Raw genomic sequence first — 55815 nt, forward strand, 5'->3', positions numbered from 1 at the left:
TGGCAGCGTAGAATCATCCACTAATTCCGCTGTCCGAAATCCCCGCAGCAGCTCACACGTCACCGAGCTACGCGCCGCCGCCTAAGCGGCTCAGCTGAGCACGACGCCAGTTACGGCTTGACCGGGTTGCCCGGGAGGATCTCAGAGGGAACGGGCTGGGGCAACGGGAGCGTGGGCGTTGGAACCACGGGCGTCGGGATCGTAACGGGTCCCGGGCGGCCCTTGGCGATGTCCTGCAATTCTTTACGCGGATCCGACTCGGACCCTGGGGTAGTGCTGGGTGTGGCGTGCGGCGACGGACGCGTGTTCTTGATTTGGGCGCCGGGGCTGGAGGACTCCGGCGAAGGCGACGCGGGATTGCCCGTCCCCTGGGTGGGCATCGGAACTAGCTCCGGGCGCGTTCCCTGCTGTTGCGGAGCGTTGCCGCCGGACCCAGGGGTGAGCTGGGAGACTACCGATCCCACCACGGCGCCCAAGTGTTCAATCGTTCCCGGAATGCCGCCGTCGGACGCGGCCGCAGCGGTAGCTCCGGCAGCAAGCGAAGCCGCAACGGCAACAGCAGCGAAGGTCAGTCGGGCCTTTTTGCTCCGACGAGCGGCCAGTTCATCAGCAGGTGCAGCCGCGGCGCCGGAAGTCGTCTCCACAGCGGTAACTGCCTCAAAAGCGGCAACAGTCTCAACAGGCGCAATCGCCATGCGGGCCGGTGCCATCAACGCTTGCACAGCCGCCGAGGGCTGCGGCCGTGTGCTCGCAAGGGCGCGCAGTTCCAGCAGCTCGGTCCGGATCTCGTACGCTTCGTCGAGCCCGGCATCAGCAAGCAGGCGGTCGATGCCTTGCTCGCCGAAGGATGCGGATTTTTCGCTCATGATGTGCCATTCCTTAGTAGTGCACGTTCTCTCAGTGCACTCAATGCCCTGCGCTGCAACTGCTTCACGGCTCCCTGGGATTTGCCCATGATGTCCGCTGTTTCTTCCAACGAAAGGTCCGCCACGACCCGTAGTGCCAGGACCTCCCGGTAATCCGGGTTGAGGTCGGCCAGTAGCTCCGTTACGCCTAGGCCTTCCCCATGCCCGAATGCCTGGTCCTCGGCCGAAGGCGCGCGCCGCGAATCCAGATCAGATTCATAGGGCGCGGAATAAGGGGTGCGTTCCCGTTTGCGATAGTGATCCACCATTCGCGCGTGCGCTATGGAGAAGAGCAGGGTCTTGGCCCCCTGGAGACCTCCGCGGAGGGAATCCAGTTTGGGATAAAGCGCCAGGAACACGTCCTGGGTAACTGCTTCCGGATCGTCTACGCCGCGGGCGCGTAGGTATCCAAACACCGGTCCGGAAAACTCGTTGTAGGCAGCTGTGAAGAGCAGTGCGGGATCTTCCTCGTCCGCCTGCAAATATTCATCAGCCAAAGGGTCAAGCACCCGCGACCCCTCCATCCCACGCAGCGCGGTCATCGTCCCTGGCCTGGGAAATGACCGCTGCTGCAGTCTGTTGCGTCGCGGGGCTCCTTGTCATTTAGCCAAGGAGCCCCGCCGTTCAAGCGTAGCCGCAGTGTTACGGGCGGACAGAATCAGACGGCACGTGCACAGGCACCGTGGGCACCTGGGACGGCACAGCGGGGACGGCCGGCGCGGACGGCACAGCGGGAACCGCCGGTACGGCAGGCGTAGCAGGCAGTGCGGCGTTTCCATCGGCGTCCGCCTTGGCGGAAGCGGAACCGTCAGCCTTCAAGCCGGCAGCCTTGCCTTCGCTAACTACAGTTGCGCAGTGTGCGTTGACGTTGGCTTCGCCGCCAGCGGCGACAACCAGCGAGGAGTAGCCGGGCACCTTGGTGTCAGCCTTCAGACCGCCGTTGAGGAGAGCGGTGCAGAGGCCGAACGCCTCCGGCGAGACGGCCTTGGCCGATGCGACTGCTGCGGCGGCCTTGGACTTCGCGTCGTCAACGGCGTCGGTGGCCTTCGACTTGGCGTCGGCGGCGGCGTCAGTGGCCTTGGAGGTCGCCATCTGGGACGCCTCGGCCGTCTTGGACTCTGCGGACTCGGCTGCTTTGGATGCGGCCGGAGCCGGCGCTCCGAGGATCTCGTGGGCGCTCTTCTGCATATCGTTGGGAAGCGCTCCGTTGAAGGCTGCGACGCCGGTTCCGCCAACCGCTACAGCTCCGGCGGCAAGGACGCCGGCGGCGATTTTGCTGGTGGCAAGGACAGTGAACAAGGACATGGAACCCTCCGACAAACGTTTTGGGACTGCTCCGGCAGCGGCTTTGTCGCTACCGGATGATCAGTGCGGACGTTGTCCACACTCCCCTTACATCGCTGGCGGTCCCGGCGAGGTTACGCCCGATCCAAAAAAACTTTCAGGCGAGGGACCTGGCCTGCTCAATCAGCTTGAGTACCTCGACCGGCCCGGCCGGATCCACGGGGAGCGGCAGAGCGGAGGCGGCACCGCCGTCGGCGATCTTCTCCCCAAGGATCCGGTAGAACTCCTGGTAGGCGCCCCGCTCAGTGGGCACCGAGGTCCGCACGCCGTCGATTTCCAGCGTGCCGTAGTGGTGAGGATCGTCGACGCCGTAGGCGCCATCCGTGGGCAGGCCGCCCGCCAGGATGAACGGTTCCTGCGGATCGATTCCGTACTTCATGAATCCACCCTTGCTGCCCAGGATGCGGAAGCGCGGAGCGTGAAGCTGGCTGTTGACGTTCATGGCGACATGGCTGAGCACTCCGGAAGCGTGCTTCAGGACCAGGAAGACGTCGTCGTCAGCCTTTTCCTGGGGCCGTCGCGCCAGTATTTCTGCGTGGATGACTTCGCCGGGACCGAACATCTGCAGCGCCAGGTCCAGCAGGTGGGTCCCCAGGTCGAAGAGCAGCCCACCGCCGTCGTCGGCTGTGGCGCCGGCCTTCCACGCCTTGCTGATTTCGGGCGCCCACCGCTCCATTGACGCCTCGCAGCGCATGACCTCGCCCAGCGTCCCGGCGTCGAGCAGCTTCTTCGCCGTGAGGGCGTCGCCGTCCCAGCGGCGGTTTTGGTAGACCGTCAGCACGCGGCCCAGCCTCGCGGCCAGCGCGATCAGTTCCTGCCCCTGCGCGCTGGTCACCGCGAATGGCTTATCCACGACGACGTCGAGCCCGGCTTCCAGCGCGGCCTTCGCGAGCGGGTGATGGGTCGCGGGCGGCGTGCCGAGCACCACGAGGTCCAGTTCGCCGGCAAGCGCCAAGACGACTTCCGGACTATCCACGATCCTCGTGCCGGGATACCGCTCGTGGGCCTTGGCCTTGCGGCCCGCATCAGAAGTCGCGATGACCTCGAGGGAATACGCGGGATTGGCTGCAATGAACGGCGCGTGAAAGACACTGCCGGAAAGGCCAAAGCCGACGACGGCGGTGCGGATCGGTGTGTGGTTCATGCCGCTACGCTACCGGGCGAAGGTGGCCCGGCGAAGGTAATGTCAGCAGTCTTTCAGCAGGCGAGTGACGAGCTCGCGCCACGACGCCGCAAGGCGCTCCGGCGCGACCCCGTGAGAGCGAAGGGCATGGAGCGTGCGTTCAGGATCCAGGGTGGCGCCGAGGGAAAGAGCCAGCAGCCAAGGATCGCGGTCCAGGCCCGCTTCCCGCAGCAGCATCTCGATGTGCCGGTGCCACAACACGACCGGCGGGGCGTCGTGCCGATTCTGCGGGGAATGCTCCGCCGCGGCGCGTGCCAGCTCGCCGTATTCTTCGACATATTTGATGCGCGCTTCACCAAAGGCAATGAGGCGTTCAAGCGGGGGTGCTCCGGGACCCAGCGGCGGTGGACCGAAGATGAACTCTCGCTGGAATTCGGCTTCCGCGTCGCTCAGGAGAGTCATCATGAGTCCTGCCCTGCTGCCGAAACGGCGGAAGACGGTCCCTTTCCCGACATCGGCCCTGCACGCGAGCATGTCCATCGTGACAGCGTCCACGCCGTGCTCAGCCACGAGATCCCTCGCAGCTTGAAGGAGCCGTTCGCGGTTACGCGCGGCGTCACTGCGCTCCGGCTGCGTCCCGAAGGGCAACCCGGGCCGGATGGGGATGAGGCTCACAGAAACATTCTAGCCTTGGGAATATTAAGCGGACCGCAGTCCGTTTAGAATCTACGAAGGCAGCAAAAGCCTCCAAAACCGAGCGCCTGCGGCACCGTCCGCGGCCAGACCCAAGGAGTTCCCATGTCCAAGAACACCGTTCTCGCCCTCGTTGGCAGCCTCCGCGCCGATTCCCACAACCGCAAGCTCGCCGAAGCCATTCAGCTCAACGCTCCCGAAAACGTCGAAGTACAGATCCACGGCTCCCTCGGCAACATCCCGTTCTACAACGAAGACATCGACGTCGAGGGCCAGGTTCCCGCCGAAGCCGCTGCCCTCCGCGCTGCTGCCGCCGCAGCCGACGCCATCCTGCTTGTCACGCCGGAACACAACGGCACCATGCCGGCATCCCTCAAGAACGCCATCGACTGGCTGTCCCGCCCGTTCGGCGCCGGTGCGCTGGCAGGCAAGCCGACCGCCGTCGTCGGTACCGCCTTTGGCCAGTTCGGTGGGGTCTGGGCGCAGGACGAGGCCCGTAAGGCAGCCGGCATCGCCGGCGCCAAGATCCTCGAGGACGTCAAGCTCGCCGTTCCGGGCTCCATGATCCGCTTCGCTGAACTGCACCCGAAGGACGACGCCGAAGTTGTCGAGCAGATCAAGGGCATCTTCGAGCCGCTGACCGCCGTCCAGGAAGAAGTAGCAGCCTAGTCCCTGCAGTTCACCCCGCGAGCCGCGAGAATGCCCCTGTCCCGCCGTTGAGGCGTGGGCGGGGGCATTCTTTGTCGGTACGATGGCGGCATGGCCGACTACAACCGCCATCCCGACGTCGACGCCTACCTTGAGGCCCTCCCGGATTGGCAACGCGCGATCGCCGGGCAACTACGCGACCTCATCCACGAAGCCGAGCCTGAAATCGTCGAGACGATCAAGCGCCGCACGAGGCCTTACTTCGTCCTTGACGGCAACGTTTGCGCGCTGCTCGCAGCCAAGGACCACGTGAACCTGTTCCTTTACGACGGCGCGATTGTCCCCGATCCGGACAACATCATCACATCGGGGCACGAAAACAAGACCGCCCGCATGATCACCTTCCACCAGCGCGACGAGATTCCCCGTGCACCGCTCACCACAATGCTGCGGCAGATCGCTGCGAACAACCGCGGCGGCGGCTGGCGGAAGATCAAGGGAACGGGCTAGCCCGGAACGCCCTTCGAACCGGAAGCAAGGCGTCACCGCACCGCTACCATTCCGTGACTGAGCTGAGGCCGAACCGTCATGGACAGAGCGGTCCACACCCGGGCGGCCAGCCGTAACGTTGAGTTACAGGCACCAGGGGTGATCAGGGCAGGAGCGGGGGCTGTCATGCGGGTCGGACGCGGCGTGGAATGCACGACGACGGCGGTCGCCGCGCTGTGCCTGTCCCTTGCGCTCAGCCTGGCCGGCTGTGCGTCCCCAGGCGGTGGCGATCCGGGCGGGTCGCGCTCCGAACAACCGGGCTCACCCGGCTTCGTCCAGGCGACGCAGGAGCCCGTTACCGGGCCGATTCCCATGCCCCTTCCGGCTCCTCCCCCGTATATCAACCCGCCTACTGCGGCACCGCGGCCAACCACGGCGAGCCCGCTGGCACCCGCAGCCGTTCCGGTTCCTGCACCCCTCCCGACCGCAGGCGAATCGACTGGAACCACTGTGTATTTCGTGGCGATCGGCGACGGCGGCAGCCGCGGTGTGCGGTTCGGCTGCGACGACAGCCTGGTAGCTGTGCACGTCGCCGCCCCTCCGGGCAGCGACCCGCTGTCCGTGGCAATGGGGCAGCTGCTGGCGCCCGATGGAACCGCGTCCCGGGCAGGTTTGTACAACGCGCTCTCGGGCTCGGCGCTGCGCTACGTTTCGGGCTACCTCGACGGCACCACCGCCGTCGTGAACCTGAGCGGGTCGCTTCGTCCCGGAGGCGTGTGCGACCACCCGCGGATCGAAACCCAGCTGGCGCAGACCGCGGTGGCGGCTACGGGAGCATCCCAGGCCGCGATCTACATCGACGGGAACACCCTGGCGGACGTCCTGAGTTTGCGCTGAGGTGGCCCGTCACTCGAATAGCGCGTCCATGTCGGCATAACTCCGGGATCCGGCGAGGCCCGACCAGTTTCCGTCGCCAAGAACTTCCCTTGCCAGCCTGGAGACCTTCGCGTAGGCCGCCCTGGCAGTACTGCCGCCGATGCTGATTCGCCGCACGCCGACGTCGTGCAGTTCTCCGGGCGACGGCGAACCCAAACCGGCCAGAGCGTTGAGCGGTGCGCTGATCCGCCGGGAGAGATCGTGCAGAACATGGAGATCCGTCAAACCCGGCACGAAAATTCCGTCCGCCCCGGCCCGCTGATAGGCGTCCGCACGGCGCAGCGTTTCCTCATACGCAGTGTCCGGAAACTTTCCAGACCAATAAGTGTCCGTACGCGCATTGATGAACAAGCCAACGCCCTCGTCCTCTGACGTCTGCCTGATCAGGGCGATGCGCCTGGACTGTTCACCGATCTCGCTCGGCGGTTGATCGGCCGAGTCCTCGATATTGATCCCGACGGCGCCCGCGTCGAGCACCGCTCGAACGGTGGCTTGGAGTTCTTCGTCGGTCCGGCCGTACCCGGTCTCGATATCCGCAGTCACGGGCAAGCGAGTGGCCTTTGCGATCCGCGACAGCGCTTCCATCGCAAGTTGCCGCGGAAGGTGGTCCCCGTCCCGGTACCCCAGGCTCCAGGAGACTGCCGAGCTGGAGGTCGCCACCGCCGTCGCTCCCGCTTCCTCAACCATTCGCGCAGATGCCGCATCCCACGCATTCACCAGAACCAACGGCGCGTGCGGCACGGCATGGAGCTCGTGAAAGCGGACAACCTTGGATTCGAGTTCGGGATGTGTCGTCATGGCTCTATTCCAGCCTTCCTGTGTCCGGACGTAAAGCGCTTCGCACCGCCAATCCCGAAATTGGGATGAAACATCCGTTGCTCAGTTGGCAACTCCGGGGAGTATCCTTTCAATGTGACCCACGAAACATTGGATGCCGGGCCCGAGTTGCCCGCGGAAGCAATCGACGCAATAGAGCGAGCAGCAACTGCCGCCCACCGCCACGAGGAACTTTTCTCGGAGCGCGCCGCCAACATCAAGCAGTCCGCTGTGCGTGACGTCTTCGACATTTCAATGCGGCCGGGACTCGTGTCCCTTGCCGGCGGAAACCCCTATCTGCAGTCCCTGCCCCTCGAGAAGCTCGGACAGACCGCCGCCCGCATCATCGCGGAGGAAGGCATGACCGCGCTGCAGTATGGGGGCGGCCAAGGAACCGAGGAACTGCGTACCCAGATCTGCGAGATCATGGCGGCGGAGGGCATCCGGGACGCCCGGCCGGAGAACGTGGTGATCACCGCCGGTTCCCAATCGGCCCAGGACGTGGCCACGAAGGTCTTCTGCAATCCGGGTGACGTCGTCCTCGTAGAAGACCCCACTTACGTGGGCGCACTGAACACCTTCGAGGCCTACCAGGTCCAGGTTGAGACAGTGGACATGGACAACGACGGCCTGGTCCCGGAGCTCCTGGAAGCCAAGATCGCGGCGCTTCAGGCCCAAGGCAAGAGCATCAAATTCCTCTACACGATCCCCAACTTCAACAACCCCTCCGGCATCACACTTGCTCCGGCGAGGCGTCAGCGCATCGTCGATATATGCCGCAATGCGAATATCCTGGTGCTCGAGGACAACCCCTACGGTCTTTTGCGCTTCGACGGCAACCCGCTGGAACCAATGCGGGCGGCGAACGAGCATGACGTCATCTACATGGGCTCTTTCTCCAAGATCTTTGCCCCCGGACTGCGGATCGGGTGGGCGCTTGTGCCCGAGCACCTTCAGCGGCGCTTCTACCTGGCTTCGGAAGCCGTGACCTTGTGCCCTCCCACCCTCAACCAGATGATCATCTCGGCATATCTTCGGGACTATGACTGGCGCGGGCAGATTGACACTTACCGGGCCCTGTACGAGGAACGCTGCAATGCCCTACTGGTGGCGCTGGAAGAACACATGCCGTCGGGCCTCAGTTGGACCAAGCCTGAGGGCGGCTTCTTCGTCTGGGTCACGCTGCCCGACGGCGTCGACACGTATCCATTGCTCAGGAAGGCAATCGAGGCAGGGGTCGTGTTCATCCCCGGCGCGGCGTTCACGCACTCTGACGAACCATCCAACAAACTGAGGTTGGCTTTCAGCGCAGTGCCACCGGAGTCCATCGCCGAAGGCGTCCGCCGATTGGCGCCGGTTTTGCAAGAAGCCATTGATGTCATCAGCAAAGGAGCAGATTTATGAGCGGAATAGTCCTCGTCGGAGTCGACGGCAGCGTAACAGCAAGGCGGGCCGCCGACTCGGCAAAGAATTTGGCAACTGCACTGGGCGCGGAACTCCGCGTCATCACCGCTTTTGAAGGCGCCCACGTGGAGGTCGTCGAAAGCGGAGGCGACAAGTGGATTCTCTCGGACGCCGACGCCGCGGAGAAGGTAGCCAGCAAAGTGGCCGCTGAACTCGCCTCCGACCAGTTGACCACAAGCTATGGAGCTGTCTTCGGCAAAGCCGGAGAGGCCCTCGTCAAGGAAGCCGAACGAGTGGGTGCCAAAGTGATCGTGGTCGGCAACCGCCGCATGCAGGGACTGGCCAGGGTTCTCGGCAGCGTTGCCAACACGGTGGCGCACAAAGCGCCGTGCGACGTCTACATCGCCAAGACGGACGAACCTTAAGCGACTCCCCCGACCCCGGGACTTTGACCGGGATCACGCGTTGTGGTGGGCGGTCTCACCCCGATTTTGGCCGTGCGGCTAGGACGCCGCCGGTAAAATTGAGGTGGCCCCCAAGGGCGCGAGCCGCCCATCACAACAACCCGTAGGGGATCCCTTTTGCTTACTCTGCAGCCGCGCCAACGCGTCGGACACGACATTCTGCTCGCCCGCCACGGGAACCACATCAGCTCCATGCGCTTCGACCGGGCAAATGACCGCATCGTGGCACTTCTCGACGACGGCTCGGTAGACAGCGCTCCGAACATGATCTCTCCGCTGCTCCAGATGCCGGAAACGTTCCGCAGCATCCTTCGCTCCGACTGGAAATTGTTGCTCGTGGTTGCTTCCGCAATGCTCGCCGTCGGAGCCCTGGCCATGGTGCTGTCATTTGGAATGATCGGCAGCATGAGCGACCAGCAACTGCGCGACCTTGCGCTCAGCTACACGTCCTACTAGCTCAACCAACCGCGCAGGACCCACCAAAGTCCTGCGATGACCACCCCGCCGAACAACGAACCGGCGATGACCTGGCCGCGGGTATGGTCCCGTAGGACGACGCGGGACCAGCCGACGGCCGGAACCAGAAGCAGTAGCGGCAACCACACCGGCCCGAACATAAGGGCCACAATGACTGCAGCCGCGGAGATTGCCGAGGCATGACCGCTGATTTTCCACATGAGGCTGACTGCGGCCAACACTGTGATGCCGCCAATCAGTGCAAGGATCATCGCTGAGACGCTCGTCGGGGCGTGGATGAGGTTCAGGACCACCAGCCCCACGACCACGGACACGAGCGCAAGCATCAGCAAGGGCGCACGCTCCCTGCGATCGCTGACGTGGTGGTCGCTGAGCCTGCCGAGCCTCACCAGGGCCAAGACGTAGGCCAGCGGCAGCACACACACAAAGAGCGCCGCCAGGACACCGAACCATATCGTCCCCGGGAAACCCGGGTCCACCGCGGGGCTGATGAGCAGCAAGACGGACACGACGGCGGGCGGCTGGAAGACTTCCGTCAGGACCCGGGCAACACGGTGCCGGGCCCCAACGCCGCGCTGCCCTCCTCCAACGCCGCGCCGCTTTTCGCCAATACCGCTCTGCTCTCTCCCACCGCCGCTCTGCTCTCCCTCAATGCCGCTCTGCTCAGTCAAGCAGCAGGGCCGGCTCTTCGAGGATGGCCGCGACGTCGGCCATGAAGCGGGCGGAGAGGTCCCCGTCCACCACCCGGTGATCGAACGAACCGCCAAGCGTTGTGATCCAGCGAGGGATGACCTCGCCGTCGAGCACCCAAGGCTTTTGCTTGATGGTGCCGAACGCGACGATTGCCACCTCACCGGGGTTGATGATGGGCGTTCCTGTATCGATGCCCAGGGCGCCGACGTTCGTGATGGTGAGCGAGCCGCCCTGCATCTGCGCGGGCTGGGTCTTGCCCGCGCGAGCCGTGCTGGCTAGCTCGTTGAGCGCGAGGGCCAGTTCCTTGAGGGAAAGGTCCTGGGCATCCTTGATGTTCGGGACCATGAGCCCTCTCGGCGTAGCTGCGGCAATACCGAGGTTCATGTAGTGCTTGACGTGGATCTCCGCGTTTCCGTTGCCATCGGCGTTCTCCACCCAGGTCGCGTTAACGCTCGGATTGCGTGCCGCGGCCCAAATCACGGCCTTGGAGAGAATCAGCAGAGGCGACACCTTGATGCCCTCAAAGTCCCTGGAGGCCTTGAGTCGCTTGACGAATTCCATCGTGCGGCTGGCATCGACGTCAACGAAGATACTCACGTGCGGTGCCGTGAAGGCCGACTCCACCATGGCCTTGGCGGTGGCCTTGCGGACGCCCTTGACGGGGATCCGTTCCACCCGCTGATCCTGCGGCTTCTTGGACGCACCCCAGAACTTGTCTGCTTGGTCCACCTCGGCGTCGCGCTGCGACTGGTAGCTCACCAAGTCCTCGCGGGTCACTTCGCCGCGGGCTCCCGTGGGCACGACGTCGGCCAGATCAATCCCTAGTTCGCGGGCGATCTTGCGCACGGGAGGCTTGGCCAACACCCGGTTGACGATGCCGCTGACCGTTGCGCCGAGGCCGGTGAGACCCGGCGTCTGGCCTGCGGGTGCCTGGCTTGCGGCTCCCTGGCTTGTAGCCGCGGGCTGCTGTGCGGCAACGGGCGGCAGGGCCGGAGCGGTGGGCTCGACGACGGGTTCGACGACGGCGGGTGCCGTGCTCGGCGCGGCCGCGGTTGCAGCGCGAACGGCGCCTTCCGGGCGTTTACGCGGGCGGCGCTTGACGGCGTCGGCCTTGGGGCCTGAGCCAACCAGCGGACCGCCGGCGGGACCGCCGTCGGACGTTCCGGCGTCGTGGGGCAACTTGCCGTACATCGAGGCTTCGAAGACCTGTTCGGCTGCGGGCGCGGCAGGCGGGGCGAGGGACGACGCGACGGCGCTCGGAGCCGCCGGCGCCGGGGTGGGCTCCGGTTCTCCCGGCGCATTGTCCGAAATGCCGATAATCGCGGTTCCTACTTCAACCGTGATGCCTTCGGCAACGAGCAATTCCGCCACCGTTCCCGCATACGGGGACGGCAATTCCACGAGGGACTTGGCGGTCTCGATCTCGCAGATGACGTCGTTGATGGCCACGGTGTCGCCGGGCTTGACCTTCCAGGAGACGATTTCCGCCTCGGTCAGTCCTTCGCCGACATCCGGCAGGTTGAATTTCTTAACAGTCACTTGTGTCCTCGATCTCGGCTGGCCCGTCCGCATGGCGGCGGGTGCAATCAGGGGCGGCTAGTAGGCCAGGGAACGGTCCAGGGCTTCGAGGATCTTGTCGATGTCCGGCAAGTAGTCCTCTTCCACCTTCGCCACCGGATACGGCATGTGGAAACCGCCCACGCGGATAACCGGAGCCTCAAGGTGCAAGAAGGCACGCTCACTGATCCGCGCAGCGATCTCGCCGCCGATCCCCCCGAATGTCGGGGCTTCGTGGGCAACGATCAACCGGCCGGTCTTCTTGACGGAAGCGGTGACGGTGTCGAAGTCGATAGGGGAAATCGAGCGTAGGTCGATCACCTCGATGCTGCGCCCGTCCTCTTCCGCCGCCGCTGCTGCGGCCAGCGCGACCGGCACCAGCGGACCGTAAGCCACGATGGTGGCGTCGGAGCCTTCGCGCAGGATGTGCGCCTCGAACGGGTCCGACGCCGGTCCCGGGTTCTCGGTGTCCACCTCGCCCTTGAGCCAGTAGCGGCGCTTGGGTTCGAAGAAGATGACCGGGTCCGTGCAGTCAACGGCCTGCTGGATCATCCAGTAGGCGTCGTGGGCATTGGACGGGGTGATGATGCGCAGGCCGGCGGTGTGGGCGAACAGCGCTTCCGGTGATTCCGAGTGATGTTCGATCGAGCCGATGCCGCCACCGTAAGGAATGCGGATGACCACGGGAACAGTCAGCTTGCCGCCGCTGCGCGAGTGCATCTTGGCCAATTGCGTAGTGATCTGGTTGAAGCCGGGGAACACAAAGCCATCGAACTGGATCTCGCAGATGGGACGGTAGCCGCGCAGGGCCAGGCCTATCGCGGTGCCGACGATGCCGGACTCAGCCAGCGGGGTATCAACCACCCGGTCTGCACCGAACTCCCTAATCAGTCCGTCGGTCACGCGATAGACACCGCCGAGCGGCCCGATGTCTTCGCCCATGAGCAAGGACTTCGGGTTGTTGGTGAGCGAGGCACGCAGGCCTTCGTTGATGGCCTTGGCTATGGTCATGGTGGTCATCAGTTGCCTGTCCCCTCTTCCTCGTCGCCTTCGAATCCGGCGGAGTACTCCTCGAACCAGGCAAGTTCCTCGGCCACCAGCGGGTGCGGTTCGGCATAGACCCCGGCGAATGACTCGCGGAAGTTCGGGCCCCGCAAATTTTGGGTGGTGCTACGGACATGGGCAGCGAGTTTGTCGCCGTCAATCCTGACTTGCTCAAAGAAAGCTTCGTCGGCCAGGCCCTCGTTGCGGAGGTACTTCTCCAAGCGATCCAAGGGATCCTTGCCCCGCCATGCGGTTTCTTCGGCGGATTCGCGGTACTTGGTGGGGTCGTCCGCCGTGGTGTGGGCACCAACACGATAGGTATATGCCTCAATGAGTACCGGACCGCGGCCTTCGCGGGCGTGTTCAAGCGCCCACTCGGTGACCGCATGGACGGCGATGACGTCGTTGCCGTCCACCCGGATGCCCGGGAACCCGTATCCCTTGGCCCGGTTGAACAGCGGAACCTTGGTCTGGACCTCGGTGGGGACTGAGATGGCCCAGTGGTTGTTCTGGCAGAAGAACACCACGGGAGCGTTGTAGGACGCCGCAAAGACCATGGATTCGTGGACGTCGCCTTCGGAGCTGGCACCGTCGCCGAAGTAGGCCACAACAGCCGCCTTCGGATCGTTGGAACCATTGGCTTCCGCGAGCTTCTGGTCCCGCTGGATTCCCATGGCGTAACCCACGGAATGCAGCGTCTGGGCCGCAAGCACGAGGGTGTAGAGATGGAAGTTGTTCTCGGTGGGATCCCAGCCACCATTCGAAATTCCGCGGAACAGCTTCAGGAGTTCCGCCAGATCCACATCACGGGTCAACGCAACGCCGTGTTCCCGGTATGTGGGGAAGATGTAGTCCTGCCGTTGGGTTGCGCGGCCCGAACCGATCTGGGCGGCTTCCTGGCCGGTGAGGGGAACCCAAAGAGCCAGCTCGCCTTGGCGCTGGAGGGCCGTGGCTTCCTGATCGAAGCGGCGGACCTTGGCCATGTCGGCGTAGAAGCCCCGGAGCTGCTCAGGATCAAGGCGCTTCGCGTAGTCCGAGAAGACGGGATCTGTCCCTAGCTTGCCGTCCGGCCCCAGCAGCTGGATCATCTCGGCAGCGGGATCGCTTGAAGCGCCTCCCGCAGGAGACTGCTGATCCAGTCCCGTTCCGTTGATCCCGGGGGTGGGCAATTGAGTTGCGCCCATTCCGTCTCCTTGCCTGCCGCAGCCCGATGCTGAGCAATATTCGCTGATATATGCCGATTCCGGAATGCATTCCGGAATCGGCATATCTTGGCTTTCGTCCCTTACTTTATCCGCAGTAAGGGACGCAGGGGCATTTGTTAACCGCTAGGAAGGCTGCGGCCCTTTTGTATAGGACGCACAGAGCTCGAGGAATCGGGTATTGGCCTCGACTTCTCCAATACTGACCCGGACGCCTTCGTTGCCGAAGGCTCGCACGGACAACGCCCGCTCGCCTGCAAGTGCGGCAAACTCGGCGCTATTCTCCCCAAGATTCAGCCAGACGAAGTTGCCTTGGGCCTCGGGCACGAACCATCCCAGCTCTCGGAGTCCTGCGGTAACCCGGTCCCGCTCGTCAACCAGACTTTGTACCCTTTCCACAACTTGGTCGAAATTCTCCAACGAAGTAATGGCGGCGCGTTCAGCAATCTGCGAGACGGCGAACGGCGTGGCAGTGACGCGCAGGTGCTGGGTGAGATCCGGACCGGAAACGCTGTATCCAACGCGCAGCCCCGCAAGGCCGTGGGCCTTGGAAAAGGTGCGGAGGACAACGACGTTGGGGTACTTGCGGTACAGCTTGATGCCGTCCACGGCCTTCTCGTTCCTGACGAACTCCTGGTAGGCCTCATCTATAACTACGACCACGCCTGCCGGCACTGACTGGATGAACCGTTCGGTTTCCTCGGCGGTGAGGATGGGGCCCGTAGGGTTGTTTGGCGTGCAAAGCAGAATCACCTTGGTGCGGACCGTCACAGCGGCCGCCATGGCCTCGAGATCGTGGCGTCCATCGGAAAGCAACGGGATCTGGATGCTCTCGGCCCCGGCCAGCCCCACACAGATCGGGTAGGCCTCGAAGGAGCGCCACGCATAGATAACCTCATCGGCCTTGCCGTCGTGGTTCTGGCCGGCGAAGGTGGCAAGGATCTGGTTCAGTGCACCGAGGCTTCCGGCTCCGGTGACGACGTCGTCAGCGGGGACTCCCAGGAAGTCGGCGAGCGCTGTGCGCAGCTTGGTGGACAAAGGGTCCGGGTACCGGTTGATGTCCGACTGATCAGCGATTGCCTGGAGCACTGCGGGAATCGGGGGTAGCGGGTTTTCATTGGACGACAGTTTGTAACTGGTCAGGCCCTCTATTGCTACGGGAGGCTTCCCTGCAGCATATTTGGGGAGCCTGTCCACAACCGGGCGGGGACGCACGCCCTCCGGTGCGTTGTCAGAAGAATTCATGGCACCAGCCTACTTGCAGGGCTTCGGGCCATGCTGGCAGGCCCTCTGGGCAGCGCACATGAAAGCCGGCCTGTGAAAACCTGTGCGTGCGAAAACCAGCGCATGGGAAACAGGGCGCATGTGAAAGCATGGGCGTATGGGTTCATTCATTGTGCGCGTCCTGATCAACGGGCTGGCCCTCTGGGTTGCCAGCTGGATTCTGCCGGGGATGGATATCTCGACTTCGGCAACCACCAACGCAGTAGGCAACGCGGGCGTCACTCAAGGCGGCGACACATTGGGCGTGGTTCTTGCCTACCTCTTCATAGGGCTCATTTTTGGCATCGTCAATGCCTTTGTCCGGCCTTTGGTCAACCTGCTCTCCCTCCCGATCACGATCCTCACTCTCGGCCTGTTCACTATTGTCATCAACGCGGCCATGTTGTCCCTCACAGCGTGGCTCAGCAGCTACACGCCAGTACACCTCACCATCGACCGTTTCTTTTGGACCGCAGTTCTCGCAGCGATCATCATCAGCCTGATCTCCATGGTGGCCAGCTGGATTCCAGGCGGTAGGCGGTAAGGAGCGTTGGCAGGTGGTAGCAGGTATCCCACCAGCTTGTTCGACCGCTTTTTGTCAGCGCCTTCCCCGCGGGGCCGGGGGTGTTTCGCGGATCAGCTTGAACCGACTCACCTTGGCCACTCCACCAGCGCCCAGTATCCCGCCCAGGGTGGCTGTGGAAGCGGCCAGCGAAGGATCGGAACTGAGCTGCACCAGCTTCGCCCCTTCCTCGTAGCGTGAGAGCTTGTGCGCCGGCCCAATTCCCGGGTCCTCGCCGGGTTCCAGGATCACCGGATTGGTCATGGTCACCGTAACCCTGTCCTTGGTGTCCGGATTCGCTTTGCCTTCCGCACCGGGAACCCAATCCTGTTCATGCTCCAGGTGCAGGCTCCCGATGCCGGCTTGCGGCGTGATCCCGCCCACGGGTGATCCGGCTGTCACCACAAACTTGAGGTCGTACTCGGCGAGGAACGCATTGTCCTTGCTCAAGTTCATGGCATGGATTCCCCCTTGGCTATGGCCGACTGCCACCACCGCCTCGCCGGCCGCGGCACCTGCCTCAAGCAGCGCCTGACGGATGGCCTTGCTGGTTTCCGTCGAGTTGTAGCCCAGCGCTTCGGCAATCCCGGCTTCGTCCAATGGATTGCTGCCTCCTGGCGGATTGCCCGGCTGGGTGCCCGGAATCAAGACCACCCACGCCCGCGCTCCGTCCTTACCTACCTGCAGGACTTCTATTTCGCCCTCTGAAGTGGCACCGACGTGATCCAGTTCCCTGAGCATTCCTGCTGCCGACAGGTCAACGCTCTCGGTGGCGATCTCTCCCCGGCTGACCGAAACAGGACGTGGCCTGAGGAAAGCCAATCCGGGCACCGCCACGATCGCTCGCAGGACGGCACCGACATCAGTGGGCCCGACTGTCGCCCCTGAAAGGTTCGCCGCTACCGGGGGTAGCCCCATCATCAGCGCCAATATCCGGGTCAGATCCCGGACGCCTCCTTCCGTGGCGCCCCTCAAGCCAAGATCCAGGGGGCTCGGGCCAGTTGCGAGCACAGGCATTCCCATGCCCATCCGCAGCCTGATCGCCGCATGCGATTCCGCAAACTCGTATTCACGATGGCTTGCCCTGACATCGCTGCCAATCCGCTGAAGCTGTTCGCGGACCCGTCCAATCTCCCGGCCGCTCTCGCCTACGGCGATGATGGCGTTGCTTCCACTTGGGTAAGCCGAGGCCTGGTGCGGGAAGAGAGCCACCTTTACCCGCTCAGCTTCCACTTCAATTGCCTGCAGTTGGAGCACTAGTCCGTCCAGCGCGGCAGCGCCAGCAAGCAGCTCTTCGAATTGGAAGCGGATTCCGCCGACTCCGCCACGTATCCGCAAGGTGCCATCCGGCTCGGGTGTTCGAGGGTGGGGAGTTCCGCCCGCGCCGACAGGAGCGACCTCGGCCATCAGAAGCCAGGCTGGAGTTTCGATGCCACCTTCTGGGCATGGCGAAGGGTCACCGCAGCGGCCTCGCGCAAGGCATCACGCCCCCTTCGAAGGGAGGCAGCCTGCAAAGCCAGCGTGGTCCGGTAGGCACGGCCGGCCGGCGACTCCCATTGCTCAAGTTGCAATTGCGCCAGCTTGGCAAGGACGGCGTCGGCTTGGTCGGCGCAGACGCTCATCCGCCATCCGAGTTTCTGGATCTCCGCGCCTCGCGAAATACATTGCTGCGAATCCAGATCCGTTCCTCCGGCCGCCATAAGAATGCCGCTCAAGACGTTGCCCTCCTCCATGTCCATTGATGTTGTGGTAGCGACGCTACGTTGTGCTTCGGTGGCGCGGAACCGCCGTGATCGGCTATGTGGATAACCTGCCGGAAACACGGCCCGGAAGAGGATGCCGCGATCTTATGCACATAGTGAAGTCCGGCTTAATGGCGCGAGCCGAGTTCATGAAAGAATTGACTCATGCCTGAAACCGTCGCCGCCGCTGTTACCCGTACGCCCTCTGGACGCCAGGCTCTCGCCACGTCGCCGGAGCCGATCGCCTTGGGCCCGCTGGACGGCCGGTACCAGTCCGCCGTCGCTCCCCTGGTCGACTACCTGTCCGAGGCCGCTCTCAACCGCGACCGCGTCGCCGTCGAAGTCGAGTGGCTCATCCACCTGACCAGCAACAACGTACTTCCCGGCGCCGGTCCACTGACCACCGAACAGCAGGAGAAGCTGCGCTCCATCGTCACCGAATTCGACGCCGCTTCGGTCACCGAACTCGCTGAAATCGAAGCCGTCACGGTCCACGACGTCAAGGCCGTTGAGTACTACATCGGCCGCCGCCTCCCCGCGATCGGTATCGAGAACCTGACCGCTATGGTGCACTTCGGCTGCACATCGGAAGACATCAACAACCTTTCCTACGCCTTGGGCGTCAAGGGTGCCGTGGAAGATGTCTGGCTCCCTGCTGCCAGCGCCTTGGTGGAGCAGATCGAAGCGATGGCCGAGGAGAACCGCGCCGTCCCGATGCTTTCCCGCACGCACGGCCAGCCGGCCACTCCCACCACTCTTGGCAAGGAACTGGCGGTCATCACGCACCGCCTGAGCCGCCAGCTGGACCGCGTTTCCAAGACCCAGTACCTGGGCAAGATCAATGGCGCTACCGGCACGTATGCCGCACATGTCGCTTCCGTTCCCGGTGCCGATTGGGAGGCCGTGGCCCAGTCCTTCGTTGAAGGCCTGGGACTGACCTGGAACCCGCTGACCACCCAGATCGAGAGCCACGACTGGCAGGCCGAGCTCTATGCCGACGTCGCCCGCTTCAACCGCATTCTGCACAACGTCTGCACGGACATCTGGAGCTACATCTCGATTGGCTACTTCCGCCAGATCCCGGTTGCCGGCGCCACCGGCTCCTCCACCATGCCGCACAAGGTCAACCCGATCCGCTTCGAAAACGCCGAGGCCAACCTGGAGATTTCCAACGGACTGCTGGACACTCTGGGCGCGACGCTCGTTACCTCCCGCTGGCAGCGAGACCTGACCGACTCTTCCTCGCAACGCAACATCGGCGTCGCATTCGGACACTCGCTCCTCGCGATCTCGAATGTTGCCAAGGGACTGAAGGCCCTGGACGTCGCCGAGGATGTGCTGGCAGCCGACCTCGACACCAACTGGGAAGTCCTGGGCGAAGCGATCCAGATGGTCATGCGCGCCGAGGCGATCGCCGGCGTTGAGGGCATGGAGAACCCGTACGAGCGACTCAAGGATCTCACCCGTGGTCAGCGCGTCGATGCCGTCCGCATGCAGGAGTTCGTCTCGAGCCTTGGCTTGTCTCCCGAAGCCGAGGCACGCCTCCTGGCACTTACTCCAGGCAAGTACACCGGTATCGCGGACCAGTTGGTGGACCACCTGAAGTAGAACGCGGCGCTGTTCATAGTCCCGGCGTTTCCGAATCGATGTAAGGAATTGTGTCAGCATGAGGCTCTTGCTTATCCGCCACGGGCAAACCCCGGGAAACGTCTTGGGGCAATTGGACACTGCGTTTCCCGGACCGGGCCTGACTGAACTAGGCGAACGTCAGGCCGCTGCGCTCCCGGAGTCCCTCGCCAACGAGGACATCACGGCCATCTATGCATCCACGCTGGTTCGCACCCAACTGACGGCCGCCCCGCTTGCAAAAGCCCTAGGGCTCGAGGCCACCGTGTTGCACGGCCTGCAGGAGATTGAGGCCGGGGCCTTGGAGAAGCTCACCGACCACGAATCGCACCACCGGTACATGAGCACCGTTTTCGCCTGGACTGACGGTGATCTCGACCTCCGCATGCCGGGCGCGGGTGATGGCCACGAGTTCTTCGCCCGCTACGACGCTGCCATTGCCAAGGTGGCAGCGGCAGGCGACGAAACCGCCGTCGTCGTCAGCCATGGTGCCGCAATCCGCTGCTGGGCAGGTCGCCGAGCCGTGGATGTTGGCCGCGAGTTCGCCGCCACCCACCAACTGCAGAACACCGGCATCGTGGCGCTCGAAGGCGACCCGGAGGTCGGTTGGCGCCTGCTCCACTGGGACCAGAGCCCGGTAGGCGGACTTGCCTTGGCCGACCGGACAGTCGAAGATCCCACCGGTGACGCCGTCGAATGACGGCGGCTTGAGATCAATCCCAATGCACCGGTATTTCTCCGGACGCTTACGCGTAGGAAACACCGCGGTAACCCCTGCTTCTTAGGCTTGATAGGCATAACCCCCTCCGGCGAAAGAGGTTCCGATGCAGACCAATCCGCGGCTCAACATCAGACAGGTCACCTGGGCTAACCCGGTGGGTGCAGACCTCCGCGCGGCGCAGCAGGCGGAACTGGACGCACGTTTCGGCAACTCGGACCACGAGCCCGGACCCGCACCATCGGAAGCGGATACTGCCGTTTTCGTCGTTGCCTACGAAAAGTGCTCCGGCCAGCCCCTGGGTTGCGGAGGGCTAAGGATTCTGGATGCCGAAACTGCGGAAATCAAGCGTCTATACGTCGTCCCCTACGCGAGGGGCTCAGGAGTGGCCAGCTCCATCCTTGCCGCGCTCGAAGCGCAGGCGCATGCCCATGGTTTCAGCATGATCACAGCGGAGGCGGGGTCGGCCCAATCGGACGGCCGCAGCTTCTACGAGAGCGCCGGCTTCGCTGCAGTGCCCAACTTCGGCCCCTACATTGGTGTCAGCCACTCGCAGTGCTACGCCAAGCCGATCGATTCACACAGCGCCTCGCACACGGCGATGGCGTAAGGGCAGGCTGTCCCACCGGCCACGGGCGCCCTCCGGCTCCACCTCCCGCCCCGGATCAATCCAGCCGGATCACTCCAGGCTTCGTCCGCCCTGCCCCAGATGTGCCCGGTTCAGGGCTTCGATTTCTTCATCGCTCAGGTCGTCGAAGCTCTTGGCCTCGTGTTTGTCGCTCCGGGAGAACCGGACGAACATCAGGATGATGAGGGGAAGATCGACGATCTCCGCGAGGAACCACATCAGGTCTCCCGCGAGTTGCTGGTCCCGCAGCGGTGAGGGGAACCAGGCTGGCTGATTGCCCAAGACTGACGTGGCGCCGTCAAGAATTCCAGGGCTGAGCCGCATGAGGACCCCAGGCACCGCATCGGCGAGCAGTTCGATGAATACAAAGATGAACTCGACCACAATGAGCGATGAGGTGCGTCCGGCGCCGTCTTCCATGATCGGTACGGTCATGAGGAGTCCCATGACGGGTACCAGCAAAGTCAGGATGACGTCGGCGGCCGGGTTGGTCCGGAGCACGTAGAAGAACGGCGTCAGGAACAGCGTGAACATGGCGAGCCCCAGCAGTGCCGCCACGAGCGTGTTGCTGAGCATGCGAACGAGCCGGTGCCCTAGGACTGCTTCCACCCTCGCAGCGCCCACGGGCCCAAGGGTCTGCCGCGCAAGGGTTAGCGGCTTGCCCAGGCCAATCAACAGCGGGACCACAAACAGATAGGACGTCACCTTGAGGGTGAATGCCCACCGCAGGTCGTGGCTGTAGGTTCCCGGGAATCCAAAGCTCAGTGCCGCGAAACTGCCCAGGCCAAGGACGAAGAAGGCAAACGAGTTCCACAAGGGCCAGCGGATATCCCGGCGCCTGGCAGCAATCAGCCCCTTTGAATACAGGGCGACCGCGGCAATAAGAATAACCAGGGCGGGCCAGTTCATTGACCAGGCGCCTAACACTGCGCTCAACGGTGGCATGGTCAGTGGTCCACATCGGAAGGCCGGGCGCCCAGCCCGCCGCTACGGTGGGTTTTATCGATCTTCATGGTGTTCCTCCAGCGCGTTCCCCGGTGTGCCGCATGGTGCGCGAATCGGCGTGTCGTGTTGTGCCCTGAACCGGGTGCACCGTATCCATGTTACGGAGTCGCCCCGAGCATGGCACGCCGCAGGAGACGCGGGCGCCCAGCCTCGGCTAATCTCGCATTATGGAAAAGGCTGACATCACGTTCCGGACCCGCAAGTGGATACGTCCGGAGGACCTCAATGCCAACGGCACGCTGTTCGGTGGAAGCCTGCTGAAATGGATCGACGAGGAAGCCGCAATCTACGCAATCCTCCAACTCGGCAACGGCCGCGCCGTCACCAAGTACATCTCGGAGATCAACTTCGTCAGCTCGGCCGTCCAGGGCGATCTGGTGGAGATGGGCCTGACCGCGGTCCGCTTCGGCCGGACCTCGCTGACCATGCGTGCGGAGGTGCGCAACATGATCACCCGCGACAGCATCCTGACCATCGAGGAAATCGTGTTCGTCAACCTCGGGCACGACGGCCGGCCGGAACCGCACGGCTACACGGAAATCACCTATGACCGTGACCGCATCCCCACGCACCACCTGACGCAAGCGCTCCACGAGGACTGAGCGCCCGACGTCGGGCCCGCCCTAAGTGGCGGGCCCGACCAAAAGCTTTTCCCCGGAAACGGGTGCTGGCGGCCGCGAACTTCGCGGCCGCCAGCTTGCTGCGGTCAGCGCCTGTCGAAGGTCAGACCGCCGGGGACCTGGAATGTCGGCATGAGTTCCAGCATGCCCACATTGACGTGGCGCGGGGTTTCGATGGCGTAGTCGAGGGCGTTCACGATATCGTCAGTGGTCAGCGACTCGTAGCCTTCGTAGTACGTCTTCCACGCTTCTTCCATAGCCTCAGGTGTGCCGCCCATGTTCCGGCCGAAGATCTCGGTTTCCACCCGGCCGGGGCAGATCTCGGTCACGCGGATGCGCTTGCCGACCGTGTCATTCCTGAGCTGGCGGGAGATCTGGTGCACGGCCGCCTTCGTGGCGTGGTACACCGTGTGGCCGTAGAAGTTGTAGACGCCTGCGATCGAGCTGATGTTGATGATGTGGCCCAGATCGCGCTCCACCATGCCCGGCAGGACCAGCCGTGTCAGCTGAAGCAGGCCCCGAAGGTTGACGTCGATGAGCTCGTCGATGTCCTGCTCGGACGAGTCCAGGAGGTTGCCGGGCCGGGAAACTCCGGCGCAGTTGACCAGGACGTCGATCTTCAGTTCGCTCACGACGGCGGTCAGCGCCGCTGTGTCGGTCAGGTCAACTACGTGCGGGATGGCGCCCGTACGGTCGGCCAGTTCGCTGAGGCGTTCCTCGTTGCGGGCCACGGCGTGAACGGTCAGGCCTCTCTTGGCCAGTCGCTCCGTGATCGCGGCACCCATACCGGTTGACGCTCCGGTGACGAGGGCGGTGTTGTAGTCGGAAAAAGACATCGGTTCTCCAAAGAGTGGAAATGGAAGGCACGAAGTGTGCCGGAGGTCAGCGGCGCCTAAGCGTCGCGCAGGGGTTCGTGGGCCCGGTCCTTGACCGTGCTCACGGCTGCAAGCGTGCCGAGGGCCGTGATGACTGCGTAGAAGGCGGGCATGTAGATGTTGCCGGTGCTGCTGATGAGCCAGGTCATCAACAACGGGGCCGTTCCGCCGAAGAGCGCGGAGGAGATGTTGTAGCCGAGGCCGTAGGCGGAGTACCGGACACGGGTGGGGAACAGCTCAACGATCAGGATGTGGATGACGGCCGTGTGGCCCGCGAAGACGATGGCCATGATCGAGGCGCCAAGGATGGCCAGGCCCATGTTTCCCGTTGCGATGAGGGCGTAGGACGGGATGCCCAGGATGGTCATGGCGATGGCGGAGCCGGCGATGACCTTCTTGCGGCCGATGCGGTCGGACAGGGCACCCATGAAAGGAATGGCGATGCAGATGACAACCAGGCTGCAGGCGGTGATGAACAGTGCCTCGCCGATGGTGAAGTTGAGCTGCTTGCCCTTGAGGAACGTAGGCATGTAGGAGAACAGGACGTAGTAGCCGGAACCGTTCATGAGCGGGATGAAGAGGGCCAGAACCATGGCCCGGCGGTGCTCAGCGGACTGGAAGGCTTCTTTGAGCGGGTTCTTGGAGAGGCCGCCCTCTTCCTTGAGCTTTGTGAAGTTGGGGGTGTCTGCGATGGCCTTGCGGATGTACCAACCGATGACGCCCATGGGGATGGCGACCAGGAACGGAATGCGCCATGCGAAGGAACCGAAGCCGCCGCCGTCGATCGCGGACTGGGTGAGCCAAGGAGACATTGAGAACGCCACGAGGGTGCCGGTGAGCAGTGCTGCGAACGACGCGATCTGTGCGTAGGAGGTGATGATGCCGCGCTTGCCTTCAGGGGCGTGTTCAGCGAGGAAGGTCATGGCGCCGGCGGCCTCGCCGCCAACCGAGAAGCCCTGCAGGAGCCGCAGGAGGACGAGCAGGATTGGCGCTGCGATGCCGATGGCCGCGTACGTGGGCAGGACCCCGATACCGGCGGTGGCGACGCTGATCAGCAGAATGACGAAGACCAGTAGCTTTTGCCTGCCTATCCGGTCACCCAAGTAGCCACAAACAACTGCGCCAAGGGGCCGGACGAAGAACGAGACTGCGTAGCCGGCGAACACGAACAACAGGGCGTTGTCCGGGTTGCCCGGGGCAAGGAACACCAAGGCAAGCGTTCCGGCCATGAAGGCGAAGATGCCGTTGTCATAGAGTTCCACGAAGATGCCAACGCAGCCTGCGGTGACAACCTTGCGCGTTTGACGGCCCGTGAGCCGTTCATGCTGCACTTGCGCAGCGTTGGTGTTTGCGGTCATGACATTTCCTTCTTGATGTTGAGCGTAGCAACTGCTACTGGTATTGGCGACAGGTCTTTAGCTGCATGCTGCAACTGGTAAGTCCTGCCACTGGGGTCGGCATCCAATGCCAAGGAGTCCGAAGACTGTGTTGACGGATTCGCGGAGGGTTTCAAGTTGCGCCCGCGAGCGCCGATGGGCGGAAGTTGCCTCTGCCACCGTTGATTTCCTGAAGCGGACCTTGTGGCCCGGGCGGGCTTGGGCAAGGACATCCAGGCCGATACTGGTGACGACGGCGAGGACTGGATATCCGGCGGTAACGCCGCGGCCCCGATGCAGTACCAGCAGTTCTTCACGTGAGGGAACTTCGACGGCGCCAACCGGGACCCCGCGTGAAAGCACTTCACCGCTTGAGGTTCTTTCCGGCAGTTCGCCGCCGAGCCTCAAGCCGATGTGGTTGCTCCGGCCACTCACGGCGTATTCCGATGTGAAGAGCAACTCGGCGGAATCGCCAAACTCGGCGACATCCGGACCGTCGGTCACATCGACCATCAATTCCTGCCCCATGTCCGGCCGTTCAAGACCAAGCCGGAAGAGCGGAAGGTCGAAGTACGGTTGGCGAACGGGACCCACGCTGCGGCGGGTGAGGAGTGTGGTTCCTTCCTTGAGCTGCAGGCCGAAGCCCACAACGGTGTCCGGAGCACAACTACCCAGCAGCATCGGCGCCTCCACGGAGCCGTGGATGGCCAGGTAGGCACGGAGACCCCGGTTGATTCCCCGGATGGCTACCGTCTCGCCCGCCCGGACCGAAACCGGTTCCCACTGGCTGCTCGGACGCCCTCCGACGGTGAGTGTCAGGGGTGCCCCCGTGACTGCGATCAGGATGTCGGACTGTGCCTTCATCCTGAAGTCGAGGGCCGTGATCTCCACCAAGGGATCGTTGTCGAGGTTGCCGGCCAGGATATTGGCGGCCCGGGCAGAATACTGGTCCAGGGCGCCGTTGACCGGCAGTCCAAAGCGCGGTCCCCGGAAACGGCCAAGGTCTGTGACCACGGAATTACCCGGTTGCTGGATGAGGATGTGCCCGTTCATGGCCTTGGTTCCAGTTCCTTGCCGACGTAAGAGTCGAATTCGCCGGCTTCGATAGGACGGAACCGGAGAACATCTCCTGGCTTGTAAGGGACCAGTGGTTCACGACGAATGTTCAGGACGGTCAAAGGGGTCTGACCGATGACGCACCAACCACCCGGCGCGGACGCGGGAGCGATGACGGCTTGGCGTCCAGCCACTGCCACTGCCCCTGCCGGGACGCTGAGGCGCGGATCCTTGAGGCGCGGCACGGGCTTGGGGAACGCCGGGCCGTCCATCATGGGCGAGCCGGCAGGAGCACCCAGGCAGCGAACCGTGTAGGTCTTCTCGGTGTGAAGGCGGATGACTTCCTCGGTGGAGATGCCCTGTTGCTCGGCTACCTTCTCCAGGTCGGGACCGTATTCGCCGCCGTAGGCCACCGGGACGTCAAATTCACGCGGTGCTGGTGCGGTGCCGGCTGACCGGCCCATTTCAAGGAGCCCCAGCTTCACGAACGCGCGCACCTGGCGGGCCGACACCAGGACGGGATCGAATTCCACCAGCACGGAATCGTAAGTGGGAACCGCGCCATGAAGGCCCTCGGCGCCACAGCTCTCCAGCCAGTCAGCAAGACGGTGGACCGTGAGCCAGTTGTCCTCGCTTGCTTCAGCGAGGGCGACAACGCGCAATGCGGAGTCTCCGGATTCGTAGATCTCGGTGGGAGCCGTAGTGAGAACGGACATGTCAGGCCGCCTTCCTCTTGGCATCCATGACTTCGGCCAACGGGGCGATACGGACCCCGGCCGAAATGAGCTCCGAGCGAATGAGCCGGGCGAGCTCGACGGCGCCGGGGTTGTCTCCGTGAAGCAGGACAGTGTCAGTCGAGATGTCGATGTCCGTGCCATTCGCGCAGCGGATCTTGCCTTCGCACACCATGCGGACCGTTCGCTCCACAATGACCGAGGGATCGTGCAGTACGGCGTCGGGCTGGCTGCGCGGGACCAGGGTCCCGTCTTCCTGGTAGGCGCGATCGACGATGCCGACAATGGCTACGTCCAGGCCGGCGGAACGTGCCGCCTTGGCCAACTCGCCCTCCTGAGCGACCACGATGAGTTCGTCGTCCATGCGGGCGGCGGCCTCAGCCACGGCCGCAGCGTAATCCGCACGCACTGCCACGAGATTTCCCAGCCGGCCGTGCGGAGCAATGTGGGTCACCTTGGTGCCGTGGAAGGCTGCGAAGCCGTTCAGGGCCCCCAGCTGGTAAAGGACATCGGCGCGCACCTCGTTGGCAGTGAGGCCCATGTCCCGGCGGCCGAAACCACGCAGGTCCGGGAAGCTCGGATGAGCTCCGATACCCACCCCGCGGCGAACGCATTCGGCGACGGTGGCGTCCATGATGTCGGGATCGCCCGCGTGGAACCCGCAAGCGATATTGGCGCTTGAAACGATCTCCAGAAGATCGGTGTCGCTGCCTATGGTGTAGGCACCGAATCCCTCTCCAAGATCCGCTACAAGATCAATTGTCGGGTTCACGTGGTTCTCTTTCCGTGGTTCTGCATTGGGGCCCGGTAATTCCATACGAACGGCAGGAATATCCGGTAAACTCAGTCGCCTTTTCGATTGAAAGTGTTTAGCTAAAATTCTTCAATCCGGCGAACTGTCGATAATTCTTTGGTGATAGAAGTCTCGCACCCGAGAAGTTCGGGCACAAAGACCTATTCGCTATCACGGGATAGCTCCCGGTTATGACCTAGGGCACACATGCTGCTGGCAGGGACCGCATGGCGCCGGACCGCCGTCGTCGTCCTCCTTGTTGAAGGTCGACGACGGCGGGTCGCCAAATGCGTCTATATTTGGGTATCGGGACAATTGGTTGATGGGGAGTCAACGAACTGTCGGTAAATAGTTGGGAAACGCCACCATGGGGATGTGGATCTCAAATTAGTCGCTGAGAGACAGGTCACACAAAGACGGATTGTGTGTCCCTACATAGAATTTCCTTATGGCATCCAGGCCCCAATGAGGACCTGGAGGAAGGCAGACCCATGGATACGCGGAAGCTCTCGTATTTTGTAAAGATCGTCGATTCGGGGAGCATCACCAAGGCCGCCGCAGCGCTCCACGTCGCCCAACCCGCCCTCAGCCAGCAGGTGTCGGCGCTGGAAAGCGATTTGAAGCAGCGCCTGCTGATCCGCAGTAAGCAGGGAGTCGAGCCAACCGCTGCGGGACACACCCTCTATCGCCACGCCCAGACCATCCTGCGGCTCGTGGAACAAGCCCGGCTGGACGTAGCGGCATCCGGGGCCGCACCGTCGGGCAGGGTGTCCATCGCCATCGCACCGTACAGCATGGCTTCGAGCCTGACGCCGCAGATCATCCGCGAGGTCGGCAGGCGATACCCGGACATTGTGGTGCACCTGACGGAGATCTTCGGCGGCGTGCTGAGCGAGGCAATCAAGAACGGCCGCCTGGACATGGCCCTGATCTACGAGCCAGGGAAGATCCGCGGAGTGCAGTTCACCACCATGATTGTGGAAGACCTGCACTTGGTGACCCATGAGGACGTCGATGTGGCCCAGGGTCGAACAACGGTCACCCTCGAAGAAGCCAGCAGCCTTGGGCTATTCCTCCCCGAAAAAAACCACACCCTGCGCCAGATCATCGAGAAGGGACTGGCTGACCACGGGTTGCCCCTGCGCCTTGTAGGCGAAGTGGAATCGGTTCCGTCACTCGTTCGACTCATCCGCGCAAACCTCGGGGCCACGGTGCTGCCTAAATCGGCCGCTGATGCGCTCTTCCCTGATGAGAACTTCAAGGTATTGCGGATCGTCGAACCGGCCCTGCAGAGCAAGATTGCCCTGTGCACCCCCGACCACGAACCGCTGTCCGAGGCCGCCTCCGCAGTGCTCATCCTGGTCAAGGAGATGCTCCAGCAACAATTGATCAGCAAGTACGCGGCCGATCCAGCCGAAGCGTGATCCATCCATAACATTGCCTTATCCGGACAGACATCTTTGGTCTTATTCACCGGCGTTTTTATTTCCTATTATCGAATTAGCAAGTAATTCGAAAGCGGCTCGCGGATTCCGTGAACCCAATCAAAGGAACAGCGGTGAAAAAGATCAGCCAGACCCGGTGGGCTTCGAATCCAACCCTCGGAGCGATCAGTGCACGGACCGGATTCCACTGCCCAAGGAACGGTTTCTGGCGTCCAGTAGGCGGGTTCGGCGAACCCCTCTTCGTCTTCGAAGGAAGCCTCATGCCGGCCCACGCTGGACACAGCATCGAGTGGTACCTGGTCGACGCACGGCCAGGACACCCTGGACTGGACTGACTTGAGGTTTCCTCAAACCCAGTCCACCACTCAAGGCGCCTTGCCCCTGGCAAGGCGCCTTCTTCGTGCCCGGAAACGGGCGCGCAAAAAGCTCTCAGGGCGCGCAAAAGGCCGGCCACCGCATTCGGTGACCGGCCCCAGCGAGACAATCAGTCTTCGACCAGGAGTCCCTTGGCCTTCAGCTTCTCCGTCAGCCCGCACAGCTCGATGGTGGTGCCTCCTGCGTGGTAGGCCTTGATGAGCTCGCGTTCGGCGTCGTCCCGGGCCTGGGAGAGCGCGATGACCTCTTCAGCTTCTTCACGGCGGACCACCACGACGCCGTCAGCGTCACCGCGGAGGATGTCGCCGGGGTAGATGATCTCATCGCCGAAGACGAGTGGGTGGTTGATCGGCCCAAGGGTTTCTTTGACCGTGCCCTTGATGCAGACGCTGCCCGAGAAAACCGGGAGGCCCAGTTCGATGAGGTCCTGGGTGTCCCGCACACCGGAATCCGTCACCATGGCCGCAATGCCCTTGGCTTTCATGGCGTTGCCCAAGACGTCGCCGAAGGTTCCGGCGTCGGAGAATTCCTGCGCGCCGACCAAGACGACATCGCCGGCTTGGGCGTAGTGGATGGCGACCTGCAGCATGAGGTTGTCCTGCGGGGCACAAGCCACGGTCACGGCCGGCCCACAGAAGGACATGGAGCGGTCGATCGGCTTGATCTTGGAACTCAAGGCGCCGCGGCGGCCCTGGGCTTCGTGGATGGTCGCGGAGGAGAACGCCGCGAGGCGGCTGACGACGTCGGCGTCCGGCCTCTGGAACTTAGTCTTGACGTGGATCATTTTCTGAATCTTTCTCTTGGCTGGCTGCTGGAGTGCCTGTGGGGCTTAGTTGAGGGCGCTGACTGCCTTGCGGATCGAGTCCACGCCGGCGTTGATGGTCTCCAGCGATGTGGCGAAGGAGATCCGGAAGTACGGGCCAAGGCCATAGGCCGAGCCCTGGATGACGGCAACCGCGGCCGCGTTGAGGAGGTACAGCGTGAAGTCCTGGTCATTTTCGATCACGGTGCCGTCAGGAGCGGTCTTGCCGATGACGCCGCTGCAGTTCACGTAGGCGTAGAAGGCGCCCTCGGCCGGGGCCACCGAAAGTCCGTCAATCGCGTTGAGGCCCTCGACGGCGACGTCCCGGCGCTTGCGGTACACCTCCACACTGTCCCGGACGAACGACTGATCGCCGTTCAGGGCGGCCGCCGCAGCTGCCTGGCTGACCGACGACGGGCATGAGGACGTCTGCGACTGCAGCTTGTTCATCGCCGCGATCAAAGGCGCCGGGCCCACGCCGTAACCAAGGCGCCAACCGGTCATCGCGTAGGCCTTGGAGACGCCGTTGACCAGCAGGATGCGGCTGCGCAGGGAAGGAACCGCCGTGACGAGGCTGGTTACCCGGCCGTCGCCGAAGTGGATTTCGTCGTAGATCTCGTCGGTGAGGATGTAGACATGCCGGAATTCCTCAAGGACGGCACCCAGGGCCTGCAGTTCTTCGCGTGAGTACACGGCTCCCGTCGGGTTGGACGGAGCGTTGAGGATGAGCCATTTGGTCTTGGGCGTGATGGCTTCGCGGAGGGCGGCCGGTGTGAGCTTGAAGCCGGTGTCTTCTCCGCAAGCGACTATCACGGGCGTGCCGTCGTTGGCGAGGACCATGTCCGGGTAGGACACCCAGTAAGGTGCGGGGACGATGACCTCGTCGCCTTCGTTGAGCGAAGCCATGAGTGCTACGTAGAGGACTTGCTTGGCACCGCCGCCTATGGTCAGCTGGTTCGCTTCGTAGTGCACGCCGGTGTGGCTTTCAATCCGGCGGAGGATAGCGGTCTGCAGCTCCGGCGTTCCAGTCACCGAGGTGTATTTGGTCTGGCCGGCGTTGATCGCTTCGATCGCGGCCGCCTTGATGTGGTCAGGGGTGTCGAAGTCCGGCTCGCCGACGGTCAGGTCGATGATCGGAATGCCTTCGGCTCGTAGTTCACGGACGCGGGCGGCGGCCGCAACGCTCGCTGAGGACTTGATGCGTGTGACCCTCGACGCCGGCAGGTACTCGGACATTTGTCTTCTCCAGAATCGTGAAACTCAGGATTCGGGTGTCGAATCCCCAATTTCGAGACTAGGCACTGCCGGGCGCCGTGGATAAGACCTAATGTGCGTGGATCAATAAGAGGCCCTTATGACCACCTGATCCATATAGGGATTCTGTGGTCATTTAGGGACGTTTCAACCCCATATGGGAATCTTCCATGCACTTCGCTTATGGGTTCACGCGGTATTGGTATTTCCGCGGCGGAGCGTCCAGGGCCTAGATTCTTCAGATCAGAGAAGCCATGATCCATCAGAGCCGGGTCGGAAAGGGAGCACATGCAAGCTCAATCTTGGTCCACTCCCCGCCGCTCGACGACAGGCAGGTACACGTACCGCTCCAAGGCGCCAATGGTGGGTGAGGAGCGCGCACCGGCCACCGGTGAACACGACAAGCTCATCCATTCGCTCACGGCCCATAAGCAACTCTTATCTCAAGCAACAAGCGCCATCCGGACATTGACCGCTGCCCGCAACGAGATGATCGCCCAGGCCCTTGAAGACGGGCTCACCTTGGCCACAATTTCCGCGCTGACCGGGGAAAATATTCGGGCCGTCCGAACCATCGGTTTGGCTTATGACGACCTTCACCCGAGTGAGCTTCCGCGAGGCGCACATGTGGATGGCCTGAGGGCGAAAAGCGAGCAACTCAAAGCAGCCGAAAGGCACCGCGACCAGATCGTTAATCAGCGGGAAGCGTTGATTGTCACTGCGCTCCGCACCCAAGCTTGCGATGACCTTGAACTTGCCTCGCTGACCGGCCTCACACCCGACCATATCCGCAGGTCAACACGGGGCATCGCGCGCTCCGCCTAGCTTCCGCGGGCGAGAGCGTAGACGGCGCCTCACTCTTTCCTTGCCGGCGGCGTCCTGCAGCTAAACAGTTCCTGTGTTCCTGTTTTCCTGGCGATGAGCACTGTCAATGCGCGGGCTGACGTTGAAATCGGCTCAAAATGTTGGATCGATCGCGCACCAACGCTCCAGATGCGCTTCACACTCAGCACCCGGTCGTGCTCATCCGTGGCAACCAACGGCGGACTTCCCTGCCCTGCCATGGGCCTGCGTTTCCAGCACAGACTGACTACCGTCGCGTGCTCCCAGAATTCCACGGCAGTCACGAAGAATTCGCGCCCCTCATCATCCAGGAACAGCCCGGACTGCGGGACGTAAACAGCCCGAAGGTCGTACTCCACGGGGCCTGAACGCCTTGCAACCGGCGGTTGGGCAATGGCTTCAGTTTGTTGAGGATTGAGATCTGGTTGCGGGACCACGGCATGCTCCATTGAAATTGCGGACGACCCCCCTCGACCGCCCCCAAGCGGCCTCGGGATATCCAATGTAGCTCCGTCCAAGGACCTCCGGAAGAGTACCGACTACCTACCTAGTTCAGTAGCTCGACGGCGTGTCACCTGTCCCGCCAAAGGGCGCTCCGCCGTCGGGGGCTGTTGGGATGAACTTGTCCGCGAGGGCTTCCGTGCCGCGCGCCAGCAGCGCGACATCGGCGCCGACCAGCACGAACGACGCCCCGGCGTCCATGTACGCACGCGCCGTGGCTTCATTGAAGGCGTTGACGCCGCCGGGCTTGCCCGCTGTCTTCGCCGCGGTGAGGCAGTGTTCGACGGCGGCGCGCACCTTCGGGTGTTCCTGCTCGCCGAGCAAGCCCATGGACGCCGCGAGGTCGGAGGGCCCGAGGAAGATGGCGTCGACGCCGTCGACCGCCAGGATCTCTTCCACGGCGGCGACGGCGGCCTCGGTTTCGATCTGGACCGTGACGCTGATGGTCTCGGCGGCCCGGGCGAGGTAGCCCGGGATGCGGTTCCAGCGCGAGGCGCGGGCCAGGGCCGAGCCGACGCCGCGCACGCCATGCGGCGGGTATCGCACGGCTGAGACGGCGGCCTTGGCTTCCGCGGCGGAGTTGACCATGGGGATGAGCAGGTCCTGCACTCCCAGATCCAGGTATTGCTTCAAGAGCACAGTGTCATTGGCAGGCGGACGGACCACGGCTTGAACGGGGTAGCCGCGGACGGCCTGGAGCTGGGCGAGGATGGATTCGAGGCCGTTGGGGCTGTGTTCGGCGTCGATCAGGAGCCAGTCCAGACCCGCCCCGGCGCACAGTTCGGCAATGAGCGGGCTGCCGGAACACACCCACATCCCGGCGAGTGGCCGGCCGGCAGGGCCGGTTTGGTTCCGCAGGGCTTCGCGGAACGTGCGGTCTGGTTCTACTCGAATCGGCATGTGACAACTCCCAAGGGTCCGTAGTCGGCGTGGACGGTATCGCCCTTGTACACCCAGAGCGGGCGGGTGAAGGAGCCGGCGAGGATGATCTCCCCGGCCTTCAGCCCGTCCCCGTGCGGGGCGATCTTGTTAACGAGCCAGTGCACGCCGTTGGCCGGGTGGTCCAGCACGCCCGCGGCGACGCCGGTCTCCTCCACGATCTGGTTCTTGTACAGGATCGCCGAGACCCAGCGGAGGTCCACCGCGTCCGGGCGGACCGGGCGCCCGCCCACCACCATGGCACCCATCGCGGCATTGTCCGAGATGGTGTCCACGATGGTCCGGCCCTCCATCTCGATCCTGGAATCCAGGATCTCAAGGGCCGGAACCACGTAGTCCGTGGCGTTCAGGACGTCGAAGATCGTACAGCCCGGCCCGGCGAGGTCCTTCTTGAGCACGAACGCCAGCTCGACCTCCACCCGGGGGTGGGTGTACTGGTCCCACGGCACGGAGCACCCGGTTTCCAGGACCATGTCATCGAAAATCGCGCCATAGTCCGGTTCGGTGATGCCCGTGGCAGCCTGCATGGCCTTGGACGTCAGCCCGATCTTGCGACCCACCAGCTTCCGGCCCGCGTCCTCGTTGCGGCGGCGCCACAATTGCTGGACGGCGTAGGAATCCTCCACCGTCATCTCCGGGTAGCGGGCAGTCAGGCGTGGAACCGGGGTCCGGGACCGGCCTGCTTCCAGTAGTTCGTCCGCAATGGTTTCTATCGTCTTCGGGTCAAGCATCTCCACACTCCGTTCGGCCATCCTGCGGTCAGCATACGTTGAGGGCTGCGGGCCTAGAGCTGCGAGCCGACCTTGAAACCCATCTTTTCGCCGGCGGGGCCGCCGTCGGGCTGGCGTGTGTAGGAGAAGCCGTCGGCGCCCACGGTGACCGCCATTTCGCTCTTTTCCTCGCGGATGATGACCGGCTGCGGGTTGCCGTCCAGGTCCAGGACGAGGGAGGCCTCGGTGTACCAGGAGGGGACCACAGGGTTGCCCCACCAGTCGCGGCGCTGGTTGTCGTGGACGTCCCAGGTGACGGTGGGGTTGTCCGGGTCCCCGGTGTAGTAGTCCTGGGTGTAGATCTCGATGCGGTGCCCGTCCGGGTCCAGGATGTAGAGGTAGAAGGCGTTGGAGACGCCGTGCCGGCCGGGGCCGCGTTCGATCCGGTCACTGATGCGCAGTGCGCCCATCTTGTCGCAGATCTGGATGATGTTGTGCTTCTCGTGGGTGGAGAAGGCGATGTGGTGCAGGCGGGGACCGTTGCCGCCGGTCAGGGCGGTGTCGTGCACGGTCTGCTTGCGGTGCATCCACGCGGCGTACGTGACGCCGTCGGAATCCTTGATGTCTTCGGAGACCCGGAAGCCGAGGTCCTCGAGGTAGGCCCGGCCCCGGGGAACATCGGGAGTGACCTGGTTGAAGTGGTCCAGGCGGACCAGTTCGCCGGCCGAGTAGAGGTCGTAGCGCTGGGTGAGGCGTTCGACGTGTTCGACGTCGTAGAAGAACTCGTAGGGGAAGCCCAGCGGGTCCTCGACGCGGACGGAGTCGCCGACACCCTTGGTGAAGCCGTCCTTGCGGCGCTCCACCCGGCAGCCGAGCTCACGGTAGTATGCCTCCGCGGCGTCGACCTCGGCCGGGGACTTCACCCGGTACGCGAACGCGGCGGCTGCGGCGACCGGTCCCTTGCGCAGGACCAGGTTGTGGTGGATGAACTCCTCGAACGAGCGGAGGTAGATCGTGTCCTCGTCTTCCTCGGTGATGTGCAGGCCGAGCAGGTCCACGTAGAACTCGCGGGATTTGGCGAGGTCCGTGACCACGAGTTCGAGGTAGGCGCAGCGGACGATATCCGGAGCCGGGACGGTGGGGGTGGCGACGAAGTTGGTCATGGGGTTCTCTCTTCTTTGAAAGGGGTCTTTTAGTGCTCGGTACCCAACTGACTCGCAGTAAGTGTCGTTTTGGAGCCTCAAAACGACAACAAGTGCGAGCTAGTTGGGCTACCCGGGCCTAGGCGCCGAATTTAGGGGTATGGACCGCGCCGAGGGTGATGTGCACGGCCTGCTGGTCGGTGTAGAAATCGATGGAGCGGTAGCCGCCTTCGTGTCCGAGGCCGGAGGCCTTGACGCCGCCGAACGGGGTGCGCAGGTCCCGGACGTTGTGGCTGTTCAGCCAGACCATGCCGGCTTCGACGTTCTGGGCGAAGTTGTGGGCGCGGGTCAGGTTCTGGGTCCAGATGTAGGCCGCCAGGCCGTATTTGGTGTTGTTCGCCAGGGCGAGGGCTTCGTCGTCGTTCTCGAAGGGGGTGATCGCGACGACGGGTCCGAAGATCTCCTCCTGGAAGATCCGTGCGTCGGGGGCGACGTCGGCGAACACGGTCGGGGCGATGTAGTTGCCTTCCGGGAGGTGTTCCGGGCGTCCGCCCCCGGCGAGGAGGCGGCCCTCGGTTTTGCCGATCTCCACATAGGAGGCGACCTTAGCGTAGTGCTCAGGGTGGACGAGGGCGCCGACCTGGGTCTTGGGGTCGTGCGGGTCCCCGACGACGATATTCTTCGCGCGGGCGGCGTACTTTTCGCAGAACTCGTCGTAGATGGCGCGTTCGACGAGGATGCGGGAGCTGGCGGTGCAGCGTTCCCCGTTGAGGGAGAAGACCCCGAACAGGGCCGAATCGATCGCGGCGTCCAGGTCGGCGTCGGCGAACACGACGCACGGGGACTTGCCGCCCAGCTCCATGGACAGGCCCTTGAGGTTGGCCGCGGCGTTGCGGAAGATCGTCTGGCCCGTGGTGGTCTCACCCGTGAAGGAGATCAGCGGCACGTCCGGGTGCTTGACGAGGGCGTCGCCGGCTTCCTCGCCGAGGCCGTTGACCAGGTTGAACACGCCGTCGGGCAGGCCCGCGTCCTTGAAGATGGTCGCCCAGAGGGAGGCCGAGAGGGGGGTGAACTCGGCAGGCTTGAGGACCACGGTGTTGCCGGTGGCCAGGGCCGGGGCGAGCTTCCAGGACTCGAGCATGAACGGGGTGTTCCACGGCGTGATCAGGCCCGCGACGCCGATCGGCTTGCGGTTCACGTAGTTGATCTGTGAGCCCGGGACTTTCATGGCGTCGTCGAACTGGGCCACGATCAGGTCCGCGAAGAAACGGAAGTTCTCCGCCGCGCGCAGCGCCTGGCCCTTGGCCTGGGTGATCGGCAGACCGGTGTCGAAGGTCTCCAGCTCGGCGAGACGGTCTTCCTGGGCTTCGACGGCGTCGGCGATCCTGTTCAGCACGCGGGCACGTTCGCGCGGCTTCATCTTCGGCCACGGGCCATTCACGAAAGCTTCGCGGGCCGCGGCGACAGCGAGGTCGATGTCTTCCTTCTGCCCGGCCGCGGCAGCGGCGTAGTTGCCGTTGGATACCGGGTCCAGGACGTCGAAGGTCTTCCCGCTGACCGAGTCAACGAACTTGCCGTTGATGAAGTGCTGGATGTGGCTGGGAAGGTCCTTCGGGACGTAATGGGTGGTGGTTTCTGGTGCAGTGAACGTCATTGATTTCTCCTTTGCTATCGCAACGCGGGGTCATTTACGGCCTATGTTGAACCGCTTAATGGGCGCTAAGTGACCCCGCGTTGCTTTGTGCGAGGTACGCGTCGAGGGTGGCGCTGCGGTGCCGGCGGGCGGCTTGTTCGATGGTGTCGGCGTCGGCGTTGCTTTCGATGAGCTGAAGCAGCGCCTCGTGCTCTTTCACGGATTCCTGAGCGCGGCCGGGGACGAAGCGGAACGTCGACGCCCTGATCGAGGCGAGCCGGTTCCAGCCCCGGTGGACGAGGTCAAGGATGTGCGGATTGGGACAGTGTTCGAAGAGCACGCTGTGGAAATCCTGGTTCAACGCCGTGAAGCGGACCGGGTCGAAATGCTCCAGGCAGTCGCGCATCTCGGCGTTGACCGCACGGGCCCGGGCAATGTCTACTGCCCCGATCAGCGGTGCGGACAACGCCGTCGCGGCTCCTTCGATGATGCTCAAAGTCTGCATCGTGTACAGGTACTCGGTCGGATCGATCCCGGAGACCGTGGCGCCGACGTTGCGCTCGAACTTTACGAGCCCCTCGGCCTCCAGTCGGCGGATCGCCTCCCGGACAGGAACCACGCTCACACCCAGGTCCTCGGCGATCTTGGCCAGCACCAGCCGGTAACCCGGCGAGTAGGTGCCCTCAACGATCCTCGCCTTGACGGCCGCATAGGCCTGCTCGGACTTGCTCCCCACGGCGGTTTCAGTCACCTTGGGTTCCTTCCCATTCCTGGTAGCGGGCACGCCACTGCGCGTTCATCGGGTATAAACCGTCCACGCTGTTGCCCTGCTTGACCATCTCGAAGATGAAGGCCTCTTCCTTCTCCTGCTCGATGCACTCATCCACGAGCTCCCCCGCGATCGCCGGCGGGATCACCAGGATCCCGTCCGAGTCGGCCACGATGATGTCCCCCGGCTGGACCGTGGCCCCGCCGCAGGCGATGGTGATGTCCGTGTCCCACGGGATGTGGCGTCGGCCCAGCACGGCGGGGTGCGGGTTGGCGAAGTAGGTCGGCATGTCCAGTCCCGCCACCGCAGAGTAGTCGCGGACACCGCCGTCGGTGATGATGGCCGCGGCGCCGCGCATCTGGGCACGCAGCGCGAGGATGTCCCCGACGGTCCCGGTGCCTTTTTCGCCCCGGGCTTCCATGACCAGGATTTCGCCTTCGTTGACGGAGTCGATGGCCCGTTTCTGGGCGTTGAAGCCGCCGCCGTGGGTCGTGAAAAGGTCCTCGCGGTTGGGAACATAACGCAGGGTCCGGGCGAGCCCGACGACCCGCTTATCCGGGCGCGTGGATGTCAGTCCGTCGATACTCACGTTGTTCAGTCCGCGCTTGCGCAACTGGCTGGACAGGGTGGCCGTGGCGACACTTTCGAGCTTCTTCTTCAGCTCGGGGGTCAGTACAGGCACGACGGCGAGGCCGGCGGCTTCGCGGGAACCGTAGGCCTCCTCCCGCTGGGTGTCATCGGCCTTGGGCCGGGCACCGAAGTCCGCGAACGCCGTCGTACCTTCCGTCACCGTGGTGGTGAGACGACCCGAGCTGAAATCACCGGCGGTGACTTCAACCTCGACGACGTCGCCGGGCTGGGCGACGGAGGCGCCGGCCGGGGTGCCGGTCAGGATGATGTCGCCGGGTTCGAGGGTGAGGAGCTGGGAGAGGTCGGCGACGAGGCGCGCGAAGGGAAACAGCAAGTCCTCGGTGGTGTCGTCCTGGACGAGTTCGCCGTTGTGCCAGGTGCGGACGCGAAGCCCGGAGGGGTCGACGTCGGCGGCCGGGATGAGCGCGGGACCCACCGGGGTGAAGCCGTCGCCGCCCTTGGACCGGAGGTTCGAGCCCTTGTCCGCGTACCGGAGGTCATAGACGCCCAGGTCGTTGCTGGCCGTGACCCACTCAACGTGGTCCCAGGCGTCCTCGAGGCGTACGCGGCGGGCAGGCCTGCCGATGACCAGCGCGATCTCGCCCTCGTACCCGAGGAGTTCACAGCCAGCCGGTCGTTCTACTGTTGAGCCGCTGAGAGCAAGGGACGACGACGGCTTCAGGAAGTATGACGGCTGCTCCGGCGTACGGCCGCGCTGGGCCGCCCGGCCGGGGTAGTTGATATGCACCGCGATGACCTTGCGGGCCGCGGCCAGGGTGTGGTCGGTGACCTGTTCCAAGTTTCACTCCTCATCGAGTACGAAATCGTATACGATAACTATGACCCGGGAGCTTCGGGGCGTCAACCCCCCGCTTTCGAAACAAGCTCCGGATCCAGGCAGGCCCCTGCATCCTTGTAACCCCCGCCACGCCTGCCGTACAGTATGAATCCAATTCTGGGTTCAAATAAAGAATTCATAGTTCTATAATTGAACAACCCACACGATGAAGTGAGGAAAGCTCATGCAGTTCCACCACCACGGTTATGTGTCCGGCGACCCGCGGGTCCAAGCGGCCGCCGGCGTCGGCATCGACAGGCCCACTGATCTTCCCGACGAGGTCGACGTGCTCATCGTGGGCAGCGGACCCGCCGGCATGCTCGCCGCCGCGCAATTGTCCCAGTTCCCGGGCGTCACAACCCGTATCGTGGAGCGCCGCCCCGGGAGGCTCGCGATCGGTCAGGCCGACGGGATCCAGGCCCGGAGCGTGGAGACCTTCCAGGCCTTCGGTTTCGCCGAGCGGATCATTGCCGAGGCGTACCGGATCACCGAGATGGCGTTCTGGAAGCCGGACCCCGCGGATCCCTCGCGCATCATCCGGACCGCCCGCGCCCTCGACGATCCGACAGGAGACATCAGCGAATTCCCGCACCTCATCGTCAACCAGGCGCGCGTGCTCGACTACTTCGCCGAATTCATGGCGAACTCCCCTACCCGCATGACTCCCGACTACGGATACGAGTTCCGCGGCCTCGAGGTCAGCAGTGAGGGCGACTACCCCGTCACGGTTACCCTTCTCCACACCGCCGGACCCAACGAAGGCCAGGAGCGCATTGTCCGGGCCAAGTACGTCGTGGGGGCGGACGGCGCCCGGAGCAAGGTGCGGGAGTCGATCGGTTGCACCCTCGCCGGCGACCAGGCCAACCACGCCTGGGGCGTCATGGACGTCCTTGCCGTCACGGATTTCCCCGATATCCGCACGAAATGCGCCATCCAGTCCGGCACGGGCGGCAGCATCCTGCTGATTCCGCGCGAAGGCGGCCACCTCTTCCGTATGTACGTCGACCTCGGCGAGGTGGACCGGAATGACAACCGCTCCGTGCGCAGCACCACGATCGAGCAGATCATCGCCAAAGCCAACGACATCCTCCACCCCTACACTCTCGATGTGCGCAACGTCGCCTGGCACAGCGTCTACGAAGTCGCCCACCGCCTCACAGACAGGTTCGACGACGTCCTGCCGGACGAGCGCGGCACCCGCACGCCACGCGTTTTCATTACGGGCGATGCCTGCCACACCCACAGCGCGAAGGCCGGCCAGGGCATGAACGTCTCAATGCAGGACGGGTTCAACCTGGCCTGGAAGCTCGGGCACGTGCTCGAAGGCCGCAGCCCGGAGAGCCTCCTGTCCACGTACTCGGCCGAGCGCCAAGTCGTTGCGAAGAACCTCATCGACTTCGACAAAGAGTGGTCCACGCTCATGGCGAAGAAGCCCGAGGACTTTGAGGATCCCACTGAGCTGGAGAACTTCTATGTGAGCACGGCAGAGTTCCCTGCCGGTTTCATGACCCATTACGCCCCCTCGCCGCTCATCGCCGAGCCCACGCACCAAGGCCTGGCCACGGGATTCACCATCGGCAAGCGCTTCAAGTCCGCGCCGGTAGTGCGCGTCTGCGACACCAACCCGGTGCAACTCGGTCACCAGGCCAAGGCGGACGGACGCTGGCGCATCTACGTCTTCGCGGACGCAAGCGAAGCTGCCGGAGCTCCCTCGCCGGTCGTCGACTTTGCCGAGTGGATCGCGAACTCGCCGGACTCGCCGCTGGCCGCAACGCCGTCGGGCGCTGACCGTGACGCATGGTTCGACGTGAAGGTGATCTACCAGCAGGAACACACGAGCGTCGACATCGGGGCGGTGCCGGAGGCGTTCAAGCCGCAGGTGGGACCGTTCAAGCTGACGTACCTTGAGAACGTCTACGGCAACGATCCTTCGGCCGACATCTTCGAGCTGCGCGGCCTGGACCGAGGCGGCGTCGTGGTGGTGGTGCGCCCGGACCAGTACGTGGCGAACGTTTTGCCCTTGACCGCGACGGCGGAACTCGCCGCGTTCTTCGCGCCCCTCCTTCGATCGGGACGGACCGCGGCAGTGTGAGTTGTTGGCGCGTTCCGGCGTGCGGGACCAACGCAAGGGTTCATTCTGTCGGTGGCCCGTCGTAGGGTACCGGCATGGACATCATCATGGTTCCCGGATTCTGGTTGGACGCTTCTTCATGGTCGGAGGTCACGCCGCCGCTCGTTGCTGCAGGGCATACGGTCCACCCGCTTACGCTGCCTGGGCTGGAAGCTGTTGACGCCCCGAGGTCAGGCATCGGCCTCAGGGATCACATCGAAGCAGTAGTGGCGGCGGTCGACGCCGTTGGCAATCCCGTAGTACTGGTCGGCCACTCGGGCGGAGGTGCCATCATCCACGGAGCCGTCGACGCCCGCCCGGACCGCGTGGTCCGGGCGGTCTACGTAGATAGCGGCCCGCTCGGCGAGGGCGGCGTCATCAACGACGAACTGCCAGTCGAGGGCGATGCCGTGCCCTTGCCACCATGGGAGCTTTTCGAAGATGAGGATCTCGTGGACCTCAACGAGGAGCTGCGGGCCGCCTTCCGCGCACGCGCCATCCCGGAACCAAAGAACGTCACCACAGATAAGCAGCGCTTGCACGATGTTCGCCGTTACGACGTCCCCGCCACCATCATCGCGTGCGAGTTCCCCTCCAGCCTGCTCGGCGAATGGATCGAATCCGGCCACCCCTTCGTGGCCGAGCTCGCGCGCATCAACGACGTCGAATTCATGGATCTGCCCACCGGACACTGGCCCCAGTTCACCAAGCCGATCGAGCTCGGGAAAGCAATTCTTGCGGCGGTTGAGCGGAGGGGTTAGGGCTGTCGATCTAGCGCCTAAGTCCAATACTGTTGAGGGGTGGGGGACGAACAATTCAGGACGAGAAACGGTTGGGTGGCGGTGCCCAACGCCAACATTTATTGGGAGGCCACCGGGGAGCCTGCTGGCATTCCGGTGCTTTACCTTCACGGGGGCCCGGGCGGGTCGCTCGGACGGGGTGGCTATCGTAAGCGACACGACCCGAGTCGATTCCTGATTATTGGCCTGGACCAACGCGGTTGCGGGAAGAGCACTCCCATCGTTCAGGACGACTTGGACCACCTCTCCGAGAATACAACTCGTGCCTTGATCCAAGATATCGAGGCCGTAAGGCAGCATCTAGGCATAGAAGAGTGGATCGTCACGGGCGTATCTTGGGGCAGTACTCTTGCCCTTGCCTATGCGCTGGAGCATCCCACCCGGGTCCTCGGTATCGCACTGGTCGCAGTGACAACAAGCAGCCGTGAAGAGATCCAGTGGATCACAGAAGACGTCGGGCGCATTTTTCCTGAAGCGTGGGCCGATTTTGCAGAGGCGGCCAACGCGGAACCGGGAGAACGCGTGATCGAGGCTTATGCTCGCCGGCTGGCCGGCCACGATCGCGAAGATGCCCGACGTGCAGCCCTGTCTTGGGATCGGTGGGAATCCACGCACGTCTCGCTGGACCCCAACTGGCTTCCTGGCCCGCTGTTTGAAGACGAGCAAGAGCGCATGACGTTCGCACTCCTCGTGACGCACTACTGGGCCAACGACGGATTCCTTGTCGAAGGACAAGAGCTCATCCCTCGAATTCACGAACTCAACGGCATTCCCGCGTACCTCATTCATGGCAGACGGGACGTCAGCGGCCCTGTCGTCACCGCTTGGCGTCTGCACCAGGGCTGGAATTCAAGCCGACTCATTGTGATCGAGGACGAAGGGCACGGAGGTCCGTCATCCATTGCTGCTTTGACACAAGCGGTCGAGGACATCGCTGCTTTGCTTTGAGGTGCTCTCGTTCCTGTTCGACCCCGGCGGCGGTGACTGTGCCGGTGCCGGTGCCGGTGCCGGTGCCGGTGCCGGTGCCGGTGCCGGTGCCGGTGCCCGGATCCTACGGCCAGGATTTGCTTGCTGAGCACGGAATCCTCCGTAGAGAGCGACCTTGCCTGCCTTAGCTGGCCGAGCTGCTCGTTGACGGCTTGCGGTAGCTGTCCACCGTGACCTCCAGCGCTTCGACCCAGGGTGTTGCCATGACACCCAGCATCCTCTGCGTCTCCGTGGAGTCGACCACGAATGGCATCGTGAATTGGTAGCTTGGGGCTGAGATCTCGCGCATCATGGGAACGACTGCGCCGAGAGCGCTGAGAAACCATTGCGGGATCGAGGCGACCCGGCCATTCACGCCCCACCGCTCATTTACCTGCCGCACGATTTCCGTGCGCGGGACGGACGCACTCGGCACATGCCAGGCACGCCCCCAATCGCCCGTGTGGTCTGCAGCAGCGATCAGCGTCGCGGCGATATCGGGAAGGAAGCTCCAACTGTGCTCGAGTGCCGGGTCCCCAACGACGCGCGCCGTCTTCGAGGCCAAGAGCGGTTCGAAAAAACCACCGCCGAGGTGTGTCGACATCCCCGCTGCGCCAGGACCGAAGTAGTCGCTGGCCCGAACCTCCACGGCCCGGATTTCACCGCGTTCGTGTGCGGCGAGCACTTTCTCCCAACCCGCCTTGCGTACCAGGCCCTTTTTCTCGGTGGTGGCGAGCTGTGAGTGCTCGGTCATCGGGCCGCCCGGCGAGCCGTACGCATAGAGGTTGCCCATGAGCACAAGCGCGGCCCCGGAGTCACGGGCCGCAGTGATCACGGCGTCGAAGATCGGAGGCCAGTCGGCCACCCAGTTGGTGTAAGGCGGGTTTGTGCAAACGAAGATCGTGGCGGCTCCGCGCGCAGCCTTTGTCACCTCGGCCGGGTTGCTGGCGTCCAGCTTCACTGGACTCGCGCCAGAAACCGTAGTGCCACTACGCGTGCCGAGGGTTATCTGATCGCCACGGGCGGAGAGCTGCCTCGCGAGCGTCCCGCCTACGAGTCCCGCGCCGAGGATGAGATGGTGTGCCACGATGGTTTCTCCTTAACTCTTCGGCGATGCTTTGCTGGTGGGGTCGCGCCTAAGCACGACGCAGCTCGTCACCCTTGACAAGATCCGAGGGTGGAATGAATGATACGAGCCTCACCAGCTTTGTCCCTAACGGTGGTCAGTAGCTGAATTGGTGTCCAACAATGTCGAAAGAGCGCATTGACAGTAATAGTGTGGGCGTGTTTTTCAGTCGGGTTGCTTGGGTTGCTCCTGAACTGGATGAGTGTGATCGGAACGCTGATCGTGCCACGTCCGCTGCACAGCAACCTTTCACGGGTGACCCATTTGGTCACTGCGAAAATCTTCTTTTTCATCACAAAACCCGTCACCTCGTACGAAGTACGTGATCGGATCCTTGCCTGGCAGTCTCCGATGGCGCTCTTCGTCCGGCTCCTGGTTTGGGTGATCCTGTTCGACTTGTCGTTCAGCCTCCTGCTCCTCCCCTTCGTCGACGGCGACTTCTGGCAAGCCTCAAGCGAAGCCGGCTCGGCAATGTTCACCCTCGGCTACGCTGCCCCATCGAATGTCGGCAACACGGTGTTGGTTTACGTCGCCGCGTATACCGGATTGATCGTCATCGCTTTGCAGATCGGCTATTTGCCGACGCTTTATGCAGCCTTTAACAGGCGCGAGGCGGAGGTGACGCTCCTGGTATCGAGGGCGGGCTCACCGTCTTGGGGGCCGGAGCTTCTGGTGCGCACGCGGTTTGGTATGGCCGCCCAAACCAGCACCAGCGAACTCAGCGAGCTCTATCGTACGTGGGAGCGGTGGGCCGCAGATGTGGCCGAATCACACAGCACCTACCTCACGTTGGTATGGTTCCGTTCACCTTCACCGCAATCGAACTGGCTTAACTCCCTCCTCAGCGTCATGGACGCGGCCGCGTTGCAGCTTTCCCTGAGTCCGGGGTCTGCCCCAAGCACCCGCGCGCGGCTGGTCCTCCGGATGGGGTTCACCTGCCTGAATCAGGTGGCGCGGGCTATTCGTATCCCGGTCGAGGAAGACCCCGATCCCGATTCCGAACTCGACGTGAAATTCGAAGACTTTCAAGCCGCCGTGGAGCTCATGCGGACTGTCGACTACCCGGTTGAGGTGACGGCGGAACAAGCCTGGCCCCATTTCAGGGGATGGCGCGTCAACTACGAAAAAGTCGCATACGCCCTTGCCTACGCGATCGACGCCCCGCCATCAATGTGGAGTGGCCCACGACGCTTCGCGTCCGAACCGATCATGCCGCACCGGCCGAAGAACCGCACTTCCAAGGACGTCAAGCCAGACGACCCGCAAATGATTGCCCAGAGGAAGACACGGTGACAGCAAGGTGCAAGGATGGCACAACAAATGACCGTTGAACTGCCTCGAAGAGGAGAAGCATCATGCCCATGATCGACGTGTTCGCCACGACAGGGACCTTTGCCGACAAGCATCAGCTCGCCGTTGATCTTGCATCGACCGTGATGCGGGTCGAGCAGGTGCCGGATATCCCGATGTTCCGCAAGAACACGGCGGCATTCATCCACGAACTCCCGGCGGGGGATCTGTCGAATGTCGACGGCGACAGCAACTACGTGCGCGTCCAGGTGCTCACGAACGCGGGCGCCTTGGACCGCGACAAACAGCTGGCCTTGGTCGAACAGCTCACCGCGCTCGTCGCGACGGCGGCTGCGGACCCGACACTGCCCGATCGAACCTGGGTCCTGCTCACGGAAGCGCCCGACGGCGGCTGGGGCCTCAACGGGCACGCCAACACGAATGAGGAGCTCATCGCAGCCGCGCGCGCACAGATTGCCTCCCTCCAAGGGCAAACCCCGCAGCCATGACTTCCGGAACAGCAACTGGGAAAGGGGTCGCTAAGCGCCCCTGACGCGGACTTGGCTACTCGGCAAACACCTGCTTGGCGACCGCCATGGCGGACATCGCCTTCGGCCAGCCGGCATAGAACGCCAGGTGCGTAATCGCCTCGCTCAATTCGGCCTCGCTCAGTCCGTTGGCCTTCGCGAGACGCAGGTGGCCAAAAAGCTGTTCAGTGCTGCCGCTTGTCACGAGACAGGCAACGGTGATGAGGCTCCGGTCCCGCTTGGCCAGTTCGGGGCGTTCCCAGACGTCAGCGAAGAGAACGTCGTCGGTGAGGGAGGCAAGTTTGGGCGAGATGTCTCCGACGAGTTGCTGGGCGCGGGATTGTTCAGTCACGGTGTTCTCCTTGTATGTGATTCGTTTACGGGGGCGAAGGGTCCGCCTTCAGCGGCCTCCATGTCGTCCACGGGTGCCCAGCTGTTGAGCAGCCGGAGCCCTTCCTCGGACCGGGAACCCGGTTCGGCGGCATAGATGAGCAGGGTCAGGCCCTCGTCCGTGGTCAGTTGCATGGCCTCGTATGTAAGTTCCAAATCACCGACCACGGGATGCCGAAGGCGCTTGGTGCCGTTTCGGTGGACGAGGACTTCGTGCGAGGCCCAGAGCTGGCGGAAGGGTTCGCTGTGGGTCGCGAGTTCGCCGATGAGGTCGGTGAGGCCTTTGTCGTAGGGGTGCTTGCCGGCCTCGGCGCGAAGGGTTGCGACCATGCCGCGGGCCATTTCCGGCCAATCGGGATAGAAGTCTCCGGCGCGTGGGTCCAGGAAAAGGAATCGAGCGGTGTTTCCTGGCCGTCGGGGATCGACGAAGATCGGCGCGTAGAGCGCCCGTCCCAGACGGTTGCCGGCAAGGAAATCGGCTTTGCCGTTTCTGACCCAGGCCGGTGCGGCGATCGAGTCGAGTATGCGCTGCACAGCCGGACGTACGTGGAGCGCCGCAGGACGTGCGCGGCGGGCCCCGCTGCTGTTGGCCGTGTTGGCGAGATCGTAGAGGTGGGCGTGCTCAACCTCGCTCAGCTGGAGCGTGCGCGCGACTGCGTCGAGAATACTCTCAGAGACACCGGAGATGTTGCCGCGCTCCATGCGCACATAGTAATCAACGCTCACGCCGGCGAGCATCGCCACTTCCTCCCGGCGAAGGCCCTTGACGCGCCGGCTACGTCCATAGACGGGAATCCCGGCTTGTTCCGGCGTAACCCGGGCGCGACGCGACGTCAGGAAGTCCTGCACCTCGGTCCTGTTGTCCATTTCATTACCTTAGTTTCGACGACGGCGACGCACGGGTCCGCTGATTCAGGCCTGGCCTGCGGGGCGGAGCAGGATTTCGTTGATGGTCAGGCGCCGCGGGCGGCTGACGGCGAACGCGATGACTTCGGCGATGTCCTCGGCCGTGACAGTCACCTGGCTGTACAGCGCCTCGGCGCCCTGTCGGGCCTGCTCATGCGTGATGTGGCTCGGAAGCTCGGTGGCAACCGCCCCGGGTTCGATGACCGTGACCCGAACCCCCGGCTGAAGTTCCTGCCGGAGTGATTCGGACCAGCCGTTCATTCCCCACTTCGTCGCGGCGTAGACGCCATTGCCAGGCCTGGCCGTCCTGCCGGCGACAGAAGAGATGTTGACCAAGTCCCCGCCACCATCTCGGAGCTGGTCCAAAAAGACCTCCGTCGTTGTGATCGCCCCGATCAGGTTGACTTCGATCATCTGGCGGTAGTCCTCCTGCTGATCCAAGAGAACGGACCCAGCAGCATGATCCCCGCGTTGTTCACCAACACGTCAGTCCCGCCGAACTCTGCCTTGACCCGCTCCGCAGCGGCCACCAGGGAGCTGCGGTCGGTAACATCCGCCTCAATGGCAATAGCAGCGTCCCCGAGCTCATCAGCCAACGCCTGAATCCGGTCGGACCTCCGTGCGAGGAGGGCGACACGGTAACCGTCTGCGGCGAGGGACCGCGCCGTGGCGGCCCCGATTCCCGACGACGCCCCGGTGATGACGGCAACCCGCCCTTGTCCAGTACCCATGATTTGTCCCTCTTCCGTGAAAGCTTGTCTACTCGCTTTCAATCCTAGGAACGCACATCGGAATGAGGCAGGGTCCGCTATTACCTGTTTCCCGATGAACTCCGGGGTCCGGGATCAAAGCGGTGGATATCTTCTGAGGCCCACTACTCCGCCCGCGGCAATCAGGGTTCCGCCGAAGGCCACCAGGATTCCAGCCACTGAGACGGTTGGAGCGACGGGATGGTCGCTCTGTGCGGTCGAGCCGGGGTCGATCCGGGCGGCGGCCAACGTCGAGGCTGAATTTTGCGTCGAGGAGCTCGGGCTGGACACGATCGGCGAAGGCACTGCAGCGACGGTTGTGGCAGGTGGCGCCACCTGGGCGGGTGCCGGTTCGGCGGTCACCGCCGGCGAGGGCGTCGAAGCGCCACTGGGAGGAACCGCGACGCCGGGATCCGGCAGGGGTTGCGGTTGAACCGGTGGGCTAGCCGTGGCCGACGGGCTGGGTTTGTCCGATGGCCGGGGAGATGGGGAGTCGCTTGGAGAGCACATGCCAACCACCCCTAGAAGCCCTTGCGAATCGCAGTTTGCGGCCCCCGCTCTCTCTGCTGGCGCAAGTGCGATCAGGCACAACGCGAAAGGGAGCGCGACGAGGGAAACGGGAACCTTCCGGCGAGTCATGGCTTCGACTCTACCTACTCCGCGGCAACTTGGGAGGGAAGTGGCGTTGGCTTCAATCCCTGAGCTGCCCCAGAATCCGGGCCAGCTCGGCCCGATCCTCGGCGCTGAGCCGGGCAAAGTACTCGGAGGACTTGCCGCGCCGTTCGGCGCTGATCTTCGCGAAGAGCTGCTGCCCGGTTTGTGTTGCGGCGACAAGGGTGGCCCGCCGGTCTGTGGGGTCCGGATCACGACGGACGAGGCCTTTGACCTCCAGCTGATCCACCACTTCCGTGGCCGAACGCGGCGCAATGCGCAGCCGTTCCGCCAGGTCTTTCAGTCGCATCGGCTCCCCGGGCGCTGGGCGCATCAGCGTCATGAGAGCCCGCCACTGGTGTGGCGTGAGCTCCCAGGGCGAGAGCTGCTCGGCCCAGGTCCGGCGCAGCCCCCGGAAAGCGGCATGGAAGAGATCGCCGAGGTCGGCGGAATCAGAGGGCTGTGAGTGCATGCTGCCAGTCTAGCAATTTGACCAGTAACCACATAGTGAGGTAACCTCTGCATTAGTAGGCGCGATTCCCGCGCCCCGCTCGCCACTGGAGGTGGTGCTTATGACGGAGAATATCCTCACCCAAAATCCCCATCGACCGGGCGTTGGAGCCCGAAGTCCCGGCCGCGGCCCCGCCCGCCTCAATCCCGCGGACCGCACCCAGTTGAAACAGCACCCCGTGAGCCTCAAACGGATCGCCGGGCTGTTCACCCCGCACAAGGCGACCATCGCCGTCGTCGTGCTCCTCATCAGCGCTTCCAGCATCATCGGCCTGGCGCAGCCGTTCCTGGTCCGCCACATCATCGACGTCGCGCTCCCCGGCAAGGATCTGCCGCTTCTCGCATGGCTGGCCGCCGGATTGATCGCCGTGGCCGCCGCAACCGCGCTTATTGGCGTGCTGCAAACCTGGATGACCACGGGCATGGGCCAGAAGATCATGCATACCCTGCGCACGCGACTGTTCACCCACTTGCAGAAGCAATCGCTCGGATTCTTTACCCGGACCCGCAGCGGCGAGGTGCAGTCGCGGTTGAACAACGACATTTCCGGCCTGCAGCAAGTCATCACCTCCACCGCCACCGGAGTTGCCTCCAACCTGACCACTGCCATTGCCACCGCCATCGCGATGGTGGCCATTTCACCCGGGCTCTCGCTCCTGTCCCTGATAGTGATCCCGCCGGCGGTCTGGTTCACCCGCCGGGTGGCCCTGCTCCGGCGCAACATCACGTCCACGCTGCAGAGCGAACTGGCCACGATGAACACGCAGGTGGAGGAAGGCCTCTCCGTCTCAGGTGTCCGGCTCTCCAAAACCCTCGGAACCACCAAGCGCGACGCCCACCGCTACACGGAAAGCTCCAAACGGCTGATCGGCCTGGAGATGCGCTCCCAGTTGGCCGGCCGCTGGCGGATGTCCACCATGGGCATCATCTTCTCGGCCATTCCGGCGCTCATCTACCTGGCTGCCGGACTGCCCGTCACGAGCGGCGGCATGACCATCGGCACGCTCGTCGCGTTCACCGCGCTGCAGTCCGCCATCTTCCGCCCGGTCATGAGCCTGCTGGACCTCGGCGTCCAATGGGTCACGGCGATGGCCCTGTTCAGCCGCATCTTTGAGTACCTGGACTTGGCTCCCGAAATCACTGCCCCGGCGCACCCCGTTGCCCTGGACCCGGCCGCAGTACGCGGCGAAGTCCGTTTCGAGAGGGTCAGTTTCGCGTACGACGGCGGCGCTGAAGTCCTGCACGGCATCGACCTTACGCTTCCGGCCGGCACCAGCACTGCAATCGTGGGACCCACGGGCTCCGGGAAATCGACGCTGGGCTCGCTGGTCCCGCGACTGCATGACGCCACCGCCGGGAGGATCACAGTTGACGGCGTGGACGTCCGCGACATCGCCCCGGAGGACCTGACGAAAATCGTTGGTGTCGTGTCGCAGGAGACGTATTTGATTCACGACACCATCCGGGAAAACCTGTTGCTGGCTGCGCCCGGAGCGGACGACGCCGTGCTGTGGAGCGCGCTAGCCTCCGCGCAGATCGCGGACCTGATCGCGAGCTTGCCCGACGGCCTGGACACGATGGTCGGCGCCCGCGGCCACCGGTTCTCCGGCGGAGAACAGCAGCGCCTGGCCATTGCCCGAACCATACTGCGCAATCCCAAAGTGCTGGTCCTCGACGAGGCCACCTCCGCCCTGGACAACGCCACGGAGGCCCAGGTCCAGGCGGCGCTCGACCGCCTGGCGGTTGGCCGGACCACACTCACCATTGCCCATCGGCTATCCACTGTGGAGAAAGCGGACCAGCTGGCGGTCCTTGCTGGCGGTGCGATCGTAGAGTTCGGAATACCCGGTGAGCTTCGCGATGCCGGCGGAGCGTACGCGCGGCTTGTCGAGGCCGGAGGGACGGTGGAGTTTGCCGCCGCGGCGGCCCGCCTCACGGCATGAACCGGTACCCGATCCCTACCTCGGTGATCAGGTGGCGCGGGTTCCCGGGCTCCGGTTCCAGTTTCCGGCGGAGCTGGGCCATGTACACGCGCAGGTAATTGGCTTCCTTGGCGTAGGCCGGCCCCCAGACCTCGCTGAGGAGCTGCTGCTGGGTGATCAGCTTCTCGGGATTCCGCACGAAGAGATCAAGGATCCGCCACTCGGTCGGCGTCAGCCGGACGTCTTCGCCGTCGCGCGTCACGCGTCTCATGGCCAAATCCGCAGTGAATGATTCAGTGACCAGCACCGGCGGTTCATCGCCTGGATCCGACGTGCGCCGCAGGATCGCCCGGAGACGCGCCAGCAGCTCGTCGAGCCCGAAGGGCTTGGTGATGTAGTCGTCCGCACCGGCGTCCAGGGCTTCAACCTTGTCGTCGGAGCCGTGCCGGGCGGAGAGGACCAGGATGGGCACGCTGCTCCACTCACGCAAGCGGGTGATGACCGTGGTTCCGTCGATGTCCGGCAGACCCAGGTCGAGGATCAAGACGCCCACCGGGTGCTGGGCTGCAGAGCGCAAGGCCGATTCGCCGTCGGACGCGGTGGCCACGGTGTAACCGTGGGCTTGGAGCGTAATCCGCAAGGCCTTGACGATATGGGGATCGTCGTCCACTACCAGGACGTTGCTCATCTCGCCTCCCCGGATGCGCTCTCCGGGCTGCCCGACGGCGGCACATGGCGGCGCTGCAAAAGAACCGATTGCGCTTCCATGGGAGCTTGCGCCTCCTCGTGCGGGAACGCGACCCCTGTGGACAGCGGAAGCCGAATGACAATGGTCAGGCCACCGCCCGGAGTCGCTTCCGCGGTGAGGGTGCCTCCCATCGCTTCCGTGAATCCCTTCGCCACGGCGAGCCCCAAGCCAACCCCGGTGGTGGAAGGGACGTCGTTGAGCCGCTGGAATGGCTGGAACATCCTGACCACGCTTTCGGCAGGGACTCCTTGGCCGTGGTCGATGATGCGCAGTTCCCCCGACGGCCTCCCGTCCAAGGTGGATGAACTGAAGCCACCCGCGGCTCCCACCAGCACAACATCGGAATCCGGAGCGTACTTGATGGCGTTCTCCACGATGTTGGCAATGACGCGTTCCAGCATTCCGGAGTCGGCGTCGATCTCCGGCATGTTTCCCGGCAGGTCGACGCGCACCCGGCCCGGCGGTATGCCATGGAGGGCGGTCGGAATCACTTCGTACCAGCGCACCGGGCGAATGAGGGCGTTCACCGAGTCCGAGGTGATGCGGGACATGTCCAGGAGGTTCCCCACGAGGACGTCGAGCCTGTCCGAGCATTCCTCGATGGTTGCCAGCAGTTCCTGTTCCTCCTCGGGCGTGTAATGGACGTTGCTTTGCCGCAAGCCGCCCACGGCCAACTTGATCCCGGCCAACGGAGTCCGCAAATCGTGGGAGACGGCGCGCAGGATGGAGGTTCGCATGGTGTTGCTCTCGGCCAAGCGCATGACCTCCCGTCGGCTGGCTGCCAGTTGTCGCCGCTCGAGCTGGGCCGAAAGGTGCGCTCCGAAGGCGCTGAGCAACCGGCGGTCGCTGGCTGGCAGGATGCGACCGGACAGGACCAGCCGGGTTCCGGCGTCGATCTGTTCGGTGTTCTCGCCGCCGTCGGGCAGTAGTGGTGCGGCCTCTCCGGCCTTCGCGACGAGGCGCCAGCCGCCGGTCTCCGCGTCAGCCAGGCCTCCCGCCTTGAACAACGCGGCACCGCGCATCTGGAACACGTCCAGCGCTTGCTTCAAGAGTCCCTCGACAGTGTCCTCTGCGCTCGATGCCCCCCGCGTGAGGTCACCCAGGGTGGTGGCCTCGGCACGGGCACGGGCAGCTTCCTTGGAACGCCTGGCCGATACGTCCACGACGGCGGCCACTGCGGCTGAAACGCCCACGAAGACGAGCAACGCGAGGATGTTCTCGGGGTCGCTGATGGTCAGGGTTCCCACGGGCGGTATGGAGAAGAAGTTCACCAACAGACTGCTCCACAGGGCACCGAGCAGGGCGGGCCACAACCCGCCGACCAGCGCCACGGCAACCGAGCCCGTGAGCTGGAGGAGCACCGCCGTCGCGATGCTGTGCGAAGGGCTCGCGGCCAGCAGGAGCTGCAAAAGAACCGGAAGGACCACAGCCATGGCAAACCCGACGACCACCCTGGTGCGGCCAAGGTCCCGCTGCCGCCGACGGTCGACGCCCCGCCCACCCAGCGGATGCGAAACCATGTGCACGTCAATATCGCCGGAGTCACGGACCACCCGGTTGCCGATCCCCCGGCCGGTCAGCCGGGCGACGAGGCTCCGGCGTCGGGAAATCCCGACGACGATCTGCGTCGCGTTCACGCTGCGGGCGAAGTCAAGCAAGGCTTTGGCCGGATCCTCCCCCGCCACCGTGTGGTAACTGCCGCCCAAATCCCGGACCAAAAGGCGCTGGGATTCCAACGCCTGCGGAGATTCCGACGCCACGCCATCGGCGGCGCGGACATGCACCGCTAGCAAGTCGCCGCCGTTGACGCGCTTGAGGATCCGGGCGGCACGGCGGACGAGGACTTCTCCTTCAGGGCCGCCTGTGAGGCCGACGACTATGCGTTCGCGGGCTGGCCAGCTCGCCTCGATCCCCTGTTCCGAACGGTACTTCGCGAGCCCTTCGTCCACGCGATCGGCCAGCCACAGCAGGGCCAGTTCCCGTAATGCCGTCAGGTTGCCCATCCGGAAATAATTGGAAAGGGCTGCGTCGATCTTGTCCGCCGAGTAGATTTTGCCGTCGCCCAGCCGTTGCCGCAGCAGTTCCGGGGAGATGTCCACAAGGTGTATTTGATCGGCACGCCGCACGACGTCGTCGGGCACTGTCTCCGCCTGCCGGACGTCGGTGATGGCACTTACGACGTCACCGAGGGATGCCAGATGCTGCACGTTGACGGTGGAGAGGACGTTGACACCGGCGTCGAGCAGTTCCTCGACGTCCTGCCAACGCTTGGGATTTCGGCTTCCTGGGATATTCGAGTGAGCGTATTCATCGACGACGGCGGTGCGCGGCTTACGTGCCAGGACCGCGTCGACGTCCATCTCTTCAAAGCTGGTATCCCGGTACGCGATGCTGTGCGATGGAATGACTTCCAGTCCGTCCATCAAGGCCCGGGTGTCGCTGCGCCCATGATCCATGGCGAAGGCCACCACTACATCTTCACCGCGCCCGCGGAGCCGGTGGGCCTCTTCAAGCATGGCGTAGGTCTTCCCTACTCCCGGGGCTGCCCCGAGGAAAATGCGCAGCGTTGCCCGTGCCATGTGGTCATTCTTTCACTTGTTGAACGCGGCGGTTCCCCGCGCTGAGCTGGCCACACTCGCTTGGCCGATTTCCTTCACTTGGCCGGCACCGCTGCGGCTATGTCCAGGTTCAGCTCCGTGACGTTGACGGACGGCTGGCCCAGGAAGGCCTCGAGTCCGGTGACTGTGCGGCGGTCCACCATGGCCTGCACCGCCTCCGGGGTGAGCCCGTGGGCCTTGGCTACCCTAGGCACCTGGAGACGGGCATAGGCGGGCGAGATCTGCGGGTCCAGCCCGGAACCGCTGGTGGTCACGGCGTCCGCCGGGACGTCGGATTCCTTGACCCCCTCCGCGGCGGCGATGGCGGCCCGGTTGGCTTTGACGGCATCGAGCAGTTTGGGATCGTTGGGTCCCAGGTTGCTGGCGGTAGAACCGGCGGTGTCCCACTTGCCTGCCGAGGGGCGGGCGTGGAACCACAGCGGGTTCTGGGTGCCGGCGTCGTTGGCGGAGACTTGCGCAATCAGGGCGGAAGCGGCGGGCTTACCGGCCGAGTCTTTCACGATGGAGCCGTTTGCTTGGAACGGCGCAACGGCCTGTCCGATGCCGAAAATCGCCAGTGGGTAGATCAATCCGAGGACAACGGTGGCGAGGAGCAGGAACCGCAGGGCCGTTCCTGCTTGCCGAAGATAGCCGGGAAGGGTGTTCATGGTGGCTCCTAGCCGATGCCGGGGATGAGGGAAATGAGCAGGTCGATGAGCTTGATCCCGATGAAGGGAGCTATGAGCCCGCCGAGGCCGTAGATGGCCAGGTTCCTGGCCAGCGCCTGGTTTGCCGAGACAGCGCGGTACTTGACGCCGCGCAGGGCGAGCGGAACCAGGGCGATGATGATGAGGGCGTTGAAGATCACTGCCGACAGGATGGCCGAGGCCGGCGATGCCAGCCCCATGATGTTCAAGAGCCCCAGTCCGGGGAAAGCGCCCGTGAACAGGGCTGGAACGATCGCGAAGTACTTCGCGACGTCGTTGGCGACCGAGAACGTGGTCAGGGCGCCGCGGGTGATGAGCAGCTGTTTGCCGATGCCCACAATGTTGATGAGCTTGGTGGGGTCCGAGTCCAGGTCCACCATGTTGGCGGCTTCCTTGGCGGCGGGTGTACCGGAGTTCATGGCGACTCCGACATCAGCCGCGGCCAATGCAGGCGCGTCGTTCGTGCCGTCGCCGGTCATGGCCACCAGCCGCCCTTCGGCCTGTTCCTCCTTGATCACGGCCATTTTGTCTTCCGGGGTGGCTTCGGCCACGAAGTGATCCACCCCGGCTTCGGCTGCGATCGCTTTGGCCGTGATGGGGTTGTCACCCGTGATCATCACTGTCCGGATGCCCATCCGGCGCAGTTCGGCGAAGCGGGCGTGCATGCCCGGCTTGACCACATCGGCCAAGTGGATGGTGCCCAGGACCCGGGCTCCGCCGTCGTTCCCGACGCCGGCCACCAACAGCGGGGTGCCGCCCTGGGCCGAGATCTCCTGCACCTTGCGGTCCACCTCGGCCGGCGTCTGGCCTCCGGCGTCAGCGACAAACTTAGCGACGGCGGCTGCGGCGCCCTTCCGGATCTTCCGCCCGTCGAGATCCAGGCCGCTCATACGCGTGCTTGCACTGAACTCGACAACTGCGAACTCTTCCGAACCTTTCAAGAGAGCGGCAAGGTCCGGGCCCCCGACGCCCTTTTCCGCCGCGAGGTCCACGATGGAGCGTCCCTCCGGCGTCTCATCGGCCAGGCTCGAGAGCCGGGCCGCCTCGATGAGTTCGGCTCGATCGACGTTGTTAGCGGGGAAGAAATTGACCGCGCGCCGATTGCCATATGTGATGGTGCCGGTCTTGTCGAGCAGAAGCGT

The 55815-nt window shown here is 64.0% G+C and carries 57 protein-coding genes and 1 pseudogene (1 of these 58 only partly in view); 21 read left to right on the plus strand and 37 right to left on the minus strand.

Going from position 1 to position 55815, the window contains the following annotated elements; translation table 11 throughout:
- Positions 1–110: 110 nt before the first annotated feature.
- The 5 genes from AC4CS3_RS17695 to AC4CS3_RS17715 all read right to left on the minus strand — a co-directional run bounded on the left by AC4CS3_RS17695 (position 111) and on the right by AC4CS3_RS17715 (position 4047).
- On the minus strand, positions 111–866 hold the full coding sequence (locus tag AC4CS3_RS17695) for a hypothetical protein (protein WP_490784526.1): 756 nt from the start codon (positions 864–866) through the stop codon (positions 111–113).
- Positions 863–1414, minus strand: coding sequence for an RNA polymerase sigma factor (locus AC4CS3_RS17700; protein ID WP_490784527.1), 552 nt, complete (start codon positions 1412–1414; stop codon positions 863–865). Before AC4CS3_RS17700 ends, AC4CS3_RS17695 begins: the two co-directional genes overlap by 4 nt.
- Before the next feature lie 133 nt (positions 1415–1547).
- On the minus strand, positions 1548–2210 hold the full coding sequence (locus AC4CS3_RS17705; protein ID WP_490784528.1) for a hypothetical protein: 663 nt from the start codon (positions 2208–2210) through the stop codon (positions 1548–1550).
- A gap of 136 nt (positions 2211–2346) precedes the next feature.
- Positions 2347–3393 (minus strand): Gfo/Idh/MocA family protein, encoded by a 1047-nt coding sequence (locus AC4CS3_RS17710; RefSeq protein ID WP_490784529.1) that lies wholly within the window; start codon positions 3391–3393, stop codon positions 2347–2349.
- A 42-nt stretch (positions 3394–3435) separates the two neighbouring features.
- On the minus strand, positions 3436–4047 hold the full coding sequence (locus AC4CS3_RS17715) for a TetR/AcrR family transcriptional regulator (protein WP_490784530.1): 612 nt from the start codon (positions 4045–4047) through the stop codon (positions 3436–3438).
- 123 nt (positions 4048–4170) lie between these two features.
- On the opposite strand from AC4CS3_RS17715, the gene AC4CS3_RS17720 reads away from it, so the two are divergent.
- From AC4CS3_RS17720 to AC4CS3_RS17730, 3 genes are all read left to right on the plus strand, one after another.
- The gene (locus AC4CS3_RS17720) at positions 4171–4734 is read left to right on the plus strand and encodes an NAD(P)H-dependent oxidoreductase (RefSeq protein WP_490784531.1); all 564 of its coding nucleotides are present in this window, start codon (positions 4171–4173) and stop codon (positions 4732–4734) included.
- Positions 4735–4824: 90 nt separating this feature from the next.
- Positions 4825–5223 carry a DUF1801 domain-containing protein gene (locus AC4CS3_RS17725; RefSeq protein ID WP_490784532.1) on the plus strand — a complete coding sequence of 133 codons (399 nt, stop codon included), beginning with the start codon at positions 4825–4827 and terminating at the stop codon, positions 5221–5223.
- A gap of 165 nt (positions 5224–5388) precedes the next feature.
- A complete protein-coding gene (locus AC4CS3_RS17730; RefSeq protein WP_490784533.1) occupies positions 5389–6099 on the plus strand; it encodes a GerMN domain-containing protein in 711 nt (236 codons plus the stop codon).
- A gap of 9 nt (positions 6100–6108) precedes the next feature.
- Here the strand turns inward: AC4CS3_RS17730 and AC4CS3_RS17735 are convergent, their stop codons facing one another.
- Complete coding sequence (locus tag AC4CS3_RS17735) at positions 6109–6936, minus strand: isocitrate lyase/PEP mutase family protein (protein ID WP_490784534.1); 828 nt, start codon at positions 6934–6936, stop codon at positions 6109–6111.
- A gap of 114 nt (positions 6937–7050) precedes the next feature.
- Between AC4CS3_RS17735 and AC4CS3_RS17740 the strand changes: the two genes are divergently transcribed.
- The 3 genes from AC4CS3_RS17740 (at position 7051) to AC4CS3_RS17750 (ending at position 9278) form a co-directional block, all read left to right on the plus strand.
- On the plus strand, positions 7051–8358 hold the full coding sequence (locus AC4CS3_RS17740) for an aminotransferase-like domain-containing protein (RefSeq protein WP_490784535.1): 1308 nt from the start codon (positions 7051–7053) through the stop codon (positions 8356–8358).
- A complete protein-coding gene (locus AC4CS3_RS17745) occupies positions 8355–8783 on the plus strand; it encodes a universal stress protein (protein ID WP_437771792.1) in 429 nt (142 codons plus the stop codon). The genes AC4CS3_RS17740 and AC4CS3_RS17745 overlap by 4 nt, the downstream gene beginning before the upstream one ends.
- Positions 8784–8939: 156 nt before the next feature.
- Positions 8940–9278: a hypothetical protein gene (locus AC4CS3_RS17750; RefSeq protein ID WP_113990649.1), complete on the plus strand. Its 339-nt coding sequence runs from the start codon at positions 8940–8942 to the stop codon at positions 9276–9278.
- Here the strand turns inward: AC4CS3_RS17750 and AC4CS3_RS17755 are convergent.
- The 5 genes from AC4CS3_RS17755 to AC4CS3_RS17775 all read right to left on the minus strand — a co-directional run bounded on the left by AC4CS3_RS17755 (position 9275) and on the right by AC4CS3_RS17775 (position 15040).
- Positions 9275–9910 carry a phosphatase PAP2 family protein gene (locus AC4CS3_RS17755; protein WP_490784592.1) on the minus strand — a complete coding sequence of 212 codons (636 nt, stop codon included), beginning with the start codon at positions 9908–9910 and terminating at the stop codon, positions 9275–9277. The genes AC4CS3_RS17750 and AC4CS3_RS17755 overlap by 4 nt on opposite strands.
- A 52-nt stretch (positions 9911–9962) precedes the next feature.
- Positions 9963–11531, minus strand: a complete 1569-nt coding sequence (locus AC4CS3_RS17760; protein ID WP_490784536.1) for a dihydrolipoamide acetyltransferase family protein — start codon at positions 11529–11531, stop codon at positions 9963–9965.
- A 57-nt stretch (positions 11532–11588) separates the two neighbouring features.
- Entirely contained in the window at positions 11589–12569 is a 981-nt protein-coding gene (locus tag AC4CS3_RS17765; protein ID WP_490784537.1) for an alpha-ketoacid dehydrogenase subunit beta, read from the minus strand.
- On the minus strand, positions 12569–13777 hold the full coding sequence (pdhA, locus tag AC4CS3_RS17770; protein ID WP_441414113.1) for a pyruvate dehydrogenase (acetyl-transferring) E1 component subunit alpha: 1209 nt from the start codon (positions 13775–13777) through the stop codon (positions 12569–12571). Before pdhA ends, AC4CS3_RS17765 begins: the two co-directional genes overlap by 1 nt.
- 144 nt (positions 13778–13921) lie before the next feature.
- The gene (locus tag AC4CS3_RS17775) at positions 13922–15040 is read right to left on the minus strand and encodes a histidinol-phosphate transaminase (RefSeq protein ID WP_490784538.1); all 1119 of its coding nucleotides are present in this window, start codon (positions 15038–15040) and stop codon (positions 13922–13924) included.
- Positions 15041–15176: 136 nt separating this feature from the next.
- On the opposite strand from AC4CS3_RS17775, the gene AC4CS3_RS17780 reads away from it, so the two are divergent.
- Positions 15177–15602 carry a phage holin family protein gene (locus tag AC4CS3_RS17780; RefSeq protein ID WP_441414115.1) on the plus strand — a complete coding sequence of 142 codons (426 nt, stop codon included), beginning with the start codon at positions 15177–15179 and terminating at the stop codon, positions 15600–15602.
- A gap of 54 nt (positions 15603–15656) precedes the next feature.
- Here AC4CS3_RS17780 and AC4CS3_RS17785 read toward each other — a convergent pair whose 3' ends face one another.
- Positions 15657–17027, minus strand: coding sequence for a hypothetical protein (locus AC4CS3_RS17785; RefSeq protein WP_490784539.1), 1371 nt, complete (start codon positions 17025–17027; stop codon positions 15657–15659).
- Positions 17027–17335 (minus strand): hypothetical protein, encoded by a 309-nt coding sequence (locus tag AC4CS3_RS17790; protein WP_490784540.1) that lies wholly within the window; start codon positions 17333–17335, stop codon positions 17027–17029. The genes AC4CS3_RS17785 and AC4CS3_RS17790 overlap by 1 nt, the downstream gene beginning before the upstream one ends.
- Before the next feature lie 192 nt (positions 17336–17527).
- On the opposite strand from AC4CS3_RS17790, the gene purB reads away from it, so the two are divergent.
- The 3 genes from purB to AC4CS3_RS17805 all read left to right on the plus strand — a co-directional run bounded on the left by purB (position 17528) and on the right by AC4CS3_RS17805 (position 20316).
- The gene (gene purB, locus AC4CS3_RS17795; RefSeq protein ID WP_490784541.1) at positions 17528–18970 is read left to right on the plus strand and encodes an adenylosuccinate lyase; all 1443 of its coding nucleotides are present in this window, start codon (positions 17528–17530) and stop codon (positions 18968–18970) included.
- 58 nt (positions 18971–19028) lie between these two features.
- Positions 19029–19688 carry a histidine phosphatase family protein gene (locus AC4CS3_RS17800; protein WP_490784542.1) on the plus strand — a complete coding sequence of 220 codons (660 nt, stop codon included), beginning with the start codon at positions 19029–19031 and terminating at the stop codon, positions 19686–19688.
- A 124-nt stretch (positions 19689–19812) separates the two neighbouring features.
- Complete coding sequence (locus AC4CS3_RS17805) at positions 19813–20316, plus strand: GNAT family N-acetyltransferase (protein ID WP_234751783.1); 504 nt, start codon at positions 19813–19815, stop codon at positions 20314–20316.
- Positions 20317–20385: 69 nt separating this feature from the next.
- Here AC4CS3_RS17805 and AC4CS3_RS17810 read toward each other — a convergent pair whose 3' ends face one another.
- Positions 20386–21243, minus strand: coding sequence for a cytochrome c oxidase assembly protein (locus tag AC4CS3_RS17810; RefSeq protein ID WP_490784543.1), 858 nt, complete (start codon positions 21241–21243; stop codon positions 20386–20388).
- 263 nt (positions 21244–21506) lie between these two features.
- Between AC4CS3_RS17810 and AC4CS3_RS17815 the strand changes: the two genes are divergently transcribed.
- On the plus strand, positions 21507–21941 hold the full coding sequence (locus AC4CS3_RS17815; protein WP_084784486.1) for an acyl-CoA thioesterase: 435 nt from the start codon (positions 21507–21509) through the stop codon (positions 21939–21941).
- A 104-nt stretch (positions 21942–22045) separates the two neighbouring features.
- Here AC4CS3_RS17815 and AC4CS3_RS17820 read toward each other — a convergent pair whose 3' ends face one another.
- Genes AC4CS3_RS17820 through AC4CS3_RS17840 form a run of 5 tightly spaced genes read right to left on the minus strand, consistent with a single transcriptional unit; the run spans position 22046 to position 26772 of the window.
- Entirely contained in the window at positions 22046–22795 is a 750-nt protein-coding gene (locus AC4CS3_RS17820) for an SDR family oxidoreductase (RefSeq protein WP_441414121.1), read from the minus strand.
- Positions 22796–22851: 56 nt separating this feature from the next.
- A complete protein-coding gene (locus AC4CS3_RS17825) occupies positions 22852–24192 on the minus strand; it encodes an MFS transporter (protein WP_345448102.1) in 1341 nt (446 codons plus the stop codon).
- Positions 24193–24249: 57 nt separating this feature from the next.
- Positions 24250–25263 carry a 5-oxoprolinase subunit C family protein gene (locus AC4CS3_RS17830; RefSeq protein ID WP_490784544.1) on the minus strand — a complete coding sequence of 338 codons (1014 nt, stop codon included), beginning with the start codon at positions 25261–25263 and terminating at the stop codon, positions 24250–24252.
- A complete protein-coding gene (locus tag AC4CS3_RS17835; protein WP_490784545.1) occupies positions 25260–25982 on the minus strand; it encodes a 5-oxoprolinase subunit B family protein in 723 nt (240 codons plus the stop codon). Before AC4CS3_RS17835 ends, AC4CS3_RS17830 begins: the two co-directional genes overlap by 4 nt.
- A gap of 1 nt (position 25983) precedes the next feature.
- Positions 25984–26772, minus strand: a complete 789-nt coding sequence (locus AC4CS3_RS17840; RefSeq protein ID WP_490784546.1) for a LamB/YcsF family protein — start codon at positions 26770–26772, stop codon at positions 25984–25986.
- Between the two features lie 512 nt (positions 26773–27284).
- On the opposite strand from AC4CS3_RS17840, the gene AC4CS3_RS17845 reads away from it, so the two are divergent.
- Positions 27285–28217: a LysR substrate-binding domain-containing protein gene (locus AC4CS3_RS17845; protein ID WP_236813598.1), complete on the plus strand. Its 933-nt coding sequence runs from the start codon at positions 27285–27287 to the stop codon at positions 28215–28217.
- A gap of 134 nt (positions 28218–28351) precedes the next feature.
- A complete protein-coding gene (locus tag AC4CS3_RS17850; protein WP_490784547.1) occupies positions 28352–28573 on the plus strand; it encodes a hypothetical protein in 222 nt (73 codons plus the stop codon).
- Positions 28574–28722: 149 nt separating this feature from the next.
- On the opposite strand, the gene AC4CS3_RS17855 is transcribed toward AC4CS3_RS17850, so the two are convergent.
- Together AC4CS3_RS17855 and AC4CS3_RS17860 are read right to left on the minus strand one after the other, a co-directional pair.
- Positions 28723–29397 (minus strand): 4-carboxy-4-hydroxy-2-oxoadipate aldolase/oxaloacetate decarboxylase, encoded by a 675-nt coding sequence (locus AC4CS3_RS17855; RefSeq protein WP_059388748.1) that lies wholly within the window; start codon positions 29395–29397, stop codon positions 28723–28725.
- A 45-nt stretch (positions 29398–29442) separates the two neighbouring features.
- On the minus strand, positions 29443–30651 hold the full coding sequence (locus tag AC4CS3_RS17860; protein ID WP_490784548.1) for an aspartate transaminase: 1209 nt from the start codon (positions 30649–30651) through the stop codon (positions 29443–29445).
- 306 nt (positions 30652–30957) lie between these two features.
- On the opposite strand from AC4CS3_RS17860, the gene AC4CS3_RS17865 reads away from it, so the two are divergent.
- Positions 30958–31494: a hypothetical protein gene (locus AC4CS3_RS17865; protein ID WP_490784549.1), complete on the plus strand. Its 537-nt coding sequence runs from the start codon at positions 30958–30960 to the stop codon at positions 31492–31494.
- 29 nt (positions 31495–31523) lie between these two features.
- Here the strand turns inward: AC4CS3_RS17865 and AC4CS3_RS17870 are convergent, their stop codons facing one another.
- The 7 genes from AC4CS3_RS17870 to AC4CS3_RS17900 all read right to left on the minus strand — a co-directional run bounded on the left by AC4CS3_RS17870 (position 31524) and on the right by AC4CS3_RS17900 (position 38635).
- Positions 31524–31871 (minus strand): hypothetical protein, encoded by a 348-nt coding sequence (locus tag AC4CS3_RS17870; RefSeq protein ID WP_490784550.1) that lies wholly within the window; start codon positions 31869–31871, stop codon positions 31524–31526.
- A 193-nt stretch (positions 31872–32064) separates the two neighbouring features.
- Positions 32065–32913 carry an HpcH/HpaI aldolase family protein gene (locus AC4CS3_RS17875; protein WP_490784551.1) on the minus strand — a complete coding sequence of 283 codons (849 nt, stop codon included), beginning with the start codon at positions 32911–32913 and terminating at the stop codon, positions 32065–32067.
- Positions 32898–33683, minus strand: a complete 786-nt coding sequence (hpaH, locus tag AC4CS3_RS17880; RefSeq protein ID WP_490784552.1) for a 2-oxo-hept-4-ene-1,7-dioate hydratase — start codon at positions 33681–33683, stop codon at positions 32898–32900. Before hpaH ends, AC4CS3_RS17875 begins: the two co-directional genes overlap by 16 nt.
- A 53-nt stretch (positions 33684–33736) precedes the next feature.
- On the minus strand, positions 33737–34825 hold the full coding sequence (gene hpaD / locus AC4CS3_RS17885) for a 3,4-dihydroxyphenylacetate 2,3-dioxygenase (RefSeq protein ID WP_490784553.1): 1089 nt from the start codon (positions 34823–34825) through the stop codon (positions 33737–33739).
- A 118-nt stretch (positions 34826–34943) separates the two neighbouring features.
- Positions 34944–36458 (minus strand): 5-carboxymethyl-2-hydroxymuconate semialdehyde dehydrogenase, encoded by a 1515-nt coding sequence (hpaE, locus tag AC4CS3_RS17890; protein WP_490784554.1) that lies wholly within the window; start codon positions 36456–36458, stop codon positions 34944–34946.
- 55 nt (positions 36459–36513) lie between these two features.
- On the minus strand, positions 36514–37188 hold the full coding sequence (locus tag AC4CS3_RS17895; protein WP_490784555.1) for a GntR family transcriptional regulator: 675 nt from the start codon (positions 37186–37188) through the stop codon (positions 36514–36516).
- Positions 37181–38635 carry a fumarylacetoacetate hydrolase family protein gene (locus AC4CS3_RS17900; RefSeq protein ID WP_490784556.1) on the minus strand — a complete coding sequence of 485 codons (1455 nt, stop codon included), beginning with the start codon at positions 38633–38635 and terminating at the stop codon, positions 37181–37183. The genes AC4CS3_RS17895 and AC4CS3_RS17900 overlap by 8 nt, the downstream gene beginning before the upstream one ends.
- Positions 38636–38858: 223 nt before the next feature.
- On the opposite strand from AC4CS3_RS17900, the gene AC4CS3_RS17905 reads away from it, so the two are divergent.
- The 3 genes from AC4CS3_RS17905 (at position 38859) to AC4CS3_RS17915 (ending at position 42532) form a co-directional block, all read left to right on the plus strand.
- Positions 38859–40766, plus strand: a complete 1908-nt coding sequence (locus AC4CS3_RS17905) for an FAD-binding monooxygenase (protein ID WP_490784557.1) — start codon at positions 38859–38861, stop codon at positions 40764–40766.
- Between the two features lie 74 nt (positions 40767–40840).
- Positions 40841–41545 (plus strand): alpha/beta fold hydrolase, encoded by a 705-nt coding sequence (locus AC4CS3_RS17910; protein WP_490784558.1) that lies wholly within the window; start codon positions 40841–40843, stop codon positions 41543–41545.
- Positions 41546–41680: 135 nt separating this feature from the next.
- Entirely contained in the window at positions 41681–42532 is an 852-nt protein-coding gene (locus tag AC4CS3_RS17915) for an alpha/beta fold hydrolase (RefSeq protein WP_490784593.1), read from the plus strand.
- A 163-nt stretch (positions 42533–42695) separates the two neighbouring features.
- Here the strand turns inward: AC4CS3_RS17915 and AC4CS3_RS17920 are convergent, their stop codons facing one another.
- Positions 42696–43637 (minus strand): NAD-dependent epimerase/dehydratase family protein, encoded by a 942-nt coding sequence (locus tag AC4CS3_RS17920; RefSeq protein WP_490784559.1) that lies wholly within the window; start codon positions 43635–43637, stop codon positions 42696–42698.
- Positions 43638–43874: 237 nt separating this feature from the next.
- On the opposite strand from AC4CS3_RS17920, the gene AC4CS3_RS17925 reads away from it, so the two are divergent.
- Both AC4CS3_RS17925 and AC4CS3_RS17930 read left to right on the plus strand, forming a co-directional pair.
- A complete protein-coding gene (locus tag AC4CS3_RS17925) occupies positions 43875–44969 on the plus strand; it encodes a hypothetical protein (RefSeq protein WP_490784560.1) in 1095 nt (364 codons plus the stop codon).
- A gap of 62 nt (positions 44970–45031) precedes the next feature.
- Positions 45032–45475 carry a hypothetical protein gene (locus AC4CS3_RS17930; protein ID WP_490784561.1) on the plus strand — a complete coding sequence of 148 codons (444 nt, stop codon included), beginning with the start codon at positions 45032–45034 and terminating at the stop codon, positions 45473–45475.
- 55 nt (positions 45476–45530) lie between these two features.
- On the opposite strand, the gene AC4CS3_RS17935 is transcribed toward AC4CS3_RS17930, so the two are convergent.
- The 3 genes and pseudogenes from AC4CS3_RS17935 to AC4CS3_RS17945 all read right to left on the minus strand — a co-directional run bounded on the left by AC4CS3_RS17935 (position 45531) and on the right by AC4CS3_RS17945 (position 47520).
- Complete coding sequence (locus AC4CS3_RS17935) at positions 45531–45845, minus strand: carboxymuconolactone decarboxylase family protein (RefSeq protein WP_441414139.1); 315 nt, start codon at positions 45843–45845, stop codon at positions 45531–45533.
- Entirely contained in the window at positions 45842–46750 is a 909-nt protein-coding gene (locus AC4CS3_RS17940) for a helix-turn-helix transcriptional regulator (RefSeq protein WP_490784562.1), read from the minus strand. Before AC4CS3_RS17940 ends, AC4CS3_RS17935 begins: the two co-directional genes overlap by 4 nt.
- A gap of 45 nt (positions 46751–46795) precedes the next feature.
- Positions 46796–47520, minus strand: a pseudogene (locus tag AC4CS3_RS17945) (SDR family oxidoreductase).
- A gap of 94 nt (positions 47521–47614) precedes the next feature.
- On the opposite strand from AC4CS3_RS17945, the gene AC4CS3_RS17950 reads away from it, so the two are divergent.
- Complete coding sequence (locus AC4CS3_RS17950) at positions 47615–47971, plus strand: hypothetical protein (RefSeq protein ID WP_490784563.1); 357 nt, start codon at positions 47615–47617, stop codon at positions 47969–47971.
- Positions 47972–48229: 258 nt separating this feature from the next.
- Here AC4CS3_RS17950 and AC4CS3_RS17955 read toward each other — a convergent pair whose 3' ends face one another.
- Positions 48230–48661: a MarR family winged helix-turn-helix transcriptional regulator gene (locus AC4CS3_RS17955; RefSeq protein ID WP_490784564.1), complete on the minus strand. Its 432-nt coding sequence runs from the start codon at positions 48659–48661 to the stop codon at positions 48230–48232.
- A gap of 100 nt (positions 48662–48761) precedes the next feature.
- On the opposite strand from AC4CS3_RS17955, the gene AC4CS3_RS17960 reads away from it, so the two are divergent.
- A complete protein-coding gene (locus AC4CS3_RS17960; protein ID WP_490784565.1) occupies positions 48762–50642 on the plus strand; it encodes an ABC transporter ATP-binding protein in 1881 nt (626 codons plus the stop codon).
- Here the strand turns inward: AC4CS3_RS17960 and AC4CS3_RS17965 are convergent.
- The 4 genes from AC4CS3_RS17965 to kdpB all read right to left on the minus strand — a co-directional run.
- Entirely contained in the window at positions 50632–51309 is a 678-nt protein-coding gene (locus AC4CS3_RS17965) for a response regulator (protein WP_441414143.1), read from the minus strand. The two genes, AC4CS3_RS17960 and AC4CS3_RS17965, sit on opposite strands and share 11 nt — an antisense overlap.
- The gene (locus tag AC4CS3_RS17970; RefSeq protein WP_490784566.1) at positions 51306–53948 is read right to left on the minus strand and encodes a DUF4118 domain-containing protein; all 2643 of its coding nucleotides are present in this window, start codon (positions 53946–53948) and stop codon (positions 51306–51308) included. Before AC4CS3_RS17970 ends, AC4CS3_RS17965 begins: the two co-directional genes overlap by 4 nt.
- 74 nt (positions 53949–54022) lie before the next feature.
- Positions 54023–54634 (minus strand): K(+)-transporting ATPase subunit C, encoded by a 612-nt coding sequence (gene kdpC / locus AC4CS3_RS17975; protein WP_490784567.1) that lies wholly within the window; start codon positions 54632–54634, stop codon positions 54023–54025.
- Between the two features lie 8 nt (positions 54635–54642).
- On the minus strand, positions 54643–55815 hold the 3' portion of the coding sequence (gene kdpB, locus AC4CS3_RS17980; protein WP_490784568.1) for a potassium-transporting ATPase subunit KdpB. Its footprint extends 966 nt past the window's final position; the window shows 1173 of its 2139 coding nt (coding positions 967–2139); its start codon lies off the right edge, out of view; the stop codon is at positions 54643–54645.

Source organism: Arthrobacter sp. SE2, assembly GCF_058244265.1.

Bases quoted from the DNA above. Each gene is read 5' to 3' on its own strand.
- AC4CS3_RS17925 (WP_490784560.1), top strand. From the start codon at position 43,875: ATGAGTGTGATCGGAACGCTGATCGTGCCACGTCCGCTGCACAGCAAC.
- AC4CS3_RS17720 (WP_490784531.1), top strand. From the start codon at position 4,171: ATGTCCAAGAACACCGTTCTCGCCCTCGTTGGCAGCCTCCGCGCCGAT.
- AC4CS3_RS17930 (WP_490784561.1), top strand. From the start codon at position 45,032: ATGCCCATGATCGACGTGTTCGCCACGACAGGGACCTTTGCCGACAAG.
- AC4CS3_RS17780 (WP_441414115.1), top strand. From the start codon at position 15,177: ATGGGTTCATTCATTGTGCGCGTCCTGATCAACGGGCTGGCCCTCTGG.
- AC4CS3_RS17860 (WP_490784548.1), bottom strand. From the start codon at position 30,651: ATGTCCGAGTACCTGCCGGCGTCGAGGGTCACACGCATCAAGTCCTCA.
- purB (WP_490784541.1), top strand. From the start codon at position 17,528: ATGCCTGAAACCGTCGCCGCCGCTGTTACCCGTACGCCCTCTGGACGC.
- AC4CS3_RS17970 (WP_490784566.1), bottom strand. From the start codon at position 53,948: ATGGCACGGGCAACGCTGCGCATTTTCCTCGGGGCAGCCCCGGGAGTA.
- AC4CS3_RS17830 (WP_490784544.1), bottom strand. From the start codon at position 25,263: ATGAACGGGCACATCCTCATCCAGCAACCGGGTAATTCCGTGGTCACA.
- AC4CS3_RS17910 (WP_490784558.1), top strand. From the start codon at position 40,841: ATGGACATCATCATGGTTCCCGGATTCTGGTTGGACGCTTCTTCATGG.
- AC4CS3_RS17810 (WP_490784543.1), bottom strand. From the start codon at position 21,243: ATGAACTGGCCCGCCCTGGTTATTCTTATTGCCGCGGTCGCCCTGTAT.
- AC4CS3_RS17855 (WP_059388748.1), bottom strand. From the start codon at position 29,397: ATGATCCACGTCAAGACTAAGTTCCAGAGGCCGGACGCCGACGTCGTC.
- kdpC (WP_490784567.1), bottom strand. From the start codon at position 54,634: ATGAACACCCTTCCCGGCTATCTTCGGCAAGCAGGAACGGCCCTGCGG.
- AC4CS3_RS17800 (WP_490784542.1), top strand. From the start codon at position 19,029: ATGAGGCTCTTGCTTATCCGCCACGGGCAAACCCCGGGAAACGTCTTG.
- AC4CS3_RS17775 (WP_490784538.1), bottom strand. From the start codon at position 15,040: ATGAATTCTTCTGACAACGCACCGGAGGGCGTGCGTCCCCGCCCGGTT.
- AC4CS3_RS17940 (WP_490784562.1), bottom strand. From the start codon at position 46,750: ATGGACAACAGGACCGAGGTGCAGGACTTCCTGACGTCGCGTCGCGCC.
- AC4CS3_RS17705 (WP_490784528.1), bottom strand. From the start codon at position 2,210: ATGTCCTTGTTCACTGTCCTTGCCACCAGCAAAATCGCCGCCGGCGTC.
- AC4CS3_RS17875 (WP_490784551.1), bottom strand. From the start codon at position 32,913: ATGCCGATTCGAGTAGAACCAGACCGCACGTTCCGCGAAGCCCTGCGG.
- AC4CS3_RS17950 (WP_490784563.1), top strand. From the start codon at position 47,615: ATGAACTCCGGGGTCCGGGATCAAAGCGGTGGATATCTTCTGAGGCCC.
- AC4CS3_RS17735 (WP_490784534.1), bottom strand. From the start codon at position 6,936: ATGACGACACATCCCGAACTCGAATCCAAGGTTGTCCGCTTTCACGAG.
- AC4CS3_RS17745 (WP_437771792.1), top strand. From the start codon at position 8,355: ATGAGCGGAATAGTCCTCGTCGGAGTCGACGGCAGCGTAACAGCAAGG.
- AC4CS3_RS17815 (WP_084784486.1), top strand. From the start codon at position 21,507: ATGGAAAAGGCTGACATCACGTTCCGGACCCGCAAGTGGATACGTCCG.
- AC4CS3_RS17710 (WP_490784529.1), bottom strand. From the start codon at position 3,393: ATGAACCACACACCGATCCGCACCGCCGTCGTCGGCTTTGGCCTTTCC.
- AC4CS3_RS17955 (WP_490784564.1), bottom strand. From the start codon at position 48,661: ATGCACTCACAGCCCTCTGATTCCGCCGACCTCGGCGATCTCTTCCAT.
- AC4CS3_RS17865 (WP_490784549.1), top strand. From the start codon at position 30,958: ATGCAAGCTCAATCTTGGTCCACTCCCCGCCGCTCGACGACAGGCAGG.
- pdhA (WP_441414113.1), bottom strand. From the start codon at position 13,777: ATGGGCGCAACTCAATTGCCCACCCCCGGGATCAACGGAACGGGACTG.
- AC4CS3_RS17695 (WP_490784526.1), bottom strand. From the start codon at position 866: ATGAGCGAAAAATCCGCATCCTTCGGCGAGCAAGGCATCGACCGCCTG.
- AC4CS3_RS17960 (WP_490784565.1), top strand. From the start codon at position 48,762: ATGACGGAGAATATCCTCACCCAAAATCCCCATCGACCGGGCGTTGGA.
- AC4CS3_RS17835 (WP_490784545.1), bottom strand. From the start codon at position 25,982: ATGTCCGTTCTCACTACGGCTCCCACCGAGATCTACGAATCCGGAGAC.
- hpaE (WP_490784554.1), bottom strand. From the start codon at position 36,458: ATGACGTTCACTGCACCAGAAACCACCACCCATTACGTCCCGAAGGAC.
- hpaH (WP_490784552.1), bottom strand. From the start codon at position 33,683: ATGCTTGACCCGAAGACGATAGAAACCATTGCGGACGAACTACTGGAA.
- AC4CS3_RS17820 (WP_441414121.1), bottom strand. From the start codon at position 22,795: ATGTCTTTTTCCGACTACAACACCGCCCTCGTCACCGGAGCGTCAACC.
- AC4CS3_RS17725 (WP_490784532.1), top strand. From the start codon at position 4,825: ATGGCCGACTACAACCGCCATCCCGACGTCGACGCCTACCTTGAGGCC.
- AC4CS3_RS17965 (WP_441414143.1), bottom strand. From the start codon at position 51,309: ATGAGCAACGTCCTGGTAGTGGACGACGATCCCCATATCGTCAAGGCC.
- AC4CS3_RS17825 (WP_345448102.1), bottom strand. From the start codon at position 24,192: ATGACCGCAAACACCAACGCTGCGCAAGTGCAGCATGAACGGCTCACG.
- AC4CS3_RS17845 (WP_236813598.1), top strand. From the start codon at position 27,285: ATGGATACGCGGAAGCTCTCGTATTTTGTAAAGATCGTCGATTCGGGG.
- AC4CS3_RS17905 (WP_490784557.1), top strand. From the start codon at position 38,859: ATGCAGTTCCACCACCACGGTTATGTGTCCGGCGACCCGCGGGTCCAA.
- AC4CS3_RS17765 (WP_490784537.1), bottom strand. From the start codon at position 12,569: ATGACCACCATGACCATAGCCAAGGCCATCAACGAAGGCCTGCGTGCC.
- AC4CS3_RS17805 (WP_234751783.1), top strand. From the start codon at position 19,813: ATGCAGACCAATCCGCGGCTCAACATCAGACAGGTCACCTGGGCTAAC.
- AC4CS3_RS17730 (WP_490784533.1), top strand. From the start codon at position 5,389: ATGCGGGTCGGACGCGGCGTGGAATGCACGACGACGGCGGTCGCCGCG.
- hpaD (WP_490784553.1), bottom strand. From the start codon at position 34,825: ATGACCAACTTCGTCGCCACCCCCACCGTCCCGGCTCCGGATATCGTC.
- AC4CS3_RS17785 (WP_490784539.1), bottom strand. From the start codon at position 17,027: ATGGCCGAGGTCGCTCCTGTCGGCGCGGGCGGAACTCCCCACCCTCGA.